This window comes from Acetobacterium sp. MES1 (assembly GCF_002237635.1).
GTDB classification, from domain to species: domain Bacteria; phylum Bacillota; class Clostridia; order Eubacteriales; family Eubacteriaceae; genus Acetobacterium; species Acetobacterium wieringae.
The window spans coordinates 1-57,671 of record NZ_MJUY01000009.1; the positions used below are offsets into that span (position 1 = coordinate 1).

Sequence of the window (57,671 nt, forward strand, 5' to 3'; positions counted from 1 at the left end):
AAAATTCGGATGTTCTTCCAGTAAGCCGTGAAATCACGGTTGACCAGGCGATTGCCTTAGCAAAATCTCAAGGTTATCAGATCCTCTCCGACGCCTGATCTTTCCATCACTATACTTTTTTACACCATCTCTTGATGGTTTGTTTGCTATGCACTAAATCAGACTTACCTGATACTTAGGATGTTTCAGACTTCCTCCTGAAGTGCTTTGACTTTCTTATTTTTTTTCGTTTTGCATGAGAACACATGCTTGTAAATTCAAATTTTATTATACAAATAATCTTTGCGTTTTGACCTTTTTCTTTGAATTTAGGGTGTCGCAAATGTCACAACTAGATATTTAGGTAGGTTTTCATTTAACGATCCATTCACAAATTCATCATGCTCAAAATCCGGGTTATCAAAATTATTTAAAACAATCCCTCCACTTAAAGTTGACATGGTGTTGTTCTTCGGGATCAGTTTGTAAGACATGGTATCTCCAACTATTTCCAATTGAATATCCTTGACTTGGTCTGAAACGTATTCCCCAGGACCAATGTTACAATCACCGATTTCATTGAAACCGATACTATAATCACCACCAGTTGTTTGAGCTACTCTGATTTCAATTGCTTTAGACAGTGAATTTTGGAGTTCCGTTTCTACGTTGGTGATACTCTTTTGTTTATATGAAACTCCCTCACCTTGAATATAAAGCTTTTGCGACATCAAAAAAACCGTTATCACTGTAAATATCAATACTCCCGAGATAAGCAGCGAGACAAGCAACTCCACCAGCGTGAAACCATTATTATAGTGCTTGCTAAACTGCATCTTCATACAAAATCACCGCCCTCTGAAAAGGGTTTATCTTTATTCTTGTTATTATAAAACTTGGCCAATGCGACAAGGTCAACGTAAGAATTTCCACTATTGTAATACACTCTTACCCTGATATTATATACTATCTTTTCATCTATTGTATTACTATTTACAACGATGTCAACCGCATGTCCATCAATTGAATCGGGATAACTTCCCGGCGTTTCTCCTGCTTCAAAGGCTGCAATCATTTTATCAATCTGATCTTGCCCGATTGCCGCTGCATTGTTTTTACTATCCGTAAAGAATATCATCTTTTGTCCGTACATCAAGGCGCCAACAACTGAAACGAGAATTATCATAATGATCGCTGTTGAAACAACTGTTTCGATCAGGGTAATTCCACCATTATTCTTCAAAACCTTATTCATGATGCCCCCTTAATAATATTTCTCAGTTCCCTGTTTATTTATCCCTGTTGGATCGCCAGGGTCAACTGGGTCGTCAGAAGACCACGCATTTGAGACACTTGGTTCCGTCGGATTTAATAAGGTCACCGCCAAAGGAAGCCATTCTGGAGAACTGTTATATGTTAATGGTTCCAGTGGAAGATCTTCCAGTTTATTACCTGTCACGGCTTGATATTTTCCCGGCTTAATGGTTCGATCCGTTTCCCAGTCTTTAAATACTAACGGATCGGGATAGAAATAAAAATCAGTAGCACTTCCATCATTATTCCCTGAATATTTTAATTGCGTTTTCTTTTTGATGTCTCCGCCGCTACTGTTTAAATAGATACCGTCAGCCTTTACATTGAGCGTTAAAGTTGGTGGATTATCATACTTTAAAATTACCGGGCTTCCTAAGATAATTTTTTCGGCGCCAGTCATATTAACTGTTGAATTATACTGTTCATAGCCGTTAAATCGAGCTTTTAGTGTACCATTACCACTGATATTCATTAATGAATTATCCGCATAGGTCTTCCCGGCAACATCAAGATATTGGGTGTTGATATTCAAGGTTCCGGTTCGATTCACTGTTAGATTCCCTTTAACAAGAACATTTTGAGCATCTAATTCCAGCACCGAATTTTGTTTAAGTCCAAAATCACCATTGCACTGAAAGAGTTCAACGTTCTTAATCTTAACATTATAGGCAATTGATTCTAACGGAATAATTCCGCCCACAAAAATTTGATTTTTCGAGTTTTGTTTTCCTGTTACTGATATCTGACAATTATTGGATAAGTTTATTTTTCCTGAATAGAAATACACAATATTTTTAAATTCCTGATATGAGCCTGATGTGATCGTCGTCATATCACCGTGAAGCCAGAAATTTTCGCAATTCCAAATAACTCTTGTCCCATTTTTTACCGTAACATTGCTTGGATTAGTTGCTCGTCCAATCGCAATATTTTTTGCTGTCAGGCTATTATCCGGATTTGAAAAATCCGTCGAATTTGTCAGCAGATCTAAATTACCGCGAATCCAGATATTATCACTACAAGACCAGACAATTTTCGATCGATCTCCCACCTTAACATTGCCATTTAGATTATTGGTATAATCCCCAATGATAATATTCTTTGCATTAATAATTAAAGAAGATTTCGTTCCACCAGAAGCATTGATAAGAATATCCCCCTTAACCCAAAGGGTATCACATTCGATATTTAGATTGGTATTATCATTTATTGTCAGATTTTTATCGAAAATAATTGTTTTGGCTTTAAACGTATTTGTTTTTCCTGAACCGTTATTCTGAACATAATTTTCTTTGAACCAAATCGTCTCTGTTTTATTTCTGTCCCCCAAATTGAATTCAGCCTGCCACACACCAGTTGTTGGCATTGGCGCTGTGACATAGATATTTTTGGCCTTCATATCCAGTGTTTTTCCATTCATCCATTCAAATTTACTGTTATTATCTTTATTTCTTCCAATATCTAAACTTAGATTATAATTTTCAACTTTGAGCACTCCCCCAGAATCCTCTTTTTCGTTCCCCTCACCCTGAATATTAATTTTGACTTTATTTCCGGTCGCATGGATATGCGTATTGCGAGCGCCAGTGTCCTCCACCGGTGGTCCTGAAATGCCGCCAGTTCCCGCATCAGCTTGCACCGGTATATCAACCTTATAATTAAGCTCTCGCCGCAAACCTTGAACATCAAGATTAAATGTATACACGCGCGAAGCACCATCGCCACTCGCCGTTAAATGACATTCCCCCAGAATTACTTTTCCGGTCGCTAATGGTGTTGTATCACCGTTGCTTCGGGCTATCAATGAATCCATATCGTCAATATTCCCTGTCACACTATTTTTAGTTCCAAAAATCTGCTTGGGATACTCGTTTTCTTTTCCGCTAATGAGATTATTTAACTGTGAAATACGCATTTGCAATGAAGCAATCAGCGCCTGATTATTGGGATCTGAAGAATCTAACGCATTCAATTGATTTTGTTTTTCTGTTTTTTCCAGTTGATAATCATTTAATTCCGACATGTCATTATTAATAAAAATCTTCCCAAACTCAATCACCGACTTGGCATCAATATAAGCCTGTCGACTCTCGAGCGTTTGCTGGGTAAAGGTAAAGTCACTGTTGGCCACCGACAGCAACGAGACAACCATGATCATAATAATTACACCAATAATGATCACAAATGCCAACGAACTGCCTTTTTGGTTTTTTAAAATGTCTTTTATTTTATCGGCCATGGTAAACCTCCACCTTATTTTGCGCCACTCGCTAAAAAACCGCTTCACCTGCAAGCAGATCGCCATTGCACTCTTTTTTTCTCATACTCGATACTTAACGTTCTTTATTTTTCCATCATGTAAACCTCAAAGGTCACATTAATCGCCACTTTGCCGCTGTCCAGTTTGGCGATCCCCGCAGCGGCAGCGCTTGTCGTGCTTGAGCTGCTGGTTGACCCGGTGGTCGTCGTTTCCGGTCTAATCTCAAAGGCCGTAATCACCATGTCCGGTCGGGTTGCCACGGCATCAAGCAACCGGTAAAAATTAGCCTGAGTGCCGGTCACTTCCATATTGACCACGCCAATCAGGGTTTGGACCCCAGCGGTATCAACGGCACTATTTGTTGTTTCGGTCGTTTCCGATGTCTCCGTCGTTTCGGTATCAGTGGTTTCGGTGGTCGTGGTTGTTCCGCTGGTATCACCGGTACTATTTGTGGTGGTAGCATCTTCGGCTGTAGTCTCTGTTTCCGAATTGGTGGTGCTTTCTGTCTCACCTGCTGCTGATGCCGTATCTTCTGAAGTATAGGGAACAAAGGTCAGCACATCTGCCATGCCATTACTGGCAATCGACAACACCCGGGGCGATAAACTGTAATCCAGACACAGCTGGGTCAATAGCATATCGAGCCCTTCATTTGGCAGCTGCTGGGGGAAAACGGCTTGCATACTGGTCAATGTCACGGTTGCCGCATCACGGGCTTCCATGGTAGACGGAATGGCATCAATCGCCATTTCCATCGATTCTTTGGTGAACTGGGCCTCGGCAGCCTGATCGTTCACTACCTGAAAGCTTTGAATACTTGGCAATACCACAAAATAAATCCCAAAAAAACCGATCAATGCGCATCCCAGAATATAAATCAACAATTTTTCCCGCTTGGTCAATTTTTTCATTGGGCCGCACCTGCTTTCAGATAGGCGTCAGCCGAAAAGCCATAGCCCAGAATCGTGTTGGTTGTACTGGAACTCGTCGCCGTGCTGCTGGTTGTTCCGGTGGTTGTGGTGGTGCTGGTCGTCGTTGTCTGGGTTCCACTGACCTGGGCATAGCCGGTGTAATCCACCTGAGTGAAGTAGCCGGTACTTTTTAAGCGCTCGATATAGTGGGCCGCTTCCTTTTCGTTATTGGCGGTGGCTTCGATATGGATGGCTCCGGTAATACCATCATATGCCAAAGCATTTAGCGTTATCACCCCGTTTCCCTGGGTTGCCAGGCTGTTCATCATCACCGAGACCAGATCAGGATTACTGTTAACTGCTGCAGTGATGGTTTCAATGTTGGCGATCTCACTCTGAATGCTGTTGACCTCATCGGTCAGTTCTTTGGCCTGCAGGTATTCCGCCTGATTATTGGGATCACTGATATAGGCATTGGATTCCTCCAAACTTTTTTGGGCGCTGTATTTCAACCCAAAGAAAATCCCAAAGGTGATCAGAAAAACCAGAATCATGGCAGCGGGAAGAATCAGGGCCTTATATTCAAACGGCAGCGCTTTTTTGGCAGCATTGCTTTTGCGGTAGGCAGTAAAAAGGTTGAGGGATCTGGATCCCGAAAAAAAACCGGCAATGGGGTATATATAGTTGCCAAAATCAAATATTTCATCCATTACAAAACTGTTTTTGACATTGGGGGTCTGGGGCAAAGCAAACACACTCAAATCCGGATCAAAGTTTAATGCCTTAATTCCCTCCAGTTCATATTCATCCAGGCCAGCATAGAGACTCATATTTAACGGGTGTTCGGATTTTTGGGATTTGTTGAACTGAATCAGCGATGACAGTTTTCCAGTCAGTTCCTGGGCAAAGGCTTCGGTGCCCCGCTCGGCCAGCAGCCGGGAACGGGTCGAAAAAATAAAAATGCCATTTTCAAACAAGAGCGAAACCAGATTTTTTCCATCCAGAATATTGATGGCAAAGGTCATTCCCCGAAAATCCCGGGTGGCCGTGACATACTGAATGATCGTATTGAGCCCCACATCGATACTCATGATCTGAATTTTAAGGCTGGCAAAAAGCGCCACATAGGATTCGATGACCCGTTTTTCAATCCCGCAACAAAAGATATGATTGCCACTCAATCCGGGAATCGGGGTGTAGTCCACCACCAGTTCGTCATAATTTCCTGCGGACTCATCAAACTCGCCAGCCGCCAGAGCCTCCAGTTCCCGGGGCTTAAGCTTGGGTACCTCCACGGTTTTGGTGAGGATCAGGCTGCTGTCGATGATCAGTTTCATATTTTTAAAGAGCTTGGGACTTTCCTTAAGCGCTTCGGTGATCGCTTCCCTAAACACCTCTTCATTGGTAATAACCCCATTGATCAGGGCCCCGGCCTCAACCGATAGTGTTTTATAGCTGGTGATGGTCAGTCGGCCCTTCTTGATAAGCCCCTGGAGGACCTGAATGCCATCATTGGAAAAATAGACAAGTGTCTGCATATAGAGCCTTCCTATCCGATATTTTGGTATAAGGTCATAATTGGGAGCATGACGGATAACATGATCCCGCCAACGATGCTGGCCATGATGATGATCATCACCGGTTCAATAAAGGTGACCAGCCGGGTGGTGGCCATTTCAGCCTCGTAATCAAAGGAATCGGCCACCGATTCCAGCATACTGTCAAGATTTCCGGATTCCTCACCGATATAAATGGTCGACACCAGCTTGGCATCAAAGCCGTCAATGGTCTGGATTGAGGCTGATAGCGGTTCACCATTGCGCACCTGTTCAATGGCCTGGGGAAACTGGGACTGCAAATAGCTGTTGCCAATGGTCGCCCCACTGATGGTCAGGGCGTTGATCATCGCCAAACCGCTGGAGTAAAGGGAACTCAGGGTTCTCGCAAAACGGGCGGTATAAATGATTTTCATCAGCTTGCCGATCTTGGGGATTTTCAGTTTAAAGTGATCCAGGGCTTTTTTGACCTGGGGAATCGTCACTAAAAAGCCACCCAGCACAATAACAACCAATAAACCGATAATATAGATATACCAGTAGTTGGTCATGGAATTACTGATATTAATCATCAGCTGGGTAATCGCTGGCAGCTCAATCCCTTCAAAAAGGGTAAAAAACTGGGGCAGAATCAGGGTGAAGATCAGCACCACCACCGCCACGGTGATAAAAAAGAGAATCACCGGGTAGGTCATGGCGCTTTTAATTTTGCCCCGTAGTTTGTGTTCCTTCTCATAATGATCGGCCATTTTCCGGGCGGTCCCCTCCATCTGACCGCTGGCCTCACCAGATTTATACATGTTAATCAAAAGCTCCGGAAAAGAACCCTCGGTTAATTCCATGGCATAAGAGAGGGTATTGCCCCGTTGGATCTCCTGATACAGTAAGCCATAAACTTTTTTGATGGCCGGTTTAATGTCCCGCTCTTCCATGATCTTGATCGCCCGGATCATCGTGATGCCCGAGCCCAGCATGCTGGCAATCTGGCGGGAAAAATCGGACAGCTCCATCGGTTTGAGTTTATAGGCCTTATGATGCTCCTGGACCTCATTGATTTTCAGGGCAAACTCATTGTTGGCCCGCAGGGTGCGCCGCACCGTTTCCGCTGATGCGGCTTCCATGGTGCCCTTGATAAGCTGGGATTGTAAATTTTTTGCTGTATATTTATAAACCGGCATGGGCGCCCTCCGTTTTTGACTTTAGCTTAAATTATTTTAACCCAAACAGGGTCAGATACCAACGTATTATTATATCACCAAATAGCAGCGCTGTCATGATGCCGATGCATAAATAGGGGCCGAAGGCCATATGTTTATCCGCCGTTTTTTTAACCAGCAGATAAACGGCCACCACCCCACCCAGGACGACACCAATAAAGGCCGCCAGCAGCGTGTTGCCCCAGCCCAGCATAAAGCCAGCCACCGCCATCAGTTTGATATCACCGCCGCCAAAGGCGTCAGAGATAAAGAGTGCCAGCACCAGCATCGGCAGACTGACGATAAAGATGCCAATGACCCGGAACAGCAATCCGACTTCAGTGAAAACAAAAAAACTGAGCAGCGCCGGGGCCATCAGGGCGATGACCAGACCATTGGGAATAATCATTGTATCAAAATCGATCATCGTGATGCAGATTAAAATCGCCCCGGCGGCAAACACCACCAGCCACTGAAAGGAAAAACCGTAGACCGCAAAAATCAAAATCGCCAGCAGCCCGGTAAAAAGTTCGACTAACGGATAGCGGATGGATATGGACCCGCCGCAATCGGCACATTTGCCCCGCAGCCAGAGGTAGCTAAACAGCGGAATATTGTGATAGCCCTTGATCGGGGCATTACAGTTCGGGCAAAAGGAACGGCCGTTAGCCACCGAAATTTCCAGCGGCACCCGATAAATGACGACGTTAAGAAAACTGCCGATGACGATGCCGATGACAAAAATATAGAGATAAAGAATAAATTGAATCAGTGCAACCATCGGCGTTTTCCTTTCGCATTATTTTTCTTTGGTAACTTCAAGGTTTCCGGGGGAATAGCTGGTGACCCGTCCGCCCCGGCGATAGACAATATAATCGATGGTGGCATCCCGGTTTTCATCAACCACAGTGATGACCGCATCCTGATTGACCTCAACGCCAATATAATCAAGCAGATCATCCTGCACTGGCACCTGGTAGTGACCAGTCGCCGCCGACTCAATGGCTCTGGCCTGGGCGGCCAGATAGACCAGCCGGGCATTGGCGGCATTGGCGCTGTGCTGGCTACTCAGTACCAGACCGGCAATAATCACCACCACAAAAAACAGGATACTGACCACCGCCAGGGGAAACCCCCGATCAAAGGCGACCGGCTCGTTTTTGGCAGGAGGAAACTGATATTTGGCAATTGGGTTCACGGTTTACCTCCCGGAAATGTGAAGCTGCCAACCTTAAAATTTGACAGCAATGATTGACGACAAAACGTTGGTTCATTTTACCATGTGATCCGTCGGATTGGCTTAAAAGGATGTAAAGATTTGGCTTTTTTTAGTAGTGGACTCGCCGATTGACGCTGGTGTTGGTTTGCTTCATTGTCCCCACCTACTGAATATTTGATTTTTATGAACTGCTGAAATAAAAAAAATCTCCCTATCCCCGCAAACCCAATGACGGGTTTGCGCCTGGGAGGGAGGAGAAAATATCCTATGGCGCATAGGCTATCAACTTTATTTCACTACTCAAATTTTGAATTAGGCTTTAACGGATCCAAGACTTCTCCATCTCTTGTATATGTTACTTCTTTTACCTGTCCATCTGTACCAATTTTTACAACCCATAAAGAATCAGTAGCTCCAGCATCTTCACTCGCTTTAATATCCGTTCCCAGAAAAGTCAACATTTTTCTGGCCGCCTCAGGCAGAGCAGCAATTTCTGCATCTGTGTCCGCTCCTTTGAGCACATCAGATCCTAAATTTACCGCAATAGCACCTGCCGCTGCGGGAGTCGCTATATTTAGGTTAGTATTTGCATTAGCTTTGTCTTTTGCAAAATATTCTGTAGCGATTGCTTGCGCAGCTACATAAACTTCTCTCTGTTCTGCAATCGCCGCTTTCTTTTTAGCATCTTTGACAAATCCAATCATTGAAGGAATCGTAAATGCCGCCAACACCGCCAGGATCACCAATACCACAATAATTTCCACCAGGGTAAACCCTTTTCTGCTTCTCCGTATCTTATTAATCAGTTCCATGTTTTGCTCCTTATTTCGTTTTTTTTATGCTCTATATGATCATCTGCGCCAGCGATGATTTATATACTTATTTTTATATATGACTGATTGGTAAGTGATAATGATTATCTCACACTTCTCCTTAAGCTGCCTTAATCCCGCTCCATTATTGCCAAATTTTTTGTCAAAAAAAGCCGCACTCTCACCGTGCGGCAGCTGGCTGTCGTATCGTGGTGGTTTGGTGCCCTGACCACGGCTTTAGACCCTTTAGCTTTGCGTCCCAGGGTTTCCCCTGCTTTGCCTTTTTCGAATTTACATTAGTTTAATCTTAGTTGATAGTGATTAAAAAGTCAAGTTAATATTTTACATCTTCGTGACATATCCTTTGTATTTTAGATGACTCTTTTGCGGTTGAGTCATTGTTCTTTTTAGCCTTGTTTTGATTCGCTTGCGTTAGAAAGCGTAACAACCCTCATAAATTTGCCCGCTTTAAAAACCTGCCCGTCATTTCTATCCATCATTTCAACTTTTAGGCACAAAAAAAGCCACATCTCGTGTGGCAGCTGGCTGTCCTATTATCTGGCGTATAAACCGCCAGCATAACGTAGACCCTAAAGCTTTGCGTCACAGACTTTCATCTGATTTGCTCTTCGCTCTCTTAGGGTAATTCTTTTTCAATTAAAAGTCAAGCTAATCTTTTTATAAATTTTTAATGGGATAAGGTGGTTTTTTAGCCAAGTGTTTTTAATTTGTTCATTTTATGAACAGGTTCTGAATTTTCAACCGTGTTGTGGGCGGTCACGGACCGCCCCTACAAATTATAACTGACGTTATTTTAATAACAGGCTATCGCCCAAAATACTGGTTAAACTCCTGCTTGTCGCTGGCCCACTCAAGGCCGACCTCGTAGCTGATTTTCTGGTCGCGGACCAGCATCGCCAAATCGGCATTGAGGGTTTTCATCCCATCCCGGCCACCGGTTTGCATCACCGAAGCCAGTTGGTGGGTTTTGTTTTCACGGATCAGGTTTAAGACCGCATCGGTGCCAATCAGCACCTCCAGGGCGGCCATCCGGCCCTCGCCGCTAGCCAGGGGCACCAGCTGCTGGGTAACGACCCCTTTTAAAATGCTGGACAGCTGGGTGCGGATCTGCTGTTGGCTGTGGGGCGGAAAAACGTCAATGATTCGGTCGATGGTATTGGCGGCGCCAATGGTATGCAGGGTCGACAGCACCAGATGGCCGGTTTCAGCGGCGGTGACGGCGGCCGATACCGTTTCGTAGTCCCGCATTTCGCCCACCAGAATAACATCCGGGTCTTCCCGCAGCGACGACCGCAGGGCGGCGGCAAAGGAGCTGGCATCGACCCCGATTTCCCGCTGATGAACAATGCTGTGCTTGTGTGTATGCTTATACTCCACCGGGTCTTCAATGGTTAAGATATGGACCGCCCGGTTGGTATTGATATAGTCAATCATCGAGGCCAGGGTGGTTGATTTCCCGCTGCCAGTGGGCCCGGTAATCAGAATCAGCCCCCGGGGCTCCGATGCCAGCTTGCGGATAATCGGTGGCAGCTTGAGTTCCTCAAAGCTGGGGATGGTATCGTTAAGCAGGCGGATGGCGGCGGCATAGCTGCCCTGCTGTTTATAGATATTGACCCGTTGCCGCAGCCCTTCCGGGGTAACATGGCAAAAATCCAGGTCACTTCCATCTTCCAGCTTTTTGCGCTCCGCCGGGGTCAGGATGCTAAAAATCAGCTGTTCAATCAGCTGCGGGTTGTGCTCAAAATCACTCTGATAGAGGCGACCGTTTTTTCTAAAAACCGGGGGCAGGTCCCGGGATAAATGAATGTCCGAACAGTCGTTGCGGCGACCATAGTTGACCAGATCTAAAAAACGCATTCTCAGGCTCCTCCCTATTCCACATAGTATGATAATTTAAGAAATTCTTCCATCGAGGTAATCCCCTGGATGGTCAGATTAGCAACACTTTTTCTCAGCGGAATCAGCTTCCCGGTTTGTTCCACATAGTTATAAATATCCTCAATCGGTTCTTTTCGGGAAATCAGATTGCGGATGGTTTTATCAATCGCCAAAATTTCATGGATGGCAGTTCTGCCTTTATAGCCGGTATTATTACAAATATGGCAGCCCCGGCCCCGGTAGAGGGTGGTCAGCCGGGGTTCTCCCAGCAGCTCTCTTTCAATTTCTGAAGCGACATAGGCTTCGCGGCAGTTGGGACAGATTTTCTTGACCAATCGTTGGGCTACCACCCCGGTCAGGGAGTTGGCCACCAGATAGGGCTCGACGCCCATGTCCTGGAGCCGAACTACCGCCGACACGGCGTCGTTGGTATGGAGGGTGGACAGCACCAGATGGCCGGTAATGGCCGAACGGACAGCAATCGAGGCGGTTTCGGTGTCCCGAGTTTCACCGACCATGATAATGTCAGGATCCTGCCGCAGGATCGAGCGGAGTCCCACATCAAAGGTCAGCCCGGCCAAAATATTGACCTGGGTCTGATTGATCTTGGGCAGGTTTCGTTCCACCGGATCTTCGATGGTGGCAATATTGACATTTCGCTGACTGAGCATTTCCAAAATCATATAAAGGGTGGTGGTTTTGCCACTACCGGTGGGGCCGGTAATATAGACCACCCCATGGGGGCTTTGCAGCATCTGGAGGATTTTCTGATAATCCCCATCGTTCATCCCGAATTGACCGGCATGATCCAGGGGGACGTTCATGCTTAAAAACCGCATGACCATTTTTTCGCCGTAGACGGTGGGAATACTGGAGCTGCGGACATTCATTTCAACCCCATCGATGCGGATCCGGAAATGGCCATCCTGGGGTACCCGGCGCTCGGCAATATCCAAATTGGAAAGAATCTTGATTCGGGCAATCAGCGACTGATGAAGATTATTGGCCAGGGTCAAATAATCAACAATCAGGCCATCGATCCGCAACCGGATAATGGTTTCTTTTTCAAAGGGCTCAATATGAATGTCACTGGCCCCGGCATTATGGCCTTTTAACAAGACCGAATTAACCAGATTGACAATCGGGGCGTCGCCCTCATTGGTGAGGATATCCTCAACAAAAGACAGGCTGCTGCCCTCGACGGTTTTGTTGGCAGCTTTGGCAGCTTTTTTGGCTTCAATTTCGGTATAGGTTTTGCGGATGGTCTCGAGAATCACTTCCCGGGTGGCCAGCACCACATCGATGTTCATATTAGTAATCAGCCGCAGGTCCTCAATGGCATAAAAATCGAGGGGATCATTCATGGCCACCACCAGGTGGTTATTTTCTTCGCCAATGGGAATCAGGGTATATTTAAAGGCGATATTCTGGGGAATTTTTGCGGCGGCTTCCAGATCGATGGGAGTATCGTTTAAATCCAGCACCAGTACATTCAGCCGTTTGGACAGAGCCGTCAGCAGCTGATCCTCGGTGACATAACCATATTCAACCAGGATCGCTCCCAGTCGCTTGCTTTTATCGACTTTCTGATAGGCCAGGGCTTCCTGAAGCTGTTCTTCCCGGATAAAGCCGGCGTTAATTAAGATATCACCAATACGAATGTTCTTAGTTTCCATTATCTTCCTTTTCCAATACCTTCCGGCATTTTAAAAAATCTGTTCTTCGAATTCAAAAACCGTCATCGGTTTGCCAAAATAATAACCCTGGATGATATCGCATCCGAGCGATCGCAGCAGATCGACTTCGGCTTCGGTTTCGATCCCTTCAGCGACGACGGTCATCCCCAGTTTTTTAATCATCTTGATAGTGGATTCCACCACAATCAGATTCTGCTCCCGCTTGAGATGACTGTTGAAAAAACCCTGATCCATTTTAATGACATCCAGGGGTAAATTACCCAGCAGATTGATTGAGGAGTAACCGGAGCCAAAATCATCCATGGCCATTTTAAAACCGTAAAGACGAAAAGCTTCGCCGATCTCAATCATTCGATCAACATTTTCAAAAATGCTGGATTCGGTCAGCTCGATTTCCAGATTGCTGCGCTTGATCCGATACTGATTGGTAATGTTTAAAACCCGTTCAACAAAATCGCTCTGTTTAAGATTCTTACGGGAAAGATTAACAGAAATGGAAATTTCCGGATAACCGTCTGTTTCCCAGCGTTTCAGAATGCGACATACTTCTTCCAGCATAAACATATCCAGCTTTTTAATAAACCCGGTTTGTTCAAAAATGGGAATAAACTCCCCGGGTGAGATCAGCCCTTTGTGGGGGTTTCGCCAGCGTACCAGGGCTTCACAACCACAATAGCGGTTGGTGTGGAGGTTGTACTTGGGCTGCAGATACATTTCAAACTCCTGGTTTTCCAGGGCATCTTCCATCTGATCGATAATTTCTTTTTCATCGCCAATTTTTTTCCGGAAAGCATCGGAATAGAAAAACCAACGCTGGTTCTCCGCCGTCTTGGCAGCAATCCGGGCCATGTTGGCCTTTTCCCGGATTTTTTCCAGATTCCCGGTTTTATCTTCAATGATATAAATGCCAAAATGACAGGACAGCTTTTCCTTAATCCCGATAGTCTCTCGCCTGTCATTTAAAATCTGGATAAATTCTTTAATCCGCCGGATTATTTTATCCTGATCGTCACAGACGCAAAGAATCGCAAAATGATCGCCCGAGACCCGGGCATAGGTTTCCTGTTTGGCCATCCGCTTTTCCAGAATCCCAACCACCAGTCGCAACACCTGATCGCCCTTTTCATGGCCATACTCTTCATTAATAAAACGGAAGCGGTCAATGTCAAAGGTTAACAAGGCACATTGATTGCAGTTTTTTGATTCCAGAATTTCCGTAGCTTCCTGTTTGAATTTTTGCCAGTTGTTACCGCCGGTGACCTCGTCCACATAGGCAACCCGCTCTAGCCGTCGCTTGGAGCGGTATTGAAAAATCAGAATGATCACAAACAACAAAGTCATCGCCAGCAGCGCCGCAACAATCAGCGAAAAGGAATACCAGCTGATCTGCCGGGTTTGGGTGCTGACCACCTGGGTTGGTACCACAGTCATCATATACCAGTCATTGATAGCCAACGGTTTATAAATAGTATGCCGTTCCATTCCCCCATAAAAGCTGGTAAAACTGCCACTTTTACCGGCGGCCATGTTGGCTGCAATGGTCTCGAAAGTGCCGCCATCCCGCAGCTCGGCTTTTTGCATGCGCTCCAGCACATTCTCAAAGTCGCCGGGGCTATTGGCATGCGTCGAGGTGACCACTGCATCGCCATTGGCCTTGACAATATAGGAATAACCCTGACCCGCAAAGCTTTCCACTTCCAGATATTTTTTTAAATCTTCGGTGTTGACCGAAGCCAGTACCAGTCCCACCACCTCGGTGCCCCGGTAAATCGGGACGGCATAAACATTGATGGGCTTGTCATCGGTGTAATCGTTGATAGTATCAGAAACAGTTGCTTTGCCATTGATGGCTTCCTTAAAATAATCCCGTTCTGCCACATTCACTGACAAACCATCGGTTGTCAGTGATGTACCATCCGGCAACGCAATCCCCATCCGTTTATAGTGTCCTTTTGAAGCCTGCAGCGTGATCAAGTTCAGCATGGCATTTTGATCATAGTCGCCATGGGCTTCGATCAGCCGGGCAGTGGTCTCCAGATTTTCCAACTCATTATCGACCTTGCTCTCAACCAGGGCCGCCCCCCGGGTGCCAACTTCGGAAAGATATAAAAAGGTCTGCGCCTTTAAGGCATTATTGATCAGCGTAACATAATACCAGCTCAGCGCAAAAAAAAGAACAACAGTTACAATCGCAATAAAACTGGCCTGAATCTTTTTTGATTTGACAATCATCTGTTATCCTTTCGTTTTTGTTGTTATATCGTTCCTTCCATTCTACCAAATAAAAAGAACTTATTCAATGCGATTGAATAAGTTCTTTTGTTAAGAATCCCGCTTTTTAGCGAATATCTTTAATATCCACCAGTTCGATTTCGGCCATGGTGCGGTTGGATTTTAAACAATCCAGCAGCGCCTGGGCGGTATCGAGGGAGGTCAGCAGGGCAATGGAGGTTTCCACGCATTTGCGACGCATCCGGACATCGTCATGATGGGGCATCCGACCCTTGCTGGAGGTCGAAATGACATAGTTGAGCTTGCCACTTTCGATCAGATCTCCAATATTGGGCTTGCTTTCGGCCAATCGACGAACCACCTTGGTGGGAATATTGTTTTCGTTGAGAATCAGGGCGGTACCGACCGTTCCGTAGATGGTAAAGCCCATTTCATGGAACTGGCGGCCAATTTCGACAATTGCTTCTTTATCCCGGTCTTTAACGGTCAGCAGCACGCCGCCGGAACGCTCCATACTCCGGCCGGAAGCCACCAGACCTTTATACAGGGCATCAGCAAAGGTTTTGGCGACCCCCAAAACTTCGCCGGTGGATTTCATTTCTGGTCCCAGTTGGGTATCAACATCCTGCAACTTGGAAAAACTGAAGACCGGCACCTTCACGGCCACGTAGTTGCCTTCTGGTTGCAGACCCGGGGCATAACCGAGATCGGCCAGCTTGTCGCCGAGCATCATCTTGGTGGCAATGTTGACCATCGGAATATCGGTAACCTTGGAAATATAGGGCACCGTTCGGGAGGATCGGGGATTGACCTCGATCACATAGACTTCATCTTCATAAATGACATATTGAATATTGACCATTCCGACAATATCCAGGGCCTTTACCAGACGGCCAGTGTAGTCAATGATGGTCTCCCGGGTGCGGGCATCCAGGGTTTGGGGCGGATAAACCGAAATCGAATCACCGGAATGGACCCCGGCCCGTTCAATATGTTCCATGATCCCGGGAATCAGATAGCTCTCGCCATCGCAAATGGCATCGACTTCGACCTCTTTGCCCATCAGGTACTTGTCAATCAATACCGGGTTTTCCAGTTCCACAGCGGTGATAATATCCATGTACTCGACCACGTCTTCGGGTTCGTAGGCGATGATCATGTTCTGGCCGCCGAGGACATAGGATGGTCGCAGCAGCACCGGGAAGCCTAAACGTTCAGCGACCTCGACCGCTTCAGACGTGGTATAGACGGTTTCGCCCTGAGGCCGGGGAATCTGACAGGATTCCAGCAATTGATCAAAAACCTCCCGGTCTTCGGCAGCATCGATATTGGATGGCGAGGTGCCCAGTACTGGCACACCCATTTCTTCTAAATAGCGGGTCAGCTTAATGGCCGTCTGGCCGCCAAACTGGACAATGGCCCCAATCGGTTTTTCGGTTTCCACCACCGAGCGGACATCTTCCTTGGTCAGTGGTTCAAAATAAAGGCGGTCCGAGGTATCAAAGTCGGTTGAGACCGTTTCCGGGTTGTTGTTGATAAAGATCGCTTCGTAGCCTTTTTCCCGCAGGGCCCAGGCGCAGTGCACGGAGCAATAGTCAAACTCAATCCCCTGGCCGATCCGGATCGGGCCGGACCCCAGCACCAGCACCCTTTCTTTGCCCGTCGGATGATCGGCAATAAAGAGGGCCGCTTCATTTTCTTTATCCCGGGTGGAATAAAAATAGGGGGTCTGGGCGGCAAATTCGCCAGCGCAGGTGTCAACCATTTTAAAGGAGGCGTAACTTTTTTTGACTTCGGCAATTTTCTGGCCGGACAATTCTTCAATGGTTTTATCGAGGAACCCAAGCTCCCGGGCCACCCGAACCCGCTCGTCGGTTAATCCCAGGGTTTTTAAGTCCTTTTCCATCACCGCCAGATGGCGCAGTTTATCAAGGAACCACTTGTCAATCCGGGTAATCTGGGTGATCGTATCCATCGAGACCCCCCGTTTGATGGCTTCATAGACCACAAAGGAACGTTCATCGTCGGAAGCGGCCAGCATCCTCATGATGTCCTCATCACTGGCTTCCACCAGTCGCTCAATGGTCAGGGTTTCGAGACCTAATTCAATGGAGCGGACAGCCTTCATCATGGCGTGTTCAAAGCTCGAGCCAATCGACATGATTTCGCCGGTGGCCTTCATCTGGGTGCCAAGGGTTCGTTTGGCATAGACAAATTTATCAAAGGGCCAACGCGGGAACTTGACGACAATGTAATCCAGGGCTGGTTCGAAACAGGCGGTGGTGGTTCCGGTAACCTCATTGATGATTTCATCCAGCGAGAAGCCAATGGCAATCTGGCTGGCGACCTTGGCGATCGGATAGCCGGTGGCTTTTGAGGCTAACGCCGATGAACGGGAAACCCGGGGGTTTACCTCAATGACGGCGTAATTAAAGTTTTCCGGGTTCAGGGCAAACTGACAGTTACAGCCCCCTTCAACCTTCAGGGCGGAAATAATTTTGAGGGCCGAAGTCCGAAGCATCTGAAATTCCTTATCACTAAGGGTTTGACAGGGGGCCACGACAATCGAATCGCCGGTGTGAATCCCCACCGGGTCAAAGTTTTCCATACTACAAACGGTGATCACGTTGCCCTTGGCATCCCGCATTACTTCAAACTCAATTTCTTTCCAGCCGGCAATCCCTTTTTCAACCAGAATCTGATTGATTGGCGAAAGCCGGATGCCGTGGGTGGCAATTTCTTCCAGCTCCTGCTGGTTAGCTGCAATCCCGCCGCCGGTACCACCCAGGGTAAAGGCGGGTCGGACGATTACCGGATAACCGATGGACGACGCAAAACGAACCGCATCTTCCACCGTAACCACCACTTCAGAGGGAATACAGGGTTCACCAATTTCCCGCATCATATCCTTAAAGGCCTGACGGTCTTCGGCTTTTTCAATGGTTTCCAGATTGGCGCCGAGCAGCTTGACGCCGTGGGCATCCAAAAATCCTTCTTTAGCCAGCTGCATCGACAAGGTTAAGCCCGTTTGACCGCCCAGGGTCGAGAGGATACTGTCCGGTTTTTCAATCAGAATAATCCGCCTAATAACTTCCAGCGTCAGCGGTTCAATGTAGATTTTATCGGCCATCGCTTTATCGGTCATGATCGTCGCTGGGTTGGAGTTAATCAGGATCACTTCCAAGCCGACATTTTTTAAGGCCTTACAGGCCTGGGTGCCAGCATAGTCAAATTCGGCCGCCTGGCCGATCACAATGGGACCGGAGCCAATCACCAGGACTCGTTTAATATCGCTTCTTAAAGGCATCCTTGTTGCCCCCTTTCCATCAGATCTGTGAATTGTTCAAATAAATAGCCGGTATCGTTGGGGCCAGCACTGGCTTCCGGGTGAAACTGCACCGTAAAGGCATGAATATCGGGATATTCAACTCCTTCGCAGGTACCGTCGTTTAAGTTAAAATGGGTCACCTTGCCCACTTCAGCCGGAATGCTTTCCGGCACCACGGCATAGCCATGGTTCTGGCTGGTGATAAAAACCCGATCCCGGGTGACATCTTTGACTGGCTGGTTCATCCCCCGATGGCCGTATTTCAGCTTGAAGGTTTCCCCGCCCATGGCCAGTGCCAGCAGCTGATGACCCAGACAGATCCCAAAAATCGGCTTGCCGTACTTGACAAAGTCCTTGAGGTTTTCAATGATTTCAGTATTTTCGGCCGGATCGCCAGGGCCATTGGACAACATGATGCCATCGGGATTGAGATTGCGGATCTCATCAATGGTGGTATTGGCCGGCATCACGGTGACATTGCAGCCCAGACGCAATAGCATCCGCAAAATGTTGTGCTTATAACCATAATCAATCAGGGCAACATGGTTGGCCCGGTTGACCTGACTATAATACCAGCCCTTGTTTTTGCGGGTGACCGCCTGAACCGGATTGACGACTTTGAAGTTGCGGATTTTTTCTAGCAGCGCTTCCTTGGTGGTGGCAATGTCTTCGGTGGTGATGGCACCGTTCATCGTACCGTGTTCCCGGATCACCCGGGTAATCGCCCGGGTATCGACATCCCAGATCCCAATCTTATCCTGCTCAATCATGAACTCATTGATGTTGTGGGTATTTCTAAAGTTGGATGGCTCTTCACACCATTCTTTGGTGATATAACCATTGATCCAGCTCCGCTCTGATTCCATATCATCGGCGTTAATGCCATAGTTCCCAATTAAAGGATAGGTCTGTAGCACAATCTGTCCATAATAAGACGGATCGGTGAGCACCTCCTGATAACCAGTCATCCCGGTCGTAAAGACGATTTCGCCAATGGTGGTGCCTTCGCACCCAAAATTATAGCCCTCAAACACACTGCCATCCGACAGCACCAGCCAGGCCCGCTTATCTCGTTTGTAATAAGACATTGTTTACCTCCGTATTCTTTATTTCCAAAAAATACCTGATTGCACGCAACCAGGTATTTCAATTTAGCACATTTATCGAATTGCTAAGTCCTCTCGGTTCGGGCCAACACCTACATAGGCAATGGTCGTTCCAACCAAGTCTTCAATTGTTTTAATGTATTTTTTTGCATTCTCTGGTAAATCTTCCAGTCGTCGGATACCAGTAGTATCACTGAGCCAACCAGGAAGGGTGATGTAAACCGGTTCAACCCGCTCTAAATCTTCCGTATTGGGGAAATCTTTGATCAATTCGCCATCGAGTTTATAATCAACACAGATTTTAATCTCCGGCAGATCATCGAGCTTATCAATTTTACATAGGGCCAATTCATCAAAGCCATTGATGGCATGGGTATATTTCAGCACCGGAATATCAATCCAGCCCAGGCGACGGGAGCGACCGGTTCGGGCCCCAAACTCATCATCCGGTTTTTCACCGGTACCGCGGAGGATATCAATGGTGCCACCAAATTCTTCAGTCGGAAAGGGACCGGCGCCGACGGCACTGGAAAAGGCCTTAGCTACGCCAATAACCTTGTCAATTTTCTTGGCTGGAAAGCCACCACTGACGGCTGCATAAGCCGCAATCGGGTTGGACGAGGTAACATAGGGGAAGATCCCCAGATCAATGTCCTTCATGGCGCCTAACTGGCCTTCAAACAGAATATTTTTATCGGCATCAATCATGTCATGCAAAAATCCAACCGGATTGACAATCATGTGACCAAAAGTTTTAGCCCAGGCTTCGCATTTGGCAAACAAGGCTTCAACCGTATAGGGTTCTATTTTATAGGAAGCCATTTGATCGTTAACCACCGGGACAATGGTTTCCAGTTTCTTTTTGGCATTATCAAGATTCAGTAAATCTTCAAAGCGCAAACTTTTTCGCATTGCTTTATAAGCATAGGCCTGACCGATGCCCCGCTTGGTGGTACCAATACCACCACTGGCTTCCATCAGTTCGTCCAGTTTTTGGTGATAGGGCATGAGAATATGTGCTTTGGCCGAAATTTTAAGTCCGTCCAGGCTGACCTTTGCTTCGATAATCTGTTGCATTTCTTCAAGCAAGACATCCGGATTAACCACCACCCCGGTTCCGATTAAACATTGGCAGTCTTTATTAAACACACCGCAGGGAATTAAATGAAGTTTGAACACACCGTAATCATTAATAACCGTATGACCAGCGTTATCGCCCCCCTGAAACCGAACAATTAAATCAGACTGTTTGGCGAAATAATCCACCATTTTGCCTTTGCCTTCATCGCCCCACTGGGCGCCAACTAATACAGAAATCGACATCTATTCTCATTCCTTCCATCAACCTCAGACCATAAGTACAGCTGTCCACCTGGAATGACTTCCATTTGTTTTGCGCACCTTGATCGAACACCACTGATTAAGCATTTTAATGATTATCTATTTTACTATTTATGGGATCATTTTTTCCCACAGTATTATAACATAAAGCCATGGTATTTGTTCCACAATTTTTTCAGTTTTTTTGATGATATTGTTTACATTTTTATATTTCGCTTTTTTCAGCTGACAAACACTTAAAATAATCCGCTTATCTTAAAGCTTAACACGTAAAAAGCTTCATAACAAGAGTTTATCTCATCAGGAAGCTTGATCATATTTTTATATTAACGACTACGTTATTTTTTATCATAGGTTTTGATAATCTGTTCCGCTACCTTTCGGGGGGATGTTCGCATATCCATGGCCTTTTTTTGAATGTAGCGGTGCGCCTGATCTTCGGTCATATCGAGATGACCCATCAAAAACAGTTTACCCCGATAGACAACCCCGAGATCGTCAATTTTAGCTTTCAAGGCCTGGTTCTGACTTTGCAGCTTCTGGATTTTTTCCCGGGACTGGCAGACAAAGCGAACATTCTGAACCAGCAGTTGTCGGTTGAGCGGTTTGGGGACGACAAAAGCCGCTGTATCGGTCAGTTTTTCTTCGACATGATCGACCAGTTCGCTTTTGACGATCAAAATCACCCCGACCATGAATTTTTCCAGAATATCAACGGCAAAATCAACCCCGAACTCATCCCCTAAGGGGGTGTTCACGATCACCAGATCATATTCAATTTCCTGCAGTCTGCGTCGACCTTCGGCGGCTGAATTGGCCGAATCGATCAGTTGAAAATTCATCGGCCGAAGAATATCAGCCAGGCCACGAATTACGTCATCTTGCTTACATACTAATAATACGCTGCTCATCCCCTTCACCTCCTGCCGGTTTGGTTTTTTTCAGATTAATAAGTTAAGAGGTAGCGTTCAATTTCCCAGGGATGAACGGTTTTAATATAATCCATCCATTCAGCGGTTTTTAGCTCAATGTATTTAGCCGCCAGGTTTTCTCCCAGCACATTTTTAATTAATGGATCGGCATCCATCTCCGTCAGGGCTTCCATTAAGGTGATCGGCAGCTCCTGAATGTTTTTAATGGCCAGCGGGTCTCTGGTTATTTCCTCTTCGTCGAGTTTTAACTCATCCATCAAGACCAGCTGTTTATCGATTCCTTCCAGACCAGCCGCCAGAATAATGGCAAAGGTCAAGTACGGATTACAGGTGGGATCCGGCCCCCGCAGTTCAAACCGATAATACTCATCTGCCTCCAGCGGAATCCGGATCAGTGGGGAGCGGTTACCAAAGCCCCAGCCAATATGACGGGGCGCTTCTTTACCGCCGGTCAACCGTTTATAGCTGTTGACCAGAGGATTGGCAATGGCCGTCATCCCTTTAACATGCGCCAGCACGCCAGCCATAAAGTATTTGGCTTCGGTACTCAGAACGCCATCCCGGTTTTCAAAAATATCCTGGCCATTTTTTAAAAGCGACACATGGATGTGCATTCCGCTGCCGGGTTCTTCCATCAGTGGTTTCGGTAAAAATGAGGCGTGAACCCCATTGCGCTGAGCGACCGTTTTGACCACCGTTTTAAAAGTCATGATTTTATCGGCGGCCGACAAAGCGTCATCGTGCTTAAAGTCAATTTCATGCTGGCCCCGGCCAGCTTCGTGGCGGGAGCTTTCAATTTCAAAACCCATATCTTCCAGGGTCAGGCAAATTTCCCGGCGGGTGTTTTCCCCCCGATCATAGGGCGCCAGATCAAAATAACCGGCCTGGTCGGTGGGAATGGTGGTCGGATCGCCGTTCTCATCCTGCTTGAAGAGATAAAACTCGCATTCAGCGCTGGTATTGAACTGATAGCCCAGATCTCGGGCCCGTTTAATGGTCTCTTTTAAAATATAGCGACTGTCCGCCTCAAAAATGTCCCCATTGGGATAACGGATATCACAGAGAATTCTGGCTACCTTCCCCTGTTGTGGCCGCCAGGGCAGCAGTTGCATGGTGCTGATATCCGGATGCAGAATCAAATCCGTATACCGGGACTCTGAAAAACCCACTACCAACGAGGCATCAAAGGGAATCCCATTAGCCAGGGCCCGTTCGATTTGCATCGCCGTTATCGCAATATTACGATTTTGCCCAAAGAGATCGCAAAACTGAAGCCGAATAAATTTCACATCATTCGCTTCAATAAATTTCATCGCTTCAATTATATTTTTTGCTAAGCTCATTCTAAAACCTCCAAATTATTTTAAAAACCCGATTGCTTCCATATCATTATTTATATATTAACCTATTTTCCTGCGGCTTCTTTAGATCAAACCGCCCCACGATTGGGCATTTGCGTTGTTTTCTGTATTTTTACCCACTTGTCCCCTGAATCCACAGGTTTTCTGCCATCGACCAACAAACAAAAAAAGAACATGCTAAATGATCCCCTCTGCCATAAAAATTTCAGGAGGATCGAACGCCTTTGTTCTTTGCACACTTCTTATTCTATTTTTGTATACAATGTACTTCAGTGAGTGGTTCTCTCATTAAACCATATTTTCTCTACGGTTTCAATTTTTTTTTGCTTTATTTTCACTGACAAGGTTTACAGGTTACTGCCAAAAGCCCACCAACCTGCTGTCAATAGGCTTTTGGCAAACTTCCGGTCATTGCTTACTGAACCGGACCTTTTTCCATTTGGGCCAGAACAATTTGTCGCATCATTTCCATCGATCCGGCAAATTCTTCCAGACTTAAACCGGGCACTCGTTCCGCCACCAGACGATAGCCAGCTTCGAAGTCTTCAGCAGCATTTAAAGCCATCATCAGATCTGGATCACCCAATAAAGCATCCAGCACCTTAATGTGCTTTTCTTCATCCATTTTAAACTCGATACTCATTTTAAATTTCCTTTCCTTTTAAATCATCAGCCTGTGCCGCCAAAAATAGCCGACACTTCTCTTTGCTATCATGTATTATTTAGCTCTATTATATAGTAGGCCTTTGCTTTTGTAAATCATTCCTGAAGTCTTTCCAAGTTGATAACCATTACATGTAATTTTTTGCAAATTTTTCTTTACAAGCGTTCATCCATCGTCTATAATAAGCTTAAATTAAATAGTAGTAACTGCCACGAGAGTGACGATAGCAATGGTGCTTTGAGAGTGTAAGAACACTTTCTAAGGCGCTTTTTTTTTAATCACTTTTTGCTGGGGCAGTTCTTAACCTTTTCAGATCCACCCCCTGAAAAGCAATCCCCTGTCAAAACGAAGTGAGTTAATTAACTCCCGACCTTCGATTTGATTTTAATCAGCTTTTATTGTAACATATCTGACAATGGTGACAGTTATGTTATAATTATACAAATTATATTTTAGGAGGACACGCTCGTGCCAAATAATGAAAATGTATCTGATCTTTTCGGATCAAAGGTTTTTAATGCTGGAGTGATGCGCAAGCGCTTACCAAAGCACATTTACGCTTCTCTGTTAAAAACAATGAAAGAGGATTTACCTCTGGAAGAAAACGTTGCTGAAGTCGTGGCAAATGCCATGAAAGATTGGGCGCTAGAACTAGGTGCCACTCATTATACCCATTGGTTCCAACCAATGACTGGTATCACTGCTGAAAAGCATGATGCATTTATCAACCCCACTGAAGATGGCAAGGTGATTATGGAATTCTCCGGTAAAGAACTGATCAAGGGCGAGCCGGATGCCTCATCCTTCCCTTCCGGCGGATTACGGGCCACCTTTGAAGCCCGTGGTTATACCGCCTGGGATCCCACCTCTTATGCCTTTATTAAGGGAACCACCCTTTATATCCCGACTATTTTCTGTTCTTACTCCGGAGAAGTGCTTGATAAAAAAACACCGCTGTTACGCTCCATGGAAACCCTCAATGAAAATGCCAAACGAATCCTAAAGCTGTTCGGTAAAGATGTCAAGAAGGTAACCACCACCATCGGTGCAGAACAGGAATACTTCCTGGTTGAACGGGACATGTTCAAACAACGTAAAGATTTAATCCTGACTGGCCGGACTTTGTTTGGTGCCAAACCACCAAAAGGTCAAGAAATGGAAACACACTACTTTGGCCGTATCCGTGGCCGTGTTGCCAACTATATGGCAGAGCTGGATCGTGAATTATGGAGCTTGGGGATTGCTTCCAAAACCCGTCATAACGAAGTTGCGCCAGCCCAGCATGAACTGGCCCCAATTTTCACCAACACCAATGTCGCCACCGATAATAATCAACTCATTATGGAGTTCATGCAACGGGTTGCCTACCGTCATGATCTGGCCTGTTTATTACACGAAAAACCATTTGATGGGGTTAACGGTTCCGGTAAACACAATAACTTCTCGATGTCAACCGATACTGGTGAAAACTTGTTAAACCCTGGCGATAATCCATCAGAAAATAAACAATTCCTAGTTTTCCTTTGTGCCACAATCGAAGCGGTCTATAAATACAGCGAAATGTTGCGGATCTCTGTGGCAACTGCCGGTAATGACCATCGTCTAGGGGCCAATGAAGCACCACCAGCGATTGTTTCAGTTTTCCTGGGCGAGCAGTTAACTGCCGTGTTAAAATCCATCGAAACAGGCGAACCCGTAACTGAAGCCAAAGACCTGGTCATGCAGCTTGGCGTTAAGAGCTTACCAAAATTCATTATCGATGCTACCGACCGAAACCGAACCTCTCCTTTTGCCTTTACTGGTAATAAGTTTGAGTTTAGAATGCTTGGTTCAAACCAATCCATCGCCGGTCCAAACATCACCTTAAATACCATTGTTGCTGATGTCCTTTCTGATTATGCTGACATTCTGGAAAAAGCCGATGATTTTGATGCTGCTGTTGATGCGCTACTTCAAAAATCAGTTAAAGAAAATAAGAATGTTGTCTTTAATGGCAATAACTACTCGGATGAATGGGTTGAGGAAGCTGCCCGCCGTGGTCTGCCAAACTTAAAAACAACCCCCGAAGCCCTGGCCGAATTTACTTCCGAAAAAAATGTGGCCTTATTCGGACGACATAATATTTTCACTCCTGCCGAAATGGATTCTCGTCAGACAATCCTGCTGGAAGAATACATCAAAACCATCAACATCGAAGCTTTAACCATGCTGAGCCTGGCTAAACGGGAAATTTCCCCAGCCATTGTTACCTATACCAAAGAAGTGGTTGATACCCTTACCGCTAAAAAAGCCATTGGTTCCATCGATTTAAGTGCAGAAACCGCCTTGGCTGAAAAATTGTCCACTCTTTTTGGTACCTTTATCACAGCTATCGACACCCTGGAAACAACGCTGGCAGCCGCCGAAGAATGCGAAGGGGAACAGGCTGAAGCCAATTACTTCTGTGCTGAAGTAATCCCTGCGATGGGCGCTCTGCGCACCGCTGCTGATTCGTTAGAAGAAATTGTCGCCGAAAAATACTGGCCATTCCCAACCTACGAAGATATTTTATTCTACGTATAATTTAATTCCCAATAATAAAAGTAATCGGGGCTGGGGGGGTATACCCCTCCCCCCAATTATCCATTCATGTTAGACGATAAGGAGGTTCAATATGAAAAAGCTTGAAATAGTCATTAAACCTGAACGATTGGAAGATTTAAAAGAAATCTTAAACACCTGTGATGTTCAGGGCATGATGATTACCAATATCATGGGTTATGGAAACCAGAAGGGTTATCAGAAATCCTATCGTGGGACTGCCTACACCGTTAACTTTCTACCTAAAATTAAAGTAGAAACGGTAACTGATGCTGAAACCGCCGGGATTATCATTAAGATCATCAAAGACCGACTCGCAGCAGATGACGAAATCGGCGGCGGAAAGATTTTTGTCTACGATGTTGCCGATGTTGTCCGGATCCGTACCGGTGATCACGGCGTTGATGCAATATAAGATGAATAGAGAAGCGAAACAAAACTATCAAAGGAGATAGGTTTTAATGAACTATTAAAGCTGTCTTCTTTTTTTATACCGCATTAGATTATTTTGCTTCCATTTGCATGATTATATTTGTGTTTTTCAATTCAAGTAAGAGAGGTTATTATTATGGAATTATTAGCATTACAACAATACATCGATATTGTCTGGGTGTTTTTGGCAGCAGTCCTGGTCTTCTTTATGCAGGCAGGCTTTGCCATGGTCGAAACCGGCTTTACCCGGGCTAAAAATGCCGGGAACATCATCATGAAGAACTTTGTCGATTTTATGATCGGCTCCATCTTATTTTTCTGTTTTGGTTTTGCTTTTATGTTTGGTCCGGACGTCGGTGGACTCATCGGCATGGGTGGTTTCTTCAACCCCGAAAATCTGACCAATGTTTCGGCTTTTGAGGCGGTTACTCCAGAACTGTTTATCTTTTTCCAGACGGTCTTTTGTGCCACTGCCGCCACCATTGTATCCGGGGCAGTCGCCGGACGAACGAAATTCTCGGTTTACTGTATAATCTCCGCTTTTGTCAGCCTGATTATTTATCCGGTCGTTGGTCACTGGGCCTGGGGCGGCGGATTCCTCAGCTCCATGGGATTTGTTGACTTCGCCGGTTCAACCGTTGTTCACTCGGTAGGTGGCTGGACGGCGCTGATGGGTGCCATCATTGTCGGGCCCCGAATTGGTAAATATAACAAAGACGGCAAAGCCAATGCCATACCCGGTCACAGTTTAACCCTGGGTGCCCTGGGCGTCTTTATTCTCTGGTTTGCCTGGTTTGGATTTAACTGTGGTAGCACCCTGGCAGTCAACCTGGATATTGGCCATATCGCCATGACCACCAATCTGGCCGCTGCTGCCGGTGGAATCACTGTTATGGCACTAACCTGGGCCCGTTATAAAAAACCGGATATCTCCATGACCCTTAATGGTGTGCTGGGTGGTCTAGTTGCCATTACCGCCGGTTGTCTGGTTGTAACCCTCTGGGGCGCGATTGTCATTGGCGTCATCGCCGGTGTGATTATCACCTTTGGGATTCCGTTCATTGATCAGAAGCTTAAAATCGATGATCCGGTTGGGGCTGTTGGCGTTCACTGTATGAACGGTGTAGCTGGTACCTTGCTGGTTGGTTTATTTGCCAACTACCTGCCAGGCACAGAAGATGCCATTCTGGGATTATTATATGGCGGTGGAATCGATCTGTTAATTGTTCAGGCTATCGGTGTCGTGTCGGTTGCTGCCTGGACCTTAGGCACTTCCTTCCTGCTGTTCTATGGCCTTAAGAAAACAGTTGGCCTCCGGGTTGAAAAAGTCGTTGAAATTGAAGGCCTCGACGTTCACGAACACGGTATTGAAGCGTACTCTGACTTTGTCAGCCGGATGAACTAAGACTCCATTTCGCTCTTCATCCCACAAAATCACATCAATCACCCGGCAGATAATGGAACACCCCCCTTGTTCCATTATTTGACGGATCTGATTAAGTCTTATTAAAACCCCATGTTGTGACAAAAGCCCGAGAAGTAAAAACTTCCCGGGCTTTCTTTTTAACTCAATGTTTTGTATGTGCCTTTAAAATTCAGCAAAAGCCTTGCCAAACTCAACACAACGGCGGCGCCCGGCTTTATCGGGTTCCCCCAGGATGGTCAGACCATGATCAAATAGAAGGGCTCCCAAATCTTTCACCTGGTTCTCCCAGATCTGCATCCACTCCCCTGCACCCCATCCGTGGGAGCCAAACAGAGCGACCTTTTTTCCCTTGAGATGACCGGATATAGCTTTAAAAAACGGTTCAAACTCACTTTTCTCCAGAGCTTCCCCTTCCATTGCCGGGCACCCCAGGGCAATTTTATAATAGCTGTCAATCGTATTAATATCAAAGTCAACCACGTTGACTAAAATCGCTTTTGCACCAGCTTCGTCAATACCATTGGAAATTTTTTCAGCCATAATCTCCGTGCTTTCTTTATAACTCCAATAGATCACACCAATTTTATCTACCAGTTCCATTTCTGCTTCTCCTTCTTATGAAAATTTACGTTGTCTAATTATATACCCCAAAACCCGATGATTATTCTTCACGTTTTAATCCGGAGTTTATTTTTTTTAATTCCTGGGCCAAGATCTCAACGCAGACTTGCAGATGGTCTTCCAACAAGGCCTTGTTGTGCCGCAACCCTTCCCGATAATAGGCCCGGGTTTTTTCCTGGATGGCAAATTTGCCCAGCAGTCCCACCACCGGGATAGCCAATAATACCGCTCCGGCAATCGAAGTTCCAATTTTGTCGCTTTTTTTTATCTGAAAGTGAGTAATCTCGGGAATCCTCAGCTGGTCGGTCGCTTCTACCAGGGCATTGCCGCAAAACTGGTGGCTAAAGACAGCGTAGAATTCAAAGGCTTCATTAAAAAGCGCATCCGATTCCCGGCCAATCTCCTCAACTATTTCCTGGGCGTAGCGATCAAAAAAATCATTACGGCTGATTTCTTTTTTTCCGGAGGTCGGGTTTAAAAAACTGACCTGCTTCTGGACCACTTCCTGACAATCTTTAAACCAACTATTTATTTTCTCCTGGCCGATGGTTGCCAATATCTGCGGCATTTTACCGGAAATGGAATCGAGCAGATTGACCTTGATCCGATGGATGATTTTTTCTTTGCCAAAGGCCTGGGTGGTCTTGCCGCTGAGCAATTTTTTGGCGTGGCTGGATACCTCGACAATATCCTGATTCCGTACCCCCGTTTTGGTTGTAATCGCTACGCGCATCGCGGTAATCGCAGTTTCCACATTCATCACATCACAATGAGTCAGTACCACCAGCACCGGGTTGCCCTCTTTTCCCAGGGCCCTGATCATGTCCAGATCAAAGTCTTCCACCCGGGCAGCTTTGGCGGACAGACAATAGATAATGGTATGGAACCACTCCCGGATTTCCCGGACATTATGCTGCTCCAGCACCTCCTGAATCAGGGCTTTCCAACTTTCTGATTTGTCCGCTTCCAGGCCCCAGGAGTCGTAAAGATGAAGAACCAGCTGGGGACTCAGCGAAATCGTTTCGGTAAAAATCCCCATCCCGGTAACCGGCCGACCAGCCCCAGTCTTCATCACTTCAGCGCCAAAAATATAATTACACAGCGACGTTTTCCCGACCCCGGTTTTTCCCAAAATCAGGACATTGGTTTCGCATTGCTTAACCACGCTGGGACACCTTAAACCATTCGGTCATTAAGGTGGCAATATTTTCGCCGTTGAAATAGTCCATCCACTCAATGTCTCTACCTTCTTCAAACACGGCAGTCGCGCAGTTAAAACAGATTTGAGATATGGCATAGCCCATGGCGGCTGTAAAGCTGGATGCCACCACCGCATTAACTGTGGTGCCAATGGCAGTGCCAACCCCGGGAATCAGCTTAAATAGACTGCTGCTAAGGGTTTGGGCCAACAATCGGCCGGATTCCGAAACCACTACTGAGCCCACCAGTGACGACAGGTTGCTCAGCTTCTGTTCCAATCCGTAGATTTTGATGATGTGCAGCGACATCTTAATCTGGATCGGCACCAGCAGCGCCGCATCCGAAAAAGGGATTGGCGTTAAGGCCACCCCTGCTGCCCCACTGGTATAGAGGGGAATAATCTTGTGATTGATCAGTCTTTTTTTAGCCGCCAGATTTCCTTTGAGGGCACTGATAAACCCTTCCCGCAAGGACTCATCGAGATGATCAATGGCCCAACCAATCAGTTCCTCCCATTGCAGATAATCCTGCAAGGCGGCAATCACGTCCGGATCAGCGGATGCACTGGTCCGAAAAAAATCCACCTGGCAATACGCTCTGATGGCCGCTTCCATCGCCTCGAGTTCTTTGGCATCGAGGCTGTCAATTTGAGTCAATACCACTGCCACCGGTAGCTTCTTAGCTTTAAGCATCTGGATTACATCGATATCCATATCGGTAACCCGTTTATTTCCGGCCGAAATACAATACCAGACCTCGTGGATCTGGTTATTCAGTTCCTGATTGCCCTCTTCTTTTTTTACTGAGTTAATGGCTGCGTTGCGAAACGCATTGACCCAGCCTTCCACATTGGCCTGGTATTGGGAAATTTTCTCGGTTCCGATTTCATAGCCTTCGGTGTCATAAAGCACTACCCCGGCATCCTCCCGTTGGTACCGGGTAATCCCCCGGGTCACTGGAACGCCATGGCCAATTTGGGCCAGATTCTCACTAAACACATAATTCACCACCGAACTTTTTCCGGCACCGGTAGCGCCGCAAATTAGAATGTTTGGTTTTTTGATCCCGGCACTGATTTCGCCAAGGGTTTTATTAAAATCAAAATCATCGGGTCGATAGTCTTTCATTGGCTCCCTCTTTCTTTGTTTCTGCCTGGTCGTTCATAACCAGGCGGCCAGTTTCTAAAATTATACCAGCACATTGTTAATTTCAATTTAATTAAATCTTCACCTAACTATCACAAAATAATCAAGACCCGACCACAGACTGGCGGTAAACTAAGACTGCACGATACACCGCTACCATCTTTTTGCCGGGTTTTCACCAAAGGATTATCCCTCAATAATCCTCTGGTTTAACATAGATTTTCTTTTCATGAACTCCTTTCTCACAAAAAAGAATCCTCTTTATTTAGAGGGTTCTTTTTTACTTGAAGCCGATTGATAAATTGACGCATTCATTCTTTTCGACACCTCAAAGTATTTCAATATCGTTGCGATATTGATCCACCAGCATTTCCTGATAACCACTGTAACCGGATTTTTTTATCACTTCAGCCAGCTTTTTTAATTCCGGTGATTCAATGCTGTCCAGCTTTTTCAAGCGGGCTGCCGAGATCATCTTTTTGGACTGGATCTTTTGATAAGCTTCCGGGGTAAAATGCCATAAGATTAATTTAGAACCGTATCTTTTTTTAAGCTTATCGGCAATAAGCAACCCTTCCGGGTCAAAATCACCACTGTAATAAATCTCACCGCCCCCTTGAACAATTTTATCCAGCAGCAATAAAGTGGCTACCTTGACGTTACCCGTCGAACAAATTAGCGAGCCGGGTCGATCTTCCAGAATCCCGGCAATTTCACTAAATACGGTCGGGTTTTCAAAAACAAAGATCCGCTTCTTGAAGCAGCTGACCCGGTCGATCTTGCTGATATTCCACAGCGAAATATGCAGTGGTTCACCAGCTTCAGCAAAACCCGCCCAGCCCAAATGGATTTTATCCCCTACAAAAGCCCTTATTCCTCGACCAATGGTATAATTGGAAACCTCATCATAAATAAGACCGGCCCGGTATAAAAGTTCCATCTGGGCTTGCGCATTTTTGGGATAATCAAGTTGATAATAACTTGCTAAGGCGTAAAGCAGCAAGCGACCACTATCCCGATTCATATCGAAGGCATGGGGATCTTTGGTAATTTGCGAGGCAAAGAGGGCCAGCCGCACCTTTTTTGATTCAGCTACGCATCGATTCAGACCATTGCCAACCTGTGTCAGGAGTCTTTTTAAATGCTCCGGATCTTCGTTATACTTTAAATTAAGCAGTGCATAGGCATTATTTTTATTCGCCAAAACAGTTTCCAACCATAAGGCCGCTGGCGAATCATTAAAGACAGCGATGATTTCCGAAAAATAACGGCTTTTCTCATCAGCATATTGGCTTCTTAAATCTTTTTTCCAGCTCAGCTTTTCACCAAAATAGCAGGTCAGCACTTCTTCAAAATCTGCCCCTTGATATTTTGTCTCTTCAAAGGCCCTGATAAATTTTTCCACCGAAAATGCAGCACTTTTCTGAAGATAATTCTTTTTAAACAAACTTCTTAGCACCTCCCGTTCGTCACTGGTTATTTTATCCAATCGGATGGTGCCACCCAGATGTCCAAGGGATTGGTATTTTTCACGGATCTGTTTCATAATCCGATCATAACCGGGATTGGCTTTGAGATAGACAACAAACTCATGAAGCATCATCGATCACCAGTTTTCGTACCTTACCATTCCAGTGATAACGCAGCACGGTGACGAAATCGGCGTTATCCGGCCGGATCAACTCACTGATCGCCAGCGCATCAACGGTGTCATAATCGCCCCAGAGGATTTGGGAATTGATGATATAGCTGAGATCCAGTTCATTGAGGAGCCGGAACATATCCCGGATATTTTGCTCATCGACCCCGGCAAAGGCCTCATCAAGGGAAATAATCCGGGCACTTTCTTTGCTGGCGGCCTCATACCGGGCGTTAACCGCCGAAAATAAGGGCACATACATCGCCATTGCCTTTTCGCCACCGCTGAATTTAAAGAAGCCGTTATTGGTCAGTTCCTTACTGAGCTGCCCGGTTTTTTTAAAGAACAGTTTAAATTCAAACCATTTTCGATAGTCCAGAATATCCTTCATAATCGCATGGAAGGTCAGATTGACCTCCTTCTCTTCCAGGGCTCGTCGAGCCAGGGCAATTTTTGATCGGAAATGTTCAGAAAGGGCATTAAGATCTTCAGCCCTTAACAGATTGCCATCCATTTTTAGCAGGTTGACCAGCTTTTTGGTATCCAGCTGTTCTTCCGTTTCAGCTTTTTTACTGGACCATTTGAGGCTAAAACTGAGCCCCATCGAGGTGTCCATTTTTTCCATCAGCTGATTCATGTTATCGACCCATTTTTCACTGTGGAAAATCCGGGCACTTATTTTTTTGCTGATATTCTTAACCAGAATATCTTCAAATAGTTCCCGGTCACTTTCTTTCAGAAGCTTTTCAGTTTCCTCCAGACTATCTTTCAAATATTCAGATAAATCATAGAAATTGACCACCATCCCGGCGACTTTCGCCGTGATGTTCAGCCGACTTCTGATCTCATGGGCTTTTTTTACCGCCTCTGCGTCTTCGTCATACCATTCTTTTTCAAAAATATATTGACTGTTCAGCGAATAATCCCGGAGGTATTGGCTATTGATATTTAAATTTTCCACGATTTTGCGAGTAGCCTGCTCTTTGCTTTGTTTGTCGGCAACCGGATTTTTATTAAGCATCTTCACGGCGATCCCAAACAGATCGCCTTCCGGCGATTTGACCACATAGCCCAGATCAAGCTCTTCTTTAAAGGCCGCTTCCATAATTAAGTCGATTTGCTCATGCTGTCTAAGTACCTGCTCCAGATCGCAAAGCTCCCTGGTCATATGCTTAACGCCCATTTTTTCTCTTTCCAGCTGGATAGCGGCGTCTTCTTTTTCGATTGGGAGTTCCTTTAATGCTGTCAGACATTGTTCAAGTTCGGACTTAATGGCCTCATAATCGGTGAGTTTTAATTGCTCATTAAGATTCGTCAGCATCATTTCCATGGTAGCCCGCCGAGTGTTGATGCCATTGATCTCATACAGCACATCATCAATTTCCTGCAAAACTTCCTGATACCGATTTTCTGCCACCCTTAAGCTGTCGAGACTATAATTTAATTGCAGCTTTTGCTTTTCCAGACCATGAAGCTCATCACGATAGGCCAAAGCCGAAGCTTCGGCTTCGCCATAGGCTTCCAGATTCAAAGGCAGGGTGATTCTACGGGTGATCTCGAAAACCTCTTGCTTTATTTTTTTCACCGCATCAAACAAGATTTTTTCTTCAGCGGTCTTCTTTTCCGCTGTTTTTAAAGCCATCTCGTAGTCAAAAACAGCCTGTTTAACCACCTTAGCCGCCGTAACCAGATCCTCCGGATGGAGACCTTCGGAAAACTCCCGCTTCAAGGTTTCAATTTCCTGATTAATTTTAGCCAGCGCTTCACTGCTTGCTGCCAGACGAACCATAATGGCTGCCAATTCCGCTTCCAGCGTCTTCTGAATTTCTTCACGATACTTTTTTCTAGCCGAGGAACCAATGAATTTGGGTGTTTCCAGACCACTGGCCCTTCCTCTTAAAATTCCCAAACGATAATGACCCTTTTCATCTAAGTGGGTATGATGGTTTTCATCAATGAGAATACTGGTCAATACGTTTGCCACCTCTTCCGGCGCAATCTCGGTAAGTGACGGCTCCACCTTCAGATATTGATTGATGCTGTGTACCATAAACTGGGGGGCTGGATAAAGGTACTTATCCCCGGTCAGCTCCGGTATTGATGCCAGTTTTTCGCGATAAGCCGTGGGGATGATCAGAGCATCCAGGATTCCCATATCGGCTAAAGCTTCTTCAATGGCCGCCTGAGTCGAACTGTCCACCCCTTTCACATAATCCAGCGCCTTGTACAACGGCAGATGAGGAATACCCAACTCCACCAGTTTTTTTCGGTTGTTCTTTACTTTTTCTGTGCGGAAGGGTTCCGGGTCTTTCATCTTTTTCCAGACATCAATTTCGGCTTCTTTCTCGGTTTTTTGCTGGTCTATTTTTGCCCATTCGGATTGTTCCTGGTAGAGCTGATTCCGTTTTACCTGTTCTAGACCAATCAGCTCTTTTTGAAAAATCTGGGCGATGTCGTTAAAATTGCTTTCCGGGCCAAATTGCCGAATTTCCCGGGAGAGCTGCGTTAAACCATCGGCTGAAATAATATATTCCTGATTATTCTGATTGTATTGATACAGCTTTTCCAGACATTCATCCTGAATTTCTGTTAACTGGCGGTTCGCCTGTTCCAGCAGGCGTTCTTTCGCACCCAATTCTTTTTTGAGTTCATCCAGCTCCATCAACAGTTTGTCATACACTTCCGACATCTGTTTTTCCTTTTCCAGCGCTTTAACCGCCCGACTGATGGTCTGGGTATGATTTTTCAAGGTGGTCGTAACATAGCCGAAATCAAAAGGCTCGGTGATATCTTTTTTGACTTCGTCCCGCATGAAATCATGTTCATCAAAGGCAAAGGCTTCTGCCAAACCATCCATCTCTGCCAGCTGATTGATGATGCTGCTTTCTCCGGCTTCAATTTCCTGTCGGCAACTGGCTACCTGATTGTCCAGATCCCGCTCCTGCTGCCTTTTTGTTTCGTGCTGCTTATCCTTTTCAGACCGCTTTGTGGCCAGTTCCTCGACTTCTTTTTCAGTTTGAATGATCTTTTCCCGGATTTTCACGCTGTCATGGTTTTCTAGTTCCAGCTTTTTTTCCTGCTGGGTCTGAAGCAAAATTTTCAGACTGCTGATTTTTTCTTGCAGACTGGTAATTGCTTTTCCCGCCTGATTGATCTCTCGGGTTTTTTTAAGTTTTAGATTCTTTTCCTGTTCCAAACGAAGGTGCTGGTCATGAAACTGTCTGGCCTTATCCAGCACAATAAAATGATTATAGCGGTCAAAGGCCTGGCGGATCCGATCGGCGGCGCTCTTGCATTCCTTTAAAACTTCCAGACGACTTTTGATGTTATCCATGTTTTCAATGGCCTCGGACATTGGTCGGAGATCGTCCTCTGACAGCGGCTGTAGTGAATTTTCCATGATCTCATAGATCACTGTTGGTTTGAAGTCCTTGGATAGCTTGGGACTGCGGAGCTGAACCAGTAATTTTACCAGCTCATCATATTCGTCCAGATCATCAAATCCAAAAACCAGATCGTTCACCAGCTTCATATAGTTTTTTTGACCCTCCACCACCTGGCCACCGGCTCCGATCCGGTTTTCCAGCTCTTTCATGGTCAGCGGTATCTTCTCACCCATTTGTTTATATAAAAAGAAATCTTCACCAATCCGACGGCCATCAGTAATGGAAAAACCCCAGGATTTCAGGGGCTTTCCCCGGTTTGCCTTAAACCCCATTCCAATCGTGACAGTATTGTTGGAGTGCTTCTTTTTAAATTCCATAAAAAGATAGCCGATGGATTCATCCTTTCCATTTTCATCATCCCCCAGAATGTAGTTCTCAATTTTTCGAGCCTTTGAACCAAAGGGATCCAGCCGCTCCGGACTTTTATTACCATCCAGCAGCAGCGGAATAAAGCTCTGCATTGTCACTGATTTTCCCGAGCCATTAGAGCCCCGCAATAGTAGCCGCCCCTGGGAAAAATCAAAGGTTTCTTCATCATAATACCAGAAGTTAACCAAACCAGCCCGGTTCATTACCCATCGATTGTCCTGCATCTTAATTCTCCCCACTTCCTTTTGTCACCGCTTCTGGATAACTCCCCATGAGTTTTCCCGCCAGCGGCAGGATCTCGATTTCCCGGCCGTCATAAAGCTGCCGTAACATTTTGAATTCTTCCAGATAGGCCACCAGTTTTTCAGCCAGTCCGACTGGTGACATTTCCCGGAATTCCTTGCTCCAATTGTTTCCCGTTTTTTCTTTTAACACCGCTACCTGCTCATCAAAGGCCACCCGGGACAGCGTTATACCGCCAGCCGGATTGATCTGCAGCTTTTTTTCGGAAAGCGACTCCCGAATCTGAGCCACAAACAGCAGGGTGATATCGCAAATCGCTTTAGTATTCGGAAAGCCATCCTGGATATTTTTTTCGGCCGGTACCACCAGCATGGCGCCGTTCTTATGGACATGGAGAGAATATTCCAGATATTTTGAAAAATCCGCTTCCATCAGACCCCGTTGTTTTTTAATATAGTCATAATCCACATCCTCCGTCCCCTGGGAGTAAACCACCGGTTCCATCAACAGCTTGCGGTAAACCCGCTGCCGTCGGATGACACCCCGATCAGCATTCAGATCCCCCCATTCGGCATTTTCCATATCCAGATAATTGGCAAAATCCATAATATCTGCAGTAAAATGACGGACAAAATACCGGGATAAACCAGTGCTTTCATATAAAACCTCGGCATCGTCATGATAAGCAAATTTCTGATCATCACCATCATTGACCTTCATCAATCCCAGGGTCTGGGCAAAACGTAATACCTTGATAAAATGCTTGCGGTGACTGTACTGGGTCCAGTCGATTTTTTCTTTTCCGATATTATTTCCGGCGATGAATTCGGTAATTTCTGAGAGGACAAACTGTTCATCCCGGGAACGGTCTTCCAGAAACATCAAAAGCAGACATAACAGCACATATTCCATAGGATGGCTGAATTCCTGAATGCCCATAAAACTCTCGGCGGAACCGGGGATTTTTTCCAGCTTGATCAAATACTGATTGATGATAATTCCATAGCCCAGTTTCTCATTGAGAAAGCTTTTAAATTCGGGAATGCTGTCCTTCACCCGATAAAACACATCCTTATCATCATCTTTTACCACCCAGTAGTGATCCAGCAGTAGTTCCAGCTCTTTCATCTATCAAACCTCTTCTTTACTATCCAAAAAACGGATTATATAGGCTGGCATTTCCAAATTGCCATCCTCACACCGCAAAACACAGCGTTGATTTCGCTCAATTGGCAGTTCCACCTGATAAACCCGGCCATCCTCGGTTTTGCCTTTTTTATCGGCTCCGGAAATTCCCTTGCTCAGCCATTTCAACAGCGTCGTTCGGACGTGCTGTTCAATCACCGGCAGCGTCGCAAAGTCGATGCAATGGTCGATCACATAATTTCCCATGGTCTTTTCCTCGATCTGTCGTTCCAATTGGATCCGCTTCATCATCGCTTCTTTTTTGTCTTTATTGCTGCGAATGGGCCTTCGCTCAGATTTCTCCTGATACCCCCGAACCCGGGGCTTTAACATCGTGGTTCCGGGTGTTTCTTCAAAGACATGACTGTTGATGCTCTCAGTCTCCCTGAAATGGTCGGACTTGAGATGCTTCATATTGAAAATGCCAAAGGCTAAGCTCGATAGCTTATGAGCCTCTTTGATATCCCGACACTGATCAAATAGTTCTGCCAGTTTGCGGTATTCTTCCTTCCGGTTAATGGCACTGTTTCGGCTTTCCGAAATTTGGGCGGCGTAGCGGGTGATCTTTCTGATAATATCGTTGGTAATATCCATCAGTTTGGCCGCCTCACTCTCATTTCCCTTCGATCCCAAAAACCAGGCATTGAGGCTGTCCCAACGTCCATAAATATTCTCTTTAATTCCCACTTCGTCAAGCTCGGCATCAATTCTGGGAATTGACACCTCATAGGCGATGGCTTTTTCAAGCACCGCATCAATATCTTCTAACGCCAGGTTCTTTAAGATGTGCTCAATGGCGTTGGCATGGTTTTGCAAACCTTTGACAAAATCCCGCAGATATTCGATAAATTTATCCTTAAATATCATAAACTCCCGGGTTTTCATCATTTCCTCAGCTTTGATGGAATAGAGATCACGGATATAATCCTGATAGTTCTGGTTGAGCCGTTTAAAATCACTGTTGAGACTGCTCCACCAGCTCCCCACTTCCTTTTCACCCTGTTTTGCCATCTGGGACAGTTTTTTGAGCTCTTCCCGGAGCCGTTCCAGCAGGGTCGGTTCCAGCGATGCGGTTTCTACAAAGAGATTTTCCAGCCGAATTGTCAGTCGTTCAATTTCCACACTGTATTCGGAAAGCTGATAGCGAAACTGCTTATTCTTGAATTCCTCCACGGTGGAAACCTTGTCAGTATCCTGAATCGCTGATAGGTTTTTCCATAACAGCAAAGCATCCAGATCCTGCTTACACATTTCCATAGTATATTCTTTAAATTCCTCGTTTTCCTTCAAAGCCTCATAAACGTCTTCCTTATATAACCAATACTTCATTTTTTCGTATTGGATGTAAAAATAGCGCAGAATACTGCGATATCGCCAGGCGTTTTCCACGGTCAGATACCGCATCTCATCAATTTGTCTGGTTAGTTTTCCGGTTACTTCAAACTTCATCAATTGTACCTATTCTTTTCTTTATTCCTTACACGTTCTTTTCAATTTCCAGCAACTGCTGTTCTTTCTCCAGTTCCTGTTTCAATTCTTCCTCGGTGGGCATATACAGCTTGTATTTTGAGGTGAAAATCTGATTATTATTTTCCGGCAGTGTATACTTAACAACTGACTCACTTTTATCTGCACACAAGATAATGCCGATGGGAAGATTATCGCCTTCGTTTCTCATCTCTCTGGTGTAATAATTAACGTACATCTGCATCTGACCAATATCCTGATGGGTGAGTTTACCAACTTTTAAGTCGATAATCACAAAGCACTTTAATATATAATTATAGAAGACCAGATCAATATAGTAATGCTCACCATCAAAAGAAATGCGTTTTTGTCGGGCGACAAAGGAAAACCCCCGTCCCAGTTCCAGCAGAAATTTTTGTAAGTGATTGATTAATCCTTGTTCCAAATCTTTTTCGTAAAGATTTGAGGTTTGTTCAAGTCCCAGAAATTCAAGAACATAAGGATCTCTGATAATATCTTTCGTGCCCACGCCCGGTTCAAGTCTTTGAATTTCCTTTCGGACCCTATCCTGATCCTGGCTGGAAAGAAGCCGCTCATAGTAGAAGGAATTGATTTGGCGTTCCAATTGCCGGGTGCTCCAACCGGATTTTGCACATTCATCCAGATAAAACTCCCGGGCCTTTTCATTTTCGACCTTCAACAGCATTCGATAATGGGTCCAGCTTAATTCGTGGCGCAGTGCGTCACGTTTCTGAAACACCAAATAAAACTGCCTCATCCTTCTGAGGTTTGATGCTTCAAACCCTTTACCAAACTCAGCTGTCAGCTTTACCGACAATTCTTTTAACAATCCGGTGCCATACTCCGCCCGGTCATTTTCTCCCTGGGCTTCATAAATCTGCCTGCCAATATTCCAATAGGTTTCGACCATGACAAAATTCACCGTGGCGTAAACTTTTTTCTGGGCCTCGGCGACAGTGATCCGGATGTTTTCATATAACTTGGCGTTAACTAATGGTTCCATTTTATTATTCCTATTCCTCATTATTCTTATACGGTACCCGGGCAGAGGGGACAAATTCCGCCGTCGCATCGGTGTGGATGGCCTGGTCATCAAAATAGATATGGGCTCCAAAGGCCTTGAGCACTTCCTGTTTGCTCATGCCGCCGAGGAAAAAGGCTTCATCGATCCGCACATCCCAGGCCCGTAGGGTTCGAATCACCCGCTCGTGAGCCGGCGCATTTCTGGCGGTGACCAAGGCGGTGCGGATGGGAGCCCGGTTTTTATCAAAGGCTTTCTGAATCGCTGACAGGGTTTTTAAAAATCGGGCAAAGGGCCCTTCGGGCAGAGGTTTGCGGGCATTTTTGGTTTCATTGGCCTGAAAGGCCTCAATGCCCTGGCTTTTATAGATCCGCTCGGACTCATCCGAGAAAAGCACCGCATCGCCATCAAAGGCGATCCGGATCTGATCGATTTCTTTTATTTCGTTATAGGTCAAGTGTTGGGTATAAATAATCCCCGCAGCGACTCCAGCATTAATGGCTTCCTGAACATCCTCCTCATTGGCGGAAAGAAAAAGATCGGTATTAAAGGCTTCCAGATAGGGCGCCAGCATGGCCCCGCTAACCAGTGCCGCCCGGGTGATATCCAATTGGTAATGCCTGATTGAGTTAAAAATCCGCAGACTACTATCGGCATTATTGCGGGACATCACAATGATTTCAGTCTTACGCTCATCCGAACCGATTTCATTAAGCTTCAGCAAGGCCTTAATCAGAGCAAAACCGGTTCCCGGCTTTAAAATATCGTTTTCATGTTCAATCTGATATTTTGTGTACGCGTCCACCCCTGCTTCATCAAAGATCCGATTTTCTTCCTCCAGATCAAAAAGCGCCCGGGAAGAGATTCCCACCACCAGACAGTTTTCAAATTTATGCATCCGTTTCCCCCTTCTTTCCCAATCTTATCGATAATTTAACCTTATTCACACAACTTATCCACATTATCCCGGGAAATCCGGTATAATGTGGATAAATAAGCCATTTTTTCCCCATCAGCCGGACACCCGGTTAAAAGTTATCCACAATCGATATCCCTGGATAACTTCAGCAAGGGTCAACGTTCCAGAAATTTTTCAGATATTAAAAGAACCTTTTTCGAAGAAAAAGGTTCTTTTAATTTTATGGTGTCACCCATTTATTCTGTTTTTATCATACCATTGATATCGAAATCCGTAAATATAACTTTAAAAATTTAGCGGCCATTCAAGCAAAAAAATCAGTTTCCTCCAGGGTCAACTTGACAATCCGGAGCTCGGTCAGTTCATCACCCAGCTCATTTTTTGTGGCGATCAATTGATCGAGTCCATTCTCCGGATAAACGCTGGCCTTGTTGATGCCAACCAGGGTAAATCCGCCATTTTCAGCCATTTTCAGATAACCTTCGGCCGCTTTTAACGCATAAAGAATCATCAACGCTGCCTAACCCTGAACCTTTTTTTCAAGCGCTGACAAAATCTTTAGGCCCTTAACACCATCACGATTCTGATAGTTGACCCAGGTCTTGAGTTTTTCCCAGGCCGCCCCATTATGAATCAGTTCCAGGGCCATTTCATAACCTTCCCGAATACTGGGCGCCTTGTCCCGTAAATACAGAATCAGTCCGGCATTTAAGGCAACAATATCTTCCCGGGTCTTGGTTTCTTTGCCTTTTAACAATCGGACAATACATAGCGCCGATTCTTCAACCGAATTAAAGGTGCGGATTTCATCCACAATTCCAGGAGTTATCAACATATCTTGTGGATTAAATGTATATTTTTCCACACTACCATCTTCTTTCAGCTCAGCAATATGGGTAGTACCGAGGGTTGAAGCCTCATCAATGGCCTGGTCGCCAACCTCGCCAAAAACCACAATGGCCCGTTTATAACCGATCTCCGCCATGATCTGGGGCACAAAATCCAGCATTTCTTTGGAGTAGACCCCTCTGACCCCATATTGCGGCAGCGCCGGGTTTGCCAGCGATGCCGAAATATTCAGCACACTGCCAAATGAAATTTGCGATAAAACCCGCCCCAGAGCTACCGGATGAACCTCCGGGCTCATCCCATTAAAAATACCAATCCCGGCCTTTTCGATGCTTTCTTTAACCAGATCGACATTAGAATCCATATCGATACCCAGGGCTTCCAGCACATCGATGGTACCACAGACCGAGGTCAAGGCCCGGGAACCGTGTTTAGCCATGGGGATTCCGGCAGCAGCGGCAATAATCGATGCCACGGTGCTGATATTAAAGGTTTTAAAACTATCCATCCCGGTGCCGCAGTTATCCACAATCGGAAACTCAGTGACCGGTTCCACCTTAAAGGTATCCACTTCATAAATCGCTTCAAAACTTCCGGCCACTTCTGCCGGGGTTGCCCCTTTCGCACTGAGGGCCGCTAAAAAAGCGCCCTGTTGCATGGCTGTTTGCTTATCACTTAATATTTCCATGAACATTTCTTTGGAATCATCTTTTGACAGGTTTTCCTTATTGATCAGCTGGGTAATCACCTGACCATAATCTTTCATGCTGATTGTTTTTTCCATTTAATTGCTCCTTTAATTTTTCTTTCTTATTTATTAATTCACTACTGCTTCGATCTCACTTTGACAGACGGCCATCACTTCATCACCACAATGGTTGAATAACCATCGCTGTTTCTAATATAGTCCATTCCCCGTTCCAGTTCTTCCAGTTTGACCCGATGAGAAATAAGTGGCCGGACATCAATTTTTCTTGATTCAAGCAGGGTTTTGGCCTTTTGACTATGCTTAACACTGCAGCCATAAGATCCGACTACGGTAATTTCCTTGTAGTGAATCCGGTTGATGTCCAGTTGGAAGTCTTCATTGCGGCTTAGTCCACTGAAATAACCGAGCGTTCCCTGTTTTCTGAGGATTTCCAGGGCCAGATCAAAGGCCTCTGGCCCTGGACAGCAGGGGATTACTCCGTCGACTCCATGACCATTGCTGCAACTCTTTAACTGATCGAGCAGATCTGGCTCATCGCCGCTAAAAACGGCATCAAATCCCAAGGCTTTGCCACGGTTACGACGCTCTTCATTGGCTTCGATCAGGATCACATTTTGGATTCCTTCCGCTTTCGCCACAAACAGGTTAAGCAGGCCCAAACGGCCGCCACCGATAATGACCAGCGCCGCTTTCCGGTTCAACTGAAGGCGATCCTGAATGTTGACACAACAGGCCAGTGGTTCAATAAACGATATTTCTTCATAAGCCAGATCATCATTCCGAATCAGATTGACAATCTTGGATTTGATCGCCTGCTTATCAATTTTGATCACTTCCTGAAAACCACCATCAAAATTAAAGCCCATAATCTTAATCTGATCACAAAGATTATCCTGACCACTTTTACAATAGTCGCAAACCCCACAGGAAATCCCCGGATGAATAGACACCCGTTGACCTACCGGATAACCATTTACATTTTTGCCTCTGGCAATGATCTCGCCGGCAATTTCATGTCCCAATACCCGGGGATAAACCAGATCCCGTTGGCCCATGGTGGCACATTTTAAATCAGTTCGGCAAATATTGCAGGCTCTGACCTTAACAAGCATCTCGCCATCACCACAGACCGGCATGTCCTTATCTTTTATCACCAATTCTCCCGGTTTTTCCAATACCACTGCTTTCAATTCGTCCCTCGCTTATTTTTTATTCTCTGGTCACTGTTTACAAAGCCTTTAAATCCTTTTTAAACAAAAAAAAGCTACGCCAACAAAGCGTAGACTTTCCACATCTCTCATCATCTAATTCTCAGGCAGGTCTTCTGACTCATGATCCTCATCGCTGTCGCCTTCCCATTTTTTAACAGTGGCATCCAGACAGCAATTCCCAATTTACAGCGGCGGGCCCGTATAAGCTTCTCACTTATTTTCCTATTCTCCCCGAGGGGCACCTGAAAATGATTATTTAATTTGACTTATTATATCATACTTGCAATCCCCAATAAAACACCTTTTTGGCAACTTCAATAAATGATTCTGCCTGACAATGGGTTTTATTTATTCGGATTCTTGCTTCACTGCAACCCCTTCCTCCAGACAAATCTCCATCCCCGCTTCGCTGCTGATGCTCTCAAAGATGATATTGCCCTGATTGTTTGTTAAACGCAGCCAAACCTTGGCGGTGATACTCTCGACAATCTCGCGATCCATCAGTCCGTCCACCGGCGCCCGCAGCCGTCCGCCACTGGCCATCTGTGCTTTAAAAGCGAGGGCCCCATTCGGACCTTCAAGTTCCCCAGCGCAGGTTCCCTTTGTGGTATCGACCTCCCATTTCTCCAACCGGGAAAAATTATAGGTCGCAAAACGGCGGGTAATCCCGCTAAAATCAGTGAAGTAAGCAAAGAAACCGGGAAATTCCATCCCTAAAAAAGGAATATTCGCCCGTGAAAAGACAAATGAAGCATCGCCAGCCTCAAAATGGCTGGCCTGTAACCAGAGATAGGTCTTAGGAAAGGATCGGCCATAGTCTTTTTCAATGTAACCGACTCCGCCATTAAAATCCATCAACTCCCCATCCAGATCAATCTCACCCTTTATTTCATGATACAAATGAATAATAGCGTGGTAGCATTCCATAAAAGGCACTAGTCCAAAAGGCCCCATGATCCCCGGGTGCTTTAAACCCTTGGGAAAGGGATGGCTATTGTGAAAGGTCAACCGCCCTTTGATACTGCCTTCCGCCGTATCGACATTCAGCGATAGGCCCTGGGCGTTAAAACTATTATTCTCAATCTCCACATCAAACCGATCCGTTCTGGCATTGAACTCGGGATAGGGAAAATGATGATACCAGGTTTTTCCGGTGACAGCATTGATGACCTGGATAAAAGCCTGCCGGTTCCCCTGGGGATCGATGGCCATTCCCGGAATAATGGCAATGGCATGTTTGCGATCGGCGCTGATGCATTTAAAATACCAGCCTTCAAAATAGCGGCGTTTTTTGTTTTTTCCCTGAAAATAAGCCTGCTTAATCATCCGTTTTCTCCTTTCCTCAAAACGATTGCCCCATCCCGGCCGTTACTGCAGCTGGACAAAAAGCAGTACCAGGCTGGCGGCCAGCAATGAACTGGCAAAATTAACAAAGTCATTGTTGACAAAGGCCAGCCCACTATAAAGCTGATTGGGCTTATTATTATCCACCGGTTTTTCGGTCAGCTCACCGGTTTCATGGCTGATATATTTGGCCTGGAAAGCAGCACCCATAAAGCTATCCAGTACTGATCCCAGTAGCCCGCCAAAGGTAATCATCAGGATTTGCATTAATAAAAGCACCCCACTGTTGCCTGCCGCCAACTGGTAAAGACCATAGGTCAAGGCTACCACGGCCGACCCACCCAGCGAAGCCAAAAAACCCAGCGGACTGACTCCCCCGGAAAGTCCGGGGCTGACCGGTTTTAAGGTAAGTAACGAAACCGGGGCCTTCTTACTGAGAATCCCGATTTCCGAAGCCCAGGTATCGGCATTGCAGGCCGCAAAGGATGCCGCCACTGCCACCAGATAGGCGGGGTTTTGCGATAAGGCAAAGGGAATCGCCATAATCAGTGCGGCCCCACCATTGGCGCCCACTTGAACCAGATCCCGGGGGCCGGACTTGGCATGCATCCGAACCTCAATGGGATCTTTCAAGCTGGCTTTGAAATGCGATAAAAAGGTGGAGCTGAAAAAAAATACCATCAGTAACATTAAAAACAGCGTCCCTCCGGCCAGGTAAAGGCTGACGGCCAGAAAGAAGGCTCCCAGCGCCGCCGATAGGGTTAAGGCATTGCGCCTTAAGGCAAAAACAGAAACCGCCAGCGACAAAAAAATATATATCACGTGTTCCAGGGTCGATCCGGTCTGAGCTGCCAGACTATACTGTGTTAAATTTTCCACTTTGCACCTCCAATCAGACAAATAAAAAATAATAGGCTCCGGCACTGACCAGAGGCACAGTCAGATTATCGAGCCCCAACGGGGTTGCGGCTTCCAGCACGGTTGCCAGCAGCGCTAGGGTAATGGCTGGGATCAGTACCTGAGGCTGACCAGTTGCTGCCAGCAGGAGTGTCGTCACCAGAAACGAAGCGCCCAGCATGGTCAGACTGCCCGACAACGTTTTTTCGGAACCGAGGATTTGATACGGCCACTTTGGCCACCGGGTTCCCACCACGGCAGCCAGACCATCGCCGTAACCCATAATCAGAATCCCCACGCCGCCAACCACCGGGTTATTAAGCGGCCCAAAGGTAATCAGGGCCAGCAGCAATAGTGAAATGGCATAGTAGACCGTACCCAAATCACCCTTTCCGCCCCCCCGTTCCATTGACGAAAAGATCTGAAAACGATAGGACAGATAATTCAGGATCACAAAACAAGCCGGTACCACCGCTGCCCAAAAGGGGCTGTCAAAAAAGACCATCGCCAGCAGCCACCAGTTACAAACCAGAATATGAACCGCCTTGCGGCTGGCTTCCTTGCCGAAGCGCTCCAAAAATTTTGCCAGAAAAATCACACCAAACACATAGATAAACGAAACGACGATTCCCAGAATATTATTCCAGCTATTTTCCATTTTATGCCTCCCTTCTCTGTCACTTATTGCCCAAAAGATGTCAGCTGTTTGTTGGCCGAAATATAGAGCAAGGCCTTTTCCCATTTGGGCACATAAATCCGCCGATCCAATAAGTGATACCGGGCTTGCCGACACCGTTTTAAAATTTTACTGTAATAAAGTAACGACAATAACACTGGCAACCGGGCTTTTTTATCAAACACCGCCAGATTTGTTGTGATTTTTTGATAGCGGCTTTCCGCTTCAGTGGCAAGGTACTCCCATAGCTGGATCAACTCCGAGCTTGGCTCCGGTCCAGCCAAATCCTCGGGACTAACGCCCCAGGCGCTCATTAAATCCTCGGGCAGATAAATTCGCTGCAAGCGATAGTCGGTGCCCACATCACGCAAAATATTGGTCAGCTGCATGGCAATCCCCAGTTCCACCGACAAGGCCTCTGCTTCCATGGTTACCGGCTCCGCCAACAGCGGACAAAGCATTAAACCTACTGTACCCGCCACCAGGTAGCAATAGTCAAGCAGATGATTAAAGGTCTCCGGCTGTTTAAATTCAACATCCTGAAGCTGACCAATCAGCATTTCCTGAAAAGGTCGGATCTTTAGCGGAAAATGGTCAAAGGCCCAGCGCAATGCCCGCCACATCGGTTCATCAGGGGTTACTCCGGCCTCAAATGCTGCCAGCTTTACCGCCATCGCTTTAACCACCTCCGGATTGTTATCGACATCAATGGCGTCATCGGCAATCCGGCAGAAGGCATAAATGGCAAAGACTGCCTGGGCCTGTTCTTTCTGCAATTTGCGGAAAGCCCGGTAAAAACTGCTGGAATTCTTTTGAATCAGGGTTTCGCACCAGTTTAAATCCTTTTGAATCGCATCTTCGATCATTTTAAATCCCTCACCACTTCGGCCACGGTAATCTTGGCCGAGGTCAATACAATCGGCACACCCGCCCCGGGATGGGCGCTGGAACCGGTAAAATACAGGTTTTGATACTTCATAGCCTTGGGCTGGGGCCGCCAGTAATTGCTCTGCAAAAGGGTTGGCCGCAGCCCAAAGGTCGCTCCAAACAGAGCATTGAAGTCATCCCGGAAATCAAGGGGGGTATAGTTTTTTTCAAAAATAATATGGGCTTCAAAATCAGCCAGCGGCTTGATCTGGCGAATTTTATCCATGGCCTGTTGACGGTAGCCAGCCACGACCTGCTGATCGTTCCAGTCCAGTGGGCCATCTTTTAAATTGGGTACTGGCACCAGGACATAAAGGCCCAGTTGCCCCGGAGGAGCCAGGCTCTCATCCAGCAACGCTGGCGCATAAACATAGATGGACGGGTCCGCCGGAAAACGTCCAGCAAAGATATCGTCAAGATTGCCTTTAAAATTCTGTGAAAAAACCAGATTGTGAACGTTGAGGTCGGGAAAATCCCGCTTGTCAAGACCCAGATAGAGCATGTAGGCTGAACAGGAATAGTCCAGCGCCTCGACCTTGTCAGGTTGATATTTTTTGTGCTTGAAATCGTCCGGTAGCAGGGCTTTCATGGCATAGGGAAAATCCGCTGAACAGACTACCGCATCAGCGGTTTGCTCCTGGCCCGCAACAGTGATGCTGCGAACCCGGTTGCCATCACAATTAATCCGCTCTACCGGGGCATTAAGAACCAGCTTACCGCCCATTTCCAAAAACAGTTTTTCCATCGCTTGAGCCATGGCCCGCATTCCCCCTTTTAAAAACCAGACACCATAGGTCAGTTCGATCATTGGAATAATCGTATAAATCGAAGGCCCATTAAAGGGTGAGATGCCAATGTAAAGGGTCTGAAAGCTCAGCAGCTCCTTGAGTTTTTGATCCTTGACAAACTTCCCGACCGAGTCAAAGGCATTGTCAAAGGTGCGCAGCCGTAGCCCCGCCAATAGGGTTTTCGGATTATAAAAATCACTGGCGCTGCGGAACGAACGCTCAATAAAATGTTCCTTGGCCACCAGGTAGCGTTGATAGACATCGGCCAGATAGGCCAGATAACCCTGGGTTTCTGCTTCACCCACCGACTCCAGGGTTTTAATCAAGCTGCTCAGTTCTGAAGACGCCTCATGGGTGGTGCCATCGTCAAAATATACCTTGTAAATGGGGTCCAGCCGTTCCATCTGGAGATAATCGGCCGGATTCCGGCCACAAACACTAAAGACTTCGTTATAGATCTGGGGCATCATCAAGATGGTCGGGCCCAGATCAAAAGTAAAACCCTCTCCGGAAATGACCCCCATCCGTCCTCCGACCTGGTCATTTTTCTCATATAGCTCAACTTCAAAGCCCTCATTTAACAACCGCAGGGCGCTGGCAAGGCCACTGACCCCAGCTCCGATGACGATGATTTTCTTTCTGCTCATATATTCATCCCTTCATTTCAAATCTGCTTGTTTTTATACCCGAAACAATTCAAAAAACACCCTGGTTGCCCAGGGTATTGACCGGCTGAAAACTTTACCAAACAGTTTCTTGATCCAGGGGACTGGGGCAACGCTGTATCAAAAGCGACTGGTTTATTACAGTTTTCCCAATACTTCTTCCACATCCGGCAAGGTTCGGATTTCATATTTTTTAACCCAGATCACCATCCCCACTTCATTGATCAGGATATTGGCCCGTTTGGAAGCGCCATGTTCGGTGCTGAAGATCCCATAGGACCGGGCAACCGCCCCCAGGGGATTAAAATCCGAGAGGATCTTGAGCTGTTTTAGACATAAGGCCCGGGCCCATACTGATTTGCATGGCTGGGGATCAACACTGAGACCCAATACCACGGTGTTCTTTTCGGCAAAACGATCGGCATTGCGATCAAGGGAACGCATCTGATCGGTGCATACCGAGGTCCAGGCCAAAGGATGCCAGGATAAAAGCACCTTTTTCCCTTTAAACTGACTCAGGGTGACCAGCTCCCCATTTTGATCCACCAACGCAAAATCTGGCGCCATGGCCCCTAATTGAATGATCTCTGTCATATCTGATTCCTCCTTAAATTTATTATTGTTAACTTTTATTTTCCTGATTATTGCTTGACACTACGATTTCCAGTTGTACCGGCAAACCTTCATCGGCGATCATGTTAAGAAAGACTCTGACGATTTCCGGGTCAAACTGAGTGCCAGAACAACCTTTTAGCTCACTGATGGCGTAGGACAGATCATTAGCCTTTTTATAACTGCGGCTGTGGGTCATGACATCAAAGGAATCAATCACGTTGATGATACGACCCAGGTAGGGAATCGTTTGGCCTTTTAACCCATTGGGATAGCCGCTGCCGTCATATTTTTCATGGTGAGCCAGAATATCCTCGGCAATATGTTCCAGTGCGGGGGTTGACTTGGCAATCCGATAGCCGATTTCCGGATGGGTTTTAATGATTTCCCATTCTTCCTTACTAAGTTTAGACGGTTTATCAAGAATATATTCCGGGATCCCGATTTTGCCGATATCATGGAGCAGCGATAACAGCTCCAGTTCGTCCAGCTGATCCTTGCGGAGATTTAAACGGCTGCCCAGGGCCTTGCTCAACTGGGTAATCCGCATGGTATGGGCTTCGGTTTCGGTGCTTTTTTCATGGAGGGTGCGGGCCAGAGATCGGATTGTGGCATTCCGGGAACTGCTGCTTTCCATCAGCTTATTACGATACATCCGATTTTCAGCCAGATTCAACACATCTTCCGGCCTTTTCAGATCCACATTGCTTTCTGCATAACCCATGGCTAAACTGACATTTAAGTGAAAATCCCGAATTTTATCCGTTTCATCCGTAATCTCCCGGATCAGCTGACAGACGCCTTCCTGGTCAATGTCCTTAAGTAAAATAACAAACTCATCACCTGGCCATCGGGAAATAAAATCGGTGGGTCGACAGATCCGCCTTAGCACATTACTCACTGCCACCATGACCTGATCCCCCTCCTGATGACCAAAGGCATCGTTGGTCAGCTTGAGACCGTTGATATCACACATGATAATAAAATAGTGGGGATTTTGTTGCTGACTGAGAACCTCAAACTGTTTTTTCATGTAAGCCCGGTTTTTGAGCCGAGTCAGGGGATCTGAATAACTCAAAAAGAGAATTTCTTCCTCATTGATCTTTCTTCTGGTGATATCCGACAGGGTACTGATAAAACGAATCGGCTCATTGTTCTGATCACGCTGAACCACCTTACCACGATGGGACACCCAGATCACGCCATAATGCTCCGACATTACCCGGTATTCTCCTTCAAAGTAGTCCACCTTACCACTGAGCATATCCATAAAACTGCTTTCCAACCGGTTTTTGCAATCCCCATGTATTTTTAAAAAATAATCCTCATAAAGCTGACGGCCATCTTTCCCCCGATAGCCGATTAACCGCTTCCACTCAGGGCTGATATACGCTTCTTTTTTTTGCAGCCAGACATCCAGATACCCGTCATTGGTGGCTTCCATAATCAGACGATAGCGTTCATCCATCATTTTAATCTGCTGATTCGCCTGATCAATTTCCTGAAGCATCTGATTGGTGGAAACCGCCAGGGTTTTAAGCTCGTCCTGCCCTTCCATGCTGATCGATAGGGAAGTATCCCGTTTTATCCCCACTTCTTTGGTAAAGGCGATCAGTTTTTCGATTCTTTTTAAAAAATAGCGATTCACAATTAAATAATCAATACCCAGCACCAGTAACAATAAGACAACAAAACTGACCATAAAGAGGTTAAATTGGTGCTTGACAAAGCTGTAGTTTTCTTCCATCCGGGAAATCGTCATGACCAGATTTTCTTCGCCACTGCCATCCGGGAAGAGCCGACTGGCGGTGAGATAGGGTTTGCCATCAAATTCTCTTTTGCTAATTTGATTTTTGAGAATGGTGGCCGCCGCTTCTGCTTCTCTCAATTCCACATTGACGCCTGTTAAGGATTCAATGTAAGCCGTCATTTCGTCATCAAAGGTTCTGACCATCACCAGACTACCATTACTGACCGCATTATGATTGGAATTGTTCACCCGCCCGGTGGCGATCAAATAGGGCTGTCCTTCCAGTATCATCAAATGCGTTGTGACATCTGCATTATCCGTCAACAGTCCGGTATAAAAGTTATTCCGGGTAATTTTTTCAATCAGGGCCGCCGTCTGTTCTGCAGTCAGGTCAAAATCGTCAGCGCCAACCACCACACCGCTTTGGTTGACAAAGAGCATCATGTTTAAATCAAGGTTTTCCATGGTCTCGTCATTCAGATTGACGGTCACGTAATCCGGATTATGATCATTGATAAAATTATAGGTATCGTCCCAATAGGCCCAATCCTTTAAAATGCTATTAAAGTTTTCTTTTTCGTTGTCAATAATCGTCTCAACCATTTCAAAATCTTTATCCATCTGATTTTTCTGGGCATTGTCAACATAACCGTAAAAAACCCAATAAAAAATTCCGTAGGTTACCCCCAGAAGCACTGCAGCACTGCAAAGGGCGATTATAATTATTTTATATTTCAATTTCATCTGACACCATCTCGGTCTTCTTCTTTGACCCGTTTTTATTTGTCAATCGTTTTCATTTTATCAGCAACGGTGATTTGTTCAAAATCAACACTCACGTTATTCATTGATTTCTTTCTGACACATCCGACAATTATTAAACGTTAGCATTGCCATTTTCTGATTGTATCCGTATACCGGCGCTTTTATCCTTAAAATCGATCCTTAACCTTATCATAACAATAATCAAACAAAAATGACAGTCCCTATTTGTAAATTCCACTGCAATTTTTGACCTGATCCCCGGACTATAAACAGGCCTTTGGGGACACCCGATAAAAATGCACTTATGGCCGTGCTGTTGGTATAGTCCCCCTGGGGGCACTTATTTCGAACCAACCCGATCGACTCTTACATCTTGACATTTTCATTTTCCATGATATAATGCTGACAATTAAATATTTTTTGCGGGGGGACTTATTGTTGAGAAGGTTAAAACCTGACCCTTTGAACCTGTTAGTTAATACTAACGTAGGGAGGCAAGGCGTTTTAGCTTAATTTCTAATACGTACGTTTGGTGCTTTCCTATTGTGGAAGGCACTTTTTTATTACCCCAGATTTTAAATCAGAAAGGAAACGCTTGTGAAAAATTACCAAACCCAAATGGAGGCGGCAAAAAAGGGGATTATCACCCCGGAAATGAAAACCGTGGCCCAAAAAGAAGGCCTTGATGTGACCAAACTGATGGCTTTGGTCGCCTGTGGCCAGGTTGCCATCCCGGCCAATGTCCGACATCTCACCCTGTCGCCGGAAGGCATCGGTACTGGTCTGAAAACCAAAATCAATGTCAACCTGGGGGTCTCGGGGGATTGTAACGATTATAGTCTGGAGCTGGAAAAGGTCAAACTATCCCTGAAATTTGGGGCCGAAGCGATTATGGATTTAAGTAATTATGGAAAAACCAATACCTTTAGAAAGCAGCTGCTTGAACTGTCGCCGGCAATGATCGGTACGGTTCCGATGTATGATGCCATCGGCTACCTGGAAAAAGATCTGCAGGCGATTACCGCCCAGGATTTCATGCGGGTGGTTCGGGCCCACGCCGAAGAAGGGGTGGACTTTATGACCATCCACGCCGGAATCAATAAGCGGGCGGTGGAAGCCTTTAAGCGGTCGGGTCGACGCACCAATATTGTCTCCCGGGGTGGCTCACTGATCTTTGCCTGGATGGAAATGACCGGCAACGAAAATCCCTTTTATGAATATTACGACGAGTTTTTAGAAATCCTCCGGGAGTTTGATGTCACCATCAGCTTGGGGGATGCCCTGCGCCCGGGCTGTATTGACGACAGCTCTGATGCTTCCCAGCTCAGCGAACTGATTGAACTGGGTCATCTGACCAAACGGGCCTGGGCTAAAGACGTTCAGGTAATGGTTGAAGGCCCGGGCCATATGGGCATCAACGAGATTGCCGCCAATATGGTTATTCAAAAAAGGCTGTGTCACAATGCCCCCTTCTATGTCCTCGGTCCGCTGGTCACCGATGTGGCTCCAGGCTATGATCATATTACCGCCGCCATTGGCGGTGCCATCGCTGCTGCCAACGGCGCCGATTTTCTTTGTTATGTGACGCCAGCCGAACATTTACGGTTGCCCGATATCAATGACGTCAAGGACGGTATCATCGCAACCAAGATTGCCGCTCATGCCGCCGACATTGCCAAAGGCATTCCCCAGGCCCGGGACTGGGATAATATAATGTCCGATGCCCGACGCCAGATTGACTGGGAAACCATGTTTGAGCTGGCCATTGATGGCGAAAAAGCCCAGGCTTATTATGAAAGCACCCCCACCGAAGAAAAACATAGCTGCTCAATGTGCGGGAAAATGTGTGCGGTGCGCACCACCAATATGATTCTGGATGGTCAAACCGTGTCCCTGCACGCTGAGAATTAATCAACTTTATTCGTTTTTTGATCAATTTTAGCTTATCTTTTTTCTTAATCAGCCGATATCCATGTTAGCGGATTGCGTCTATTTCTGGCGTAATCATTTCGTAAAAACATGGAGGTGGATTTATGAAAATCGAAAGTTCAAACGTTACAATGGCCAGCCAAAGCAGTTATAAGGAAGCCACCAAAACGGTCGAATCCTTGCGTAGCTGGGATGCTCAGGGCAACTCTAAAACGACAACCACAACCATTTCTTCAGCAAAGGGAATGGATACCCTTGAAATATCAGAAGCGGCTAAAAATCTGCAGTTAAACAACCCGGCGCCACTATCGGCGGCCCCAGCCGAAGAGGAGGAAACCTCCTCCCTGACCAGTAAGGAAGAACAACAGCTGACCCTGCTAAAACGGATGATTGAGGCACTGACCAAGAAAAAAATCAGATTTGTGGTGCCCAAAAAAGCCACTCTGGAAGACCCGAAAATGAGTCAGGCGATCCAAAGTGCCTATTCCACCCGGAGTTCACTGCTGAGTGCTGCCGCCGGATGGGCTCAGGGTTTAGCCGGTGCACAACCCCGCAACAGCGTTCCTGCCAGTGGTGGCTTTGAATACCATCAGAGTGTCACCCACTATGAAGCCCAGAGCACGTCATTTCAGGCCCAGGCAGCCGTCACAACTGCCGATGGCCGACAGATCAATATCGATCTGCAATTAAATCTCAGTCGGGAATTCATCTCCCAGTCCAATCTGGATATCAAAGCTGGCAATGAACCCGTTCAAGTCGACCCGCTGGTCATCAATTTCGGAACTGGCAGTGCCTCACTCTCTGAGCAAAAATATGCCTTTGATATTGATGCCAACGGCAGCCTCGACCAAATTTCTTTTGTCGGTCCCGGCAGCGGCTTTCTGGCCCTGGATCTCAATGAAGACGGCACTATTAATGACGGCAGCGAACTCTTCGGGCCGCAAAGCGGCAACGGTTTTGACGATCTGGCTAAGTACGATACCGATGGCAATAACTGGATCGATGAAAATGATGCTATTTATGACAAATTGCAAATCTGGTCCAAAGATGCTGCTGGTAAAGATGTTTTGATGGCTCTGGGCCAAAAAGGGATCGGTGCCATTTATCTGGGTAACGTCAATACCAGCTTTGCCCTTAAAGGCGCCAACAATCAGACTAACGGCCAACTCCAGCGCACCGGGATCTATTTAAACGAAAATGGTTCGGCCGGAACCATCCAGCATATCGATCTGACGATCTGACACCTGCGATGAATCAGATAATGGCCAGACCCAATCAAAAGAGGTTTTGTTAATTATGATTGACAAAACCTCTTTTTAATGTTAAAAATTGAAATAAAACGAATCTGACGAGGCCATTATGAAACAACGTAATAAAGTCGGACTGCTCATCTCACTGATTATCCTCGTTGGTATCGTGGCGATTGTATTCTTCAGCTTTACCACCTACAGCAAAATTATTAAAGATGATGTACTGAATATTTCCAAACTCACCTCCACCAATATTTATTCAGAAATCAATAACGAACTGACTAAACCGATTTTTGTCAGCCTGACCATGGCTAATGACAGCTTTGTCAAACAGTGGCTGGCCCAGGAAGACCCGCAACGCAATCCGGAAATCATTGATTATCTGGAAGGTATCCGAAGCAAATATAATTATCATTCAGTCTTTCTGATTTCTGCCCAATCGCTGAATTATTTTCATTACAACGGCTTGTTTAAAACCATTTCACCCCAGGATGACCATGATCAATGGTACTATGATTTTATCAATCAGGATAAGCTGTATGTCTTGGACGTGGATCAGGATCAGGTCGATAACCAGCGCTTAACCATCTTTATCAATTGCAAAATCCTTGACGAACAGGGCAACTTGATGGGGGTGGCCGGGGTTGGCATTGAAATGACCTATGTTCAGGAACTGCTGGAAAATTTTGAACGGGACTATGATTTGGAAGCCTTTCTGGTTGATGAAACGGGTTTGATCCAGGCCCACACCAATCCCAATCTGATTGAAAATCAAAACATCAACGATCTCGACATCTATGCCGCTATCGGACCCGATCTCTATAATAAAGCGGATGCCATCAACGTCTTTAACGACGACAACTTATATAATCAGCAATACATCATCAGCCATTATATTGAAGAGCTGGACTGGACGCTGATTGTCCGAAAAGATACCTCGGAACTGGCCCAGTCTTTTAATCAGCAATTGTATTATGATCTCTTTGTTGTCATCCTGGTGCTGACCTCGGTGCTGATTATTGTTCAGCGGATTATCAAAAAAAATGACCAGCAAATGAAGAAGCTGGCCTTGCTCGATAATCTGGGTATCCTCTCCAATCGCAAGGATTTTGATCAGCATTTAACAGCCACCCTGGCCCAAAGCGATGAGACCCGGGGTGCCTGGTCCGTTTTCTTAATGGATCTGGATCATTTTAAAGACGTTAACGATACCTACGGCCATTTACAGGGGGACAAGATTTTAATCCATGTGATGAACCTGTGCAAGTCCGCCCTCAGTGATCATCTGATCACCCGTTGGGGTGGTGACGAATTCAGCGGCATCATTTACCTTGCTGGGGTTTTGGCGGCTGAAAAAATGGAGGCGTTGCGGTTTGAAATTGTCAATGATCCCATGCTTTCCGAATTCAATATCACCGTCAGCATCGGAATAACCCAGGCGATCGATATTGATACCGAAGATACCATCCTCCGTCGCGCCGATAAAGCCCTTTATGAGTCCAAAAGTAGTGGCAAAAACCAGGTGATGCTGCTCTAAAAATAACGATAAAAGGATGAATCAGGCGATTCATCCTTTTTATTTGTTACGTTTTGATAATCTTGTAGATTTGGGTAAAGACCTGCTTTTTAAATGTCTCAAAACCGGCTGCTGTGAGGGGGGTTGGATAGGTCATCAGCTTCAGCGGAATTTTTTTACTCATATCGCCCCGATAAACTGGCTGGTCATAACCATATTGAGATAAATGAAAGCCCAGCCGCAAATAGAAATGAATGCGTCT

The 57,671-nt window shown here is 46.0% G+C and carries 44 protein-coding genes and 4 riboswitches (1 of these 48 running past the window's edge); of the genes, 6 read left to right on the forward strand and 38 right to left on the reverse strand.

Annotated elements, in window-relative coordinates; translation table 11 throughout:
* Nucleotides 1–308 precede the first annotated feature (308 nt).
* The 18 genes from BI182_RS02640 to BI182_RS02725 form a co-directional block, all read right to left on the reverse strand.
* Nucleotides 309–821: a PilW family protein gene (locus tag BI182_RS02640; RefSeq protein WP_250934382.1), complete on the reverse strand. Its 513-nt coding sequence runs from the start codon at nucleotides 819–821 to the stop codon at nucleotides 309–311.
* On the reverse strand, nucleotides 818–1,234 hold the full coding sequence (locus BI182_RS02645) for a type IV pilus modification PilV family protein (RefSeq protein WP_286805334.1): 417 nt from the start codon (nucleotides 1,232–1,234) through the stop codon (nucleotides 818–820). The genes BI182_RS02640 and BI182_RS02645 overlap by 4 nt, the downstream gene beginning before the upstream one ends.
* 9 nt (nucleotides 1,235–1,243) lie before the next feature.
* Entirely contained in the window at nucleotides 1,244–3,532 is a 2,289-nt protein-coding gene (locus BI182_RS02650) for a hypothetical protein (RefSeq protein WP_286805336.1), read from the reverse strand.
* 104 nt (nucleotides 3,533–3,636) lie between these two features.
* Nucleotides 3,637–4,464, reverse strand: a complete 828-nt coding sequence (locus BI182_RS02655; RefSeq protein ID WP_286805337.1) for a hypothetical protein — start codon at nucleotides 4,462–4,464, stop codon at nucleotides 3,637–3,639.
* A complete protein-coding gene (gene pilM, locus BI182_RS02660) occupies nucleotides 4,461–6,002 on the reverse strand; it encodes a type IV pilus biogenesis protein PilM (RefSeq protein ID WP_286805339.1) in 1,542 nt (513 codons plus the stop codon). The genes BI182_RS02655 and pilM overlap by 4 nt, the downstream gene beginning before the upstream one ends.
* Before the next feature lie 11 nt (nucleotides 6,003–6,013).
* Nucleotides 6,014–7,198, reverse strand: a complete 1,185-nt coding sequence (locus BI182_RS02665) for a type II secretion system F family protein (RefSeq protein ID WP_286805340.1) — start codon at nucleotides 7,196–7,198, stop codon at nucleotides 6,014–6,016.
* Nucleotides 7,199–7,229: 31 nt separating this feature from the next.
* Nucleotides 7,230–7,997, reverse strand: a complete 768-nt coding sequence (locus tag BI182_RS02670; RefSeq protein WP_286805341.1) for a prepilin peptidase — start codon at nucleotides 7,995–7,997, stop codon at nucleotides 7,230–7,232.
* An 18-nt stretch (nucleotides 7,998–8,015) separates the two neighbouring features.
* On the reverse strand, nucleotides 8,016–8,414 hold the full coding sequence (locus BI182_RS02675) for a hypothetical protein (protein ID WP_286805342.1): 399 nt from the start codon (nucleotides 8,412–8,414) through the stop codon (nucleotides 8,016–8,018).
* Between the two features lie 317 nt (nucleotides 8,415–8,731).
* Nucleotides 8,732–9,247 (reverse strand): type II secretion system protein, encoded by a 516-nt coding sequence (locus tag BI182_RS02680; RefSeq protein WP_286805344.1) that lies wholly within the window; start codon nucleotides 9,245–9,247, stop codon nucleotides 8,732–8,734.
* A 187-nt stretch (nucleotides 9,248–9,434) separates the two neighbouring features.
* Nucleotides 9,435–9,538, reverse strand: a riboswitch (cyclic di-GMP riboswitch).
* A 243-nt stretch (nucleotides 9,539–9,781) separates the two neighbouring features.
* A riboswitch (cyclic di-GMP riboswitch) is annotated at nucleotides 9,782–9,884 on the reverse strand.
* 188 nt (nucleotides 9,885–10,072) lie between these two features.
* The gene (locus tag BI182_RS02685; RefSeq protein WP_286805346.1) at nucleotides 10,073–11,125 is read right to left on the reverse strand and encodes a type IV pilus twitching motility protein PilT; all 1,053 of its coding nucleotides are present in this window, start codon (nucleotides 11,123–11,125) and stop codon (nucleotides 10,073–10,075) included.
* A gap of 14 nt (nucleotides 11,126–11,139) precedes the next feature.
* Nucleotides 11,140–12,822: a GspE/PulE family protein gene (locus tag BI182_RS02690; RefSeq protein ID WP_286805348.1), complete on the reverse strand. Its 1,683-nt coding sequence runs from the start codon at nucleotides 12,820–12,822 to the stop codon at nucleotides 11,140–11,142.
* A gap of 30 nt (nucleotides 12,823–12,852) precedes the next feature.
* Nucleotides 12,853–15,075, reverse strand: coding sequence for a bifunctional diguanylate cyclase/phosphodiesterase (locus tag BI182_RS02695; RefSeq protein ID WP_286805349.1), 2,223 nt, complete (start codon nucleotides 15,073–15,075; stop codon nucleotides 12,853–12,855).
* A 106-nt stretch (nucleotides 15,076–15,181) separates the two neighbouring features.
* A complete protein-coding gene (carB, locus tag BI182_RS02700) occupies nucleotides 15,182–18,382 on the reverse strand; it encodes a carbamoyl-phosphate synthase large subunit (RefSeq protein ID WP_286805351.1) in 3,201 nt (1,066 codons plus the stop codon).
* Nucleotides 18,373–19,491, reverse strand: coding sequence for a glutamine-hydrolyzing carbamoyl-phosphate synthase small subunit (carA, locus tag BI182_RS02705; protein ID WP_286805354.1), 1,119 nt, complete (start codon nucleotides 19,489–19,491; stop codon nucleotides 18,373–18,375). Before carA ends, carB begins: the two co-directional genes overlap by 10 nt.
* A 72-nt stretch (nucleotides 19,492–19,563) precedes the next feature.
* Nucleotides 19,564–20,832, reverse strand: coding sequence for an adenylosuccinate synthase (locus tag BI182_RS02710; protein WP_250934368.1), 1,269 nt, complete (start codon nucleotides 20,830–20,832; stop codon nucleotides 19,564–19,566).
* A gap of 356 nt (nucleotides 20,833–21,188) precedes the next feature.
* Nucleotides 21,189–21,761, reverse strand: coding sequence for an ANTAR domain-containing response regulator (locus tag BI182_RS02715; protein ID WP_026393392.1), 573 nt, complete (start codon nucleotides 21,759–21,761; stop codon nucleotides 21,189–21,191).
* A gap of 35 nt (nucleotides 21,762–21,796) precedes the next feature.
* Nucleotides 21,797–23,125, reverse strand: coding sequence for a type I glutamate--ammonia ligase (gene glnA, locus BI182_RS02720; RefSeq protein ID WP_070371662.1), 1,329 nt, complete (start codon nucleotides 23,123–23,125; stop codon nucleotides 21,797–21,799).
* Between the two features lie 433 nt (nucleotides 23,126–23,558).
* On the reverse strand, nucleotides 23,559–23,786 hold the full coding sequence (locus tag BI182_RS02725) for a hypothetical protein (protein ID WP_070371663.1): 228 nt from the start codon (nucleotides 23,784–23,786) through the stop codon (nucleotides 23,559–23,561).
* 549 nt (nucleotides 23,787–24,335) lie between these two features.
* Between BI182_RS02725 and BI182_RS02730 the strand changes: the two genes are divergently transcribed.
* The 3 genes from BI182_RS02730 to BI182_RS02740 all read left to right on the forward strand — a co-directional run bounded on the left by BI182_RS02730 (nucleotide 24,336) and on the right by BI182_RS02740 (nucleotide 28,224).
* Entirely contained in the window at nucleotides 24,336–26,369 is a 2,034-nt protein-coding gene (locus tag BI182_RS02730) for a glutamine synthetase III family protein (RefSeq protein ID WP_502691628.1), read from the forward strand.
* A gap of 91 nt (nucleotides 26,370–26,460) precedes the next feature.
* Nucleotides 26,461–26,802 carry a P-II family nitrogen regulator gene (locus tag BI182_RS02735; RefSeq protein ID WP_070371664.1) on the forward strand — a complete coding sequence of 114 codons (342 nt, stop codon included), beginning with the start codon at nucleotides 26,461–26,463 and terminating at the stop codon, nucleotides 26,800–26,802.
* 153 nt (nucleotides 26,803–26,955) lie between these two features.
* Nucleotides 26,956–28,224, forward strand: a complete 1,269-nt coding sequence (locus BI182_RS02740; protein ID WP_070371665.1) for an ammonium transporter — start codon at nucleotides 26,956–26,958, stop codon at nucleotides 28,222–28,224.
* 183 nt (nucleotides 28,225–28,407) lie between these two features.
* On the opposite strand, the gene BI182_RS02745 is transcribed toward BI182_RS02740, so the two are convergent.
* The 19 genes from BI182_RS02745 to BI182_RS02835 all read right to left on the reverse strand — a co-directional run bounded on the left by BI182_RS02745 (nucleotide 28,408) and on the right by BI182_RS02835 (nucleotide 52,693).
* Nucleotides 28,408–28,845, reverse strand: a complete 438-nt coding sequence (locus BI182_RS02745) for a flavodoxin domain-containing protein (RefSeq protein WP_070371666.1) — start codon at nucleotides 28,843–28,845, stop codon at nucleotides 28,408–28,410.
* A gap of 61 nt (nucleotides 28,846–28,906) precedes the next feature.
* Nucleotides 28,907–30,031, reverse strand: coding sequence for a GTPase (locus BI182_RS02750; RefSeq protein ID WP_286805368.1), 1,125 nt, complete (start codon nucleotides 30,029–30,031; stop codon nucleotides 28,907–28,909).
* Nucleotides 30,024–31,193 carry a YcjF family protein gene (locus BI182_RS02755; RefSeq protein ID WP_286805370.1) on the reverse strand — a complete coding sequence of 390 codons (1,170 nt, stop codon included), beginning with the start codon at nucleotides 31,191–31,193 and terminating at the stop codon, nucleotides 30,024–30,026. Before BI182_RS02755 ends, BI182_RS02750 begins: the two co-directional genes overlap by 8 nt.
* A gap of 346 nt (nucleotides 31,194–31,539) precedes the next feature.
* Nucleotides 31,540–32,814, reverse strand: a complete 1,275-nt coding sequence (locus BI182_RS02760; RefSeq protein ID WP_286805372.1) for a TIGR02679 domain-containing protein — start codon at nucleotides 32,812–32,814, stop codon at nucleotides 31,540–31,542.
* Nucleotides 32,801–36,889 (reverse strand): TIGR02680 family protein, encoded by a 4,089-nt coding sequence (locus tag BI182_RS02765; RefSeq protein ID WP_286805374.1) that lies wholly within the window; start codon nucleotides 36,887–36,889, stop codon nucleotides 32,801–32,803. The genes BI182_RS02760 and BI182_RS02765 overlap by 14 nt, the downstream gene beginning before the upstream one ends.
* Nucleotide 36,890: 1 nt before the next feature.
* Nucleotides 36,891–38,036, reverse strand: coding sequence for a TIGR02678 family protein (locus BI182_RS02770; protein WP_286805376.1), 1,146 nt, complete (start codon nucleotides 38,034–38,036; stop codon nucleotides 36,891–36,893).
* A gap of 3 nt (nucleotides 38,037–38,039) precedes the next feature.
* Entirely contained in the window at nucleotides 38,040–39,542 is a 1,503-nt protein-coding gene (locus BI182_RS02775) for a TIGR02677 family protein (protein ID WP_286805378.1), read from the reverse strand.
* Nucleotides 39,543–39,570: 28 nt separating this feature from the next.
* Entirely contained in the window at nucleotides 39,571–40,584 is a 1,014-nt protein-coding gene (locus BI182_RS02780) for a PDDEXK nuclease domain-containing protein (RefSeq protein WP_286805380.1), read from the reverse strand.
* 10 nt (nucleotides 40,585–40,594) lie between these two features.
* Nucleotides 40,595–41,500 carry a 5'-nucleotidase gene (locus tag BI182_RS02785; protein ID WP_286805381.1) on the reverse strand — a complete coding sequence of 302 codons (906 nt, stop codon included), beginning with the start codon at nucleotides 41,498–41,500 and terminating at the stop codon, nucleotides 40,595–40,597.
* Between the two features lie 325 nt (nucleotides 41,501–41,825).
* On the reverse strand, nucleotides 41,826–42,032 hold the full coding sequence (locus BI182_RS02790) for a hypothetical protein (RefSeq protein WP_286805383.1): 207 nt from the start codon (nucleotides 42,030–42,032) through the stop codon (nucleotides 41,826–41,828).
* Nucleotides 42,033–42,041: 9 nt separating this feature from the next.
* Nucleotides 42,042–43,154 carry an anthranilate phosphoribosyltransferase gene (gene trpD / locus BI182_RS02795; RefSeq protein ID WP_070371675.1) on the reverse strand — a complete coding sequence of 371 codons (1,113 nt, stop codon included), beginning with the start codon at nucleotides 43,152–43,154 and terminating at the stop codon, nucleotides 42,042–42,044.
* Nucleotides 43,155–43,228: 74 nt separating this feature from the next.
* Nucleotides 43,229–44,260, reverse strand: coding sequence for an alcohol dehydrogenase catalytic domain-containing protein (locus BI182_RS02800; RefSeq protein ID WP_286805421.1), 1,032 nt, complete (start codon nucleotides 44,258–44,260; stop codon nucleotides 43,229–43,231).
* Nucleotides 44,261–44,376: 116 nt separating this feature from the next.
* Nucleotides 44,377–44,551, reverse strand: a riboswitch (cobalamin riboswitch).
* A gap of 87 nt (nucleotides 44,552–44,638) precedes the next feature.
* A complete protein-coding gene (locus BI182_RS02805; protein WP_250934362.1) occupies nucleotides 44,639–45,616 on the reverse strand; it encodes a tocopherol cyclase family protein in 978 nt (325 codons plus the stop codon).
* Between the two features lie 42 nt (nucleotides 45,617–45,658).
* Entirely contained in the window at nucleotides 45,659–46,513 is an 855-nt protein-coding gene (locus tag BI182_RS02810; protein WP_070371678.1) for a DUF92 domain-containing protein, read from the reverse strand.
* A gap of 13 nt (nucleotides 46,514–46,526) precedes the next feature.
* On the reverse strand, nucleotides 46,527–47,189 hold the full coding sequence (locus tag BI182_RS02815; protein ID WP_148636843.1) for a diacylglycerol/polyprenol kinase family protein: 663 nt from the start codon (nucleotides 47,187–47,189) through the stop codon (nucleotides 46,527–46,529).
* A 23-nt stretch (nucleotides 47,190–47,212) separates the two neighbouring features.
* Nucleotides 47,213–48,073 (reverse strand): phytoene/squalene synthase family protein, encoded by an 861-nt coding sequence (locus tag BI182_RS02820; RefSeq protein ID WP_286805388.1) that lies wholly within the window; start codon nucleotides 48,071–48,073, stop codon nucleotides 47,213–47,215.
* Nucleotides 48,070–49,569: a phytoene desaturase family protein gene (locus BI182_RS02825; RefSeq protein ID WP_286805390.1), complete on the reverse strand. Its 1,500-nt coding sequence runs from the start codon at nucleotides 49,567–49,569 to the stop codon at nucleotides 48,070–48,072. The genes BI182_RS02820 and BI182_RS02825 overlap by 4 nt, the downstream gene beginning before the upstream one ends.
* A gap of 156 nt (nucleotides 49,570–49,725) precedes the next feature.
* A complete protein-coding gene (locus tag BI182_RS02830) occupies nucleotides 49,726–50,181 on the reverse strand; it encodes a redoxin domain-containing protein (RefSeq protein WP_228877897.1) in 456 nt (151 codons plus the stop codon).
* A gap of 28 nt (nucleotides 50,182–50,209) precedes the next feature.
* On the reverse strand, nucleotides 50,210–52,693 hold the full coding sequence (locus BI182_RS02835; protein WP_286805393.1) for an HD domain-containing phosphohydrolase: 2,484 nt from the start codon (nucleotides 52,691–52,693) through the stop codon (nucleotides 50,210–50,212).
* Nucleotides 52,694–53,128: 435 nt separating this feature from the next.
* A riboswitch (TPP riboswitch) is annotated at nucleotides 53,129–53,225 on the forward strand.
* Between the two features lie 107 nt (nucleotides 53,226–53,332).
* Here BI182_RS02835 and thiC point away from each other — a divergent pair.
* The 3 genes from thiC to BI182_RS02850 all read left to right on the forward strand — a co-directional run bounded on the left by thiC (nucleotide 53,333) and on the right by BI182_RS02850 (nucleotide 57,430).
* On the forward strand, nucleotides 53,333–54,625 hold the full coding sequence (gene thiC, locus BI182_RS02840; protein WP_286805422.1) for a phosphomethylpyrimidine synthase ThiC: 1,293 nt from the start codon (nucleotides 53,333–53,335) through the stop codon (nucleotides 54,623–54,625).
* 122 nt (nucleotides 54,626–54,747) lie between these two features.
* A complete protein-coding gene (locus BI182_RS02845) occupies nucleotides 54,748–55,884 on the forward strand; it encodes an SPM autocatalytic domain-containing protein (protein ID WP_070371685.1) in 1,137 nt (378 codons plus the stop codon).
* Nucleotides 55,885–56,002: 118 nt separating this feature from the next.
* Nucleotides 56,003–57,430 carry a sensor domain-containing diguanylate cyclase gene (locus BI182_RS02850; RefSeq protein WP_286805395.1) on the forward strand — a complete coding sequence of 476 codons (1,428 nt, stop codon included), beginning with the start codon at nucleotides 56,003–56,005 and terminating at the stop codon, nucleotides 57,428–57,430.
* Between the two features lie 46 nt (nucleotides 57,431–57,476).
* Here BI182_RS02850 and BI182_RS02855 read toward each other — a convergent pair whose 3' ends face one another.
* Nucleotides 57,477–57,671: the 3' end of a GNAT family N-acetyltransferase gene (locus BI182_RS02855; protein WP_286805396.1), read on the reverse strand. It continues 345 nt past the right edge of the window; the window shows 195 of its 540 coding nt (coding positions 346–540); its start codon lies off the right edge, out of view — the gene reads right to left on this strand; its stop codon occupies nucleotides 57,477–57,479.

What these genes read in the sequence shown, in the direction of transcription:
- BI182_RS02640 (WP_250934382.1), bottom strand. Translation starts at nt 821, where the DNA reads ATGAAGATGCAGTTTAGCAAGCACTATAATAATGGTTTCACGCTGGTG.
- BI182_RS02645 (WP_286805334.1), bottom strand. Translation starts at nt 1,234, where the DNA reads ATGAATAAGGTTTTGAAGAATAATGGTGGAATTACCCTGATCGAAACA.
- BI182_RS02650 (WP_286805336.1), bottom strand. Translation starts at nt 3,532, where the DNA reads ATGGCCGATAAAATAAAAGACATTTTAAAAAACCAAAAAGGCAGTTCG.
- BI182_RS02655 (WP_286805337.1), bottom strand. Translation starts at nt 4,464, where the DNA reads ATGAAAAAATTGACCAAGCGGGAAAAATTGTTGATTTATATTCTGGGA.
- pilM (WP_286805339.1), bottom strand. Translation starts at nt 6,002, where the DNA reads ATGCAGACACTTGTCTATTTTTCCAATGATGGCATTCAGGTCCTCCAG.
- BI182_RS02665 (WP_286805340.1), bottom strand. Translation starts at nt 7,198, where the DNA reads ATGCCGGTTTATAAATATACAGCAAAAAATTTACAATCCCAGCTTATC.
- BI182_RS02670 (WP_286805341.1), bottom strand. Translation starts at nt 7,997, where the DNA reads ATGGTTGCACTGATTCAATTTATTCTTTATCTCTATATTTTTGTCATC.
- BI182_RS02680 (WP_286805344.1), bottom strand. Translation starts at nt 9,247, where the DNA reads ATGGAACTGATTAATAAGATACGGAGAAGCAGAAAAGGGTTTACCCTG.
- BI182_RS02685 (WP_286805346.1), bottom strand. Translation starts at nt 11,125, where the DNA reads ATGCGTTTTTTAGATCTGGTCAACTATGGTCGCCGCAACGACTGTTCG.
- BI182_RS02690 (WP_286805348.1), bottom strand. Translation starts at nt 12,822, where the DNA reads ATGGAAACTAAGAACATTCGTATTGGTGATATCTTAATTAACGCCGGC.
- BI182_RS02695 (WP_286805349.1), bottom strand. Translation starts at nt 15,075, where the DNA reads ATGATTGTCAAATCAAAAAAGATTCAGGCCAGTTTTATTGCGATTGTA.
- carB (WP_286805351.1), bottom strand. Translation starts at nt 18,382, where the DNA reads ATGCCTTTAAGAAGCGATATTAAACGAGTCCTGGTGATTGGCTCCGGT.
- carA (WP_286805354.1), bottom strand. Translation starts at nt 19,491, where the DNA reads ATGTCTTATTACAAACGAGATAAGCGGGCCTGGCTGGTGCTGTCGGAT.
- BI182_RS02710 (WP_250934368.1), bottom strand. Translation starts at nt 20,832, where the DNA reads ATGTCGATTTCTGTATTAGTTGGCGCCCAGTGGGGCGATGAAGGCAAA.
- BI182_RS02715 (WP_026393392.1), bottom strand. Translation starts at nt 21,761, where the DNA reads ATGAGCAGCGTATTATTAGTATGTAAGCAAGATGACGTAATTCGTGGC.
- glnA (WP_070371662.1), bottom strand. Translation starts at nt 23,125, where the DNA reads ATGAGCTTAGCAAAAAATATAATTGAAGCGATGAAATTTATTGAAGCG.
- BI182_RS02725 (WP_070371663.1), bottom strand. Translation starts at nt 23,786, where the DNA reads ATGAGTATCGAGTTTAAAATGGATGAAGAAAAGCACATTAAGGTGCTG.
- BI182_RS02730 (WP_502691628.1), top strand. Translation starts at nt 24,336, where the DNA reads ATGCGCAAGCGCTTACCAAAGCACATTTACGCTTCTCTGTTAAAAACA.
- BI182_RS02735 (WP_070371664.1), top strand. Translation starts at nt 26,461, where the DNA reads ATGAAAAAGCTTGAAATAGTCATTAAACCTGAACGATTGGAAGATTTA.
- BI182_RS02740 (WP_070371665.1), top strand. Translation starts at nt 26,956, where the DNA reads ATGGAATTATTAGCATTACAACAATACATCGATATTGTCTGGGTGTTT.
- BI182_RS02745 (WP_070371666.1), bottom strand. Translation starts at nt 28,845, where the DNA reads ATGGAACTGGTAGATAAAATTGGTGTGATCTATTGGAGTTATAAAGAA.
- BI182_RS02755 (WP_286805370.1), bottom strand. Translation starts at nt 31,193, where the DNA reads ATGAAAGACTATCGACCCGATGATTTTGATTTTAATAAAACCCTTGGC.
- BI182_RS02760 (WP_286805372.1), bottom strand. Translation starts at nt 32,814, where the DNA reads ATGATGCTTCATGAGTTTGTTGTCTATCTCAAAGCCAATCCCGGTTAT.
- BI182_RS02765 (WP_286805374.1), bottom strand. Translation starts at nt 36,889, where the DNA reads ATGCAGGACAATCGATGGGTAATGAACCGGGCTGGTTTGGTTAACTTC.
- BI182_RS02770 (WP_286805376.1), bottom strand. Translation starts at nt 38,036, where the DNA reads ATGAAAGAGCTGGAACTACTGCTGGATCACTACTGGGTGGTAAAAGAT.
- BI182_RS02775 (WP_286805378.1), bottom strand. Translation starts at nt 39,542, where the DNA reads ATGAAGTTTGAAGTAACCGGAAAACTAACCAGACAAATTGATGAGATG.
- BI182_RS02780 (WP_286805380.1), bottom strand. Translation starts at nt 40,584, where the DNA reads ATGGAACCATTAGTTAACGCCAAGTTATATGAAAACATCCGGATCACT.
- BI182_RS02785 (WP_286805381.1), bottom strand. Translation starts at nt 41,500, where the DNA reads ATGCATAAATTTGAAAACTGTCTGGTGGTGGGAATCTCTTCCCGGGCG.
- BI182_RS02790 (WP_286805383.1), bottom strand. Translation starts at nt 42,032, where the DNA reads ATGATTCTTTATGCGTTAAAAGCGGCCGAAGGTTATCTGAAAATGGCT.
- trpD (WP_070371675.1), bottom strand. Translation starts at nt 43,154, where the DNA reads ATGGAAAAAACAATCAGCATGAAAGATTATGGTCAGGTGATTACCCAG.
- BI182_RS02805 (WP_250934362.1), bottom strand. Translation starts at nt 45,616, where the DNA reads ATGATTAAGCAGGCTTATTTTCAGGGAAAAAACAAAAAACGCCGCTAT.
- BI182_RS02815 (WP_148636843.1), bottom strand. Translation starts at nt 47,189, where the DNA reads ATGGAAAATAGCTGGAATAATATTCTGGGAATCGTCGTTTCGTTTATC.
- BI182_RS02820 (WP_286805388.1), bottom strand. Translation starts at nt 48,073, where the DNA reads ATGATCGAAGATGCGATTCAAAAGGATTTAAACTGGTGCGAAACCCTG.
- BI182_RS02825 (WP_286805390.1), bottom strand. Translation starts at nt 49,569, where the DNA reads ATGAGCAGAAAGAAAATCATCGTCATCGGAGCTGGGGTCAGTGGCCTT.
- BI182_RS02830 (WP_228877897.1), bottom strand. Translation starts at nt 50,181, where the DNA reads ATGACAGAGATCATTCAATTAGGGGCCATGGCGCCAGATTTTGCGTTG.
- BI182_RS02835 (WP_286805393.1), bottom strand. Translation starts at nt 52,693, where the DNA reads ATGAAATTGAAATATAAAATAATTATAATCGCCCTTTGCAGTGCTGCA.
- thiC (WP_286805422.1), top strand. Translation starts at nt 53,333, where the DNA reads ATGGAGGCGGCAAAAAAGGGGATTATCACCCCGGAAATGAAAACCGTG.
- BI182_RS02845 (WP_070371685.1), top strand. Translation starts at nt 54,748, where the DNA reads ATGAAAATCGAAAGTTCAAACGTTACAATGGCCAGCCAAAGCAGTTAT.
- BI182_RS02850 (WP_286805395.1), top strand. Translation starts at nt 56,003, where the DNA reads ATGAAACAACGTAATAAAGTCGGACTGCTCATCTCACTGATTATCCTC.